Source organism: Pseudomonas xantholysinigenes, assembly GCF_014268885.2.
Lineage (GTDB): Bacteria > Pseudomonadota > Gammaproteobacteria > Pseudomonadales > Pseudomonadaceae > Aquipseudomonas > Aquipseudomonas xantholysinigenes.
Map to the genome: position 1 here is coordinate 1037992 of NZ_CP077095.1, position 57671 is coordinate 1095662.

General features: G+C 64.3%; 48 protein-coding genes and 1 pseudogene (2 of these 49 only partly in view). 20 read left to right on the forward strand and 29 right to left on the reverse strand.

The window, feature by feature from the left end; translation table 11 throughout:
- The 4 genes from HU772_RS04810 to HU772_RS04825 all read left to right on the forward strand — a co-directional run.
- On the forward strand, window positions 1–1259 hold the 3' portion of the coding sequence (locus HU772_RS04810; protein WP_186661529.1) for a sensor histidine kinase. It extends 70 nt beyond the left edge of the window; 1259 of the gene's 1329 nt are visible here — the last part of the coding sequence; the start codon falls outside the window, past its left edge; its stop codon occupies window positions 1257–1259.
- 107 nt (window positions 1260–1366) lie between these two features.
- A complete protein-coding gene (locus HU772_RS04815) occupies window positions 1367–2047 on the forward strand; it encodes a class I SAM-dependent methyltransferase (RefSeq protein ID WP_186661527.1) in 681 nt (226 codons plus the stop codon).
- 6 nt (window positions 2048–2053) lie between these two features.
- On the forward strand, window positions 2054–2755 hold the full coding sequence (locus HU772_RS04820; RefSeq protein WP_186661525.1) for a lipopolysaccharide kinase InaA family protein: 702 nt from the start codon (window positions 2054–2056) through the stop codon (window positions 2753–2755).
- Window positions 2752–2982 carry a hypothetical protein gene (locus HU772_RS04825; protein WP_217858755.1) on the forward strand — a complete coding sequence of 77 codons (231 nt, stop codon included), beginning with the start codon at window positions 2752–2754 and terminating at the stop codon, window positions 2980–2982. The genes HU772_RS04820 and HU772_RS04825 overlap by 4 nt, the downstream gene beginning before the upstream one ends.
- A 943-nt stretch (window positions 2983–3925) precedes the next feature.
- Here HU772_RS04825 and HU772_RS04830 read toward each other — a convergent pair.
- The 10 genes from HU772_RS04830 to HU772_RS04875 all read right to left on the reverse strand — a co-directional run bounded on the left by HU772_RS04830 (window position 3926) and on the right by HU772_RS04875 (window position 18805).
- On the reverse strand, window positions 3926–6961 hold the full coding sequence (locus tag HU772_RS04830) for a multidrug efflux RND transporter permease subunit (RefSeq protein ID WP_186662785.1): 3036 nt from the start codon (window positions 6959–6961) through the stop codon (window positions 3926–3928).
- 13 nt (window positions 6962–6974) lie between these two features.
- Window positions 6975–8093: an efflux RND transporter periplasmic adaptor subunit gene (locus tag HU772_RS04835; RefSeq protein WP_186662784.1), complete on the reverse strand. Its 1119-nt coding sequence runs from the start codon at window positions 8091–8093 to the stop codon at window positions 6975–6977.
- 296 nt (window positions 8094–8389) lie between these two features.
- On the reverse strand, window positions 8390–9487 hold the full coding sequence (locus HU772_RS04840; protein WP_186662783.1) for a DUF1513 domain-containing protein: 1098 nt from the start codon (window positions 9485–9487) through the stop codon (window positions 8390–8392).
- Between the two features lie 2 nt (window positions 9488–9489).
- A complete protein-coding gene (locus tag HU772_RS04845; RefSeq protein WP_186662782.1) occupies window positions 9490–10554 on the reverse strand; it encodes an imelysin family protein in 1065 nt (354 codons plus the stop codon).
- 19 nt (window positions 10555–10573) lie between these two features.
- Window positions 10574–11995, reverse strand: coding sequence for a di-heme oxidoreductase family protein (locus tag HU772_RS04850; RefSeq protein WP_186662781.1), 1422 nt, complete (start codon window positions 11993–11995; stop codon window positions 10574–10576).
- Between the two features lie 146 nt (window positions 11996–12141).
- Window positions 12142–13113: an IS110 family RNA-guided transposase gene (locus HU772_RS04855; RefSeq protein ID WP_217858722.1), complete on the reverse strand. Its 972-nt coding sequence runs from the start codon at window positions 13111–13113 to the stop codon at window positions 12142–12144.
- Between the two features lie 420 nt (window positions 13114–13533).
- The gene (locus tag HU772_RS04860; RefSeq protein WP_186659387.1) at window positions 13534–14871 is read right to left on the reverse strand and encodes an imelysin family protein; all 1338 of its coding nucleotides are present in this window, start codon (window positions 14869–14871) and stop codon (window positions 13534–13536) included.
- A 160-nt stretch (window positions 14872–15031) separates the two neighbouring features.
- Window positions 15032–17083, reverse strand: coding sequence for a putative bifunctional diguanylate cyclase/phosphodiesterase (locus HU772_RS04865; RefSeq protein WP_186659386.1), 2052 nt, complete (start codon window positions 17081–17083; stop codon window positions 15032–15034).
- A gap of 266 nt (window positions 17084–17349) precedes the next feature.
- Window positions 17350–17946: a superoxide dismutase gene (locus tag HU772_RS04870; RefSeq protein WP_134691530.1), complete on the reverse strand. Its 597-nt coding sequence runs from the start codon at window positions 17944–17946 to the stop codon at window positions 17350–17352.
- Between the two features lie 259 nt (window positions 17947–18205).
- Entirely contained in the window at window positions 18206–18805 is a 600-nt protein-coding gene (locus tag HU772_RS04875; RefSeq protein ID WP_186659384.1) for a LysE/ArgO family amino acid transporter, read from the reverse strand.
- A 124-nt stretch (window positions 18806–18929) separates the two neighbouring features.
- Between HU772_RS04875 and HU772_RS04880 the strand changes: the two genes are divergently transcribed.
- The 3 genes from HU772_RS04880 (at window position 18930) to HU772_RS04890 (ending at window position 21777) form a co-directional block, all read left to right on the forward strand.
- The gene (locus HU772_RS04880) at window positions 18930–19820 is read left to right on the forward strand and encodes a LysR family transcriptional regulator ArgP (protein ID WP_186659383.1); all 891 of its coding nucleotides are present in this window, start codon (window positions 18930–18932) and stop codon (window positions 19818–19820) included.
- Window positions 19821–19869: 49 nt separating this feature from the next.
- Window positions 19870–20865, forward strand: coding sequence for an NAD-dependent epimerase/dehydratase family protein (locus HU772_RS04885; protein WP_186659382.1), 996 nt, complete (start codon window positions 19870–19872; stop codon window positions 20863–20865).
- A gap of 87 nt (window positions 20866–20952) precedes the next feature.
- Entirely contained in the window at window positions 20953–21777 is an 825-nt protein-coding gene (locus HU772_RS04890) for an ATPase (RefSeq protein ID WP_186659381.1), read from the forward strand.
- A 349-nt stretch (window positions 21778–22126) separates the two neighbouring features.
- Here the strand turns inward: HU772_RS04890 and HU772_RS04895 are convergent, their stop codons facing one another.
- The 3 genes from HU772_RS04895 to HU772_RS04905 are packed head-to-tail and all read right to left on the reverse strand — an operon-like array spanning window position 22127 to window position 24681.
- Entirely contained in the window at window positions 22127–23176 is a 1050-nt protein-coding gene (locus tag HU772_RS04895) for an alkene reductase (protein ID WP_186659380.1), read from the reverse strand.
- A gap of 19 nt (window positions 23177–23195) precedes the next feature.
- Window positions 23196–24365: an MFS transporter gene (locus tag HU772_RS04900; protein ID WP_186659379.1), complete on the reverse strand. Its 1170-nt coding sequence runs from the start codon at window positions 24363–24365 to the stop codon at window positions 23196–23198.
- 13 nt (window positions 24366–24378) lie between these two features.
- Window positions 24379–24681 carry an ArsR/SmtB family transcription factor gene (locus tag HU772_RS04905; RefSeq protein WP_186659377.1) on the reverse strand — a complete coding sequence of 101 codons (303 nt, stop codon included), beginning with the start codon at window positions 24679–24681 and terminating at the stop codon, window positions 24379–24381.
- A gap of 152 nt (window positions 24682–24833) precedes the next feature.
- Here HU772_RS04905 and HU772_RS04910 point away from each other — a divergent pair, with 152 nt between their 5' ends.
- The gene (locus HU772_RS04910) at window positions 24834–25412 is read left to right on the forward strand and encodes an acyl carrier protein phosphodiesterase (protein ID WP_186659375.1); all 579 of its coding nucleotides are present in this window, start codon (window positions 24834–24836) and stop codon (window positions 25410–25412) included.
- Window positions 25413–25483: 71 nt separating this feature from the next.
- Here HU772_RS04910 and HU772_RS04915 read toward each other — a convergent pair whose 3' ends face one another.
- Window positions 25484–26266 carry a lysophospholipid acyltransferase family protein gene (locus HU772_RS04915; RefSeq protein WP_186659373.1) on the reverse strand — a complete coding sequence of 261 codons (783 nt, stop codon included), beginning with the start codon at window positions 26264–26266 and terminating at the stop codon, window positions 25484–25486.
- Window positions 26266–27021, reverse strand: coding sequence for an L-ornithine N(alpha)-acyltransferase (gene olsB, locus HU772_RS04920; RefSeq protein ID WP_186659371.1), 756 nt, complete (start codon window positions 27019–27021; stop codon window positions 26266–26268). The genes HU772_RS04915 and olsB overlap by 1 nt, the downstream gene beginning before the upstream one ends.
- 136 nt (window positions 27022–27157) lie before the next feature.
- Between olsB and HU772_RS04925 the strand changes: the two genes are divergently transcribed.
- From HU772_RS04925 to HU772_RS04955, 7 genes are all read left to right on the forward strand, one after another.
- Window positions 27158–28045, forward strand: a complete 888-nt coding sequence (locus HU772_RS04925) for an acyl-CoA dehydrogenase middle domain-containing protein (protein ID WP_186659369.1) — start codon at window positions 27158–27160, stop codon at window positions 28043–28045.
- Window positions 28046–28110: 65 nt separating this feature from the next.
- The gene (locus tag HU772_RS04930; RefSeq protein ID WP_186659367.1) at window positions 28111–29187 is read left to right on the forward strand and encodes a serine hydrolase domain-containing protein; all 1077 of its coding nucleotides are present in this window, start codon (window positions 28111–28113) and stop codon (window positions 29185–29187) included.
- The gene (locus HU772_RS04935; protein ID WP_186659365.1) at window positions 29184–29480 is read left to right on the forward strand and encodes an amidase; all 297 of its coding nucleotides are present in this window, start codon (window positions 29184–29186) and stop codon (window positions 29478–29480) included. Before HU772_RS04930 ends, HU772_RS04935 begins: the two co-directional genes overlap by 4 nt.
- Before the next feature lie 44 nt (window positions 29481–29524).
- On the forward strand, window positions 29525–30118 hold the full coding sequence (locus tag HU772_RS04940; protein ID WP_186659363.1) for a YceI family protein: 594 nt from the start codon (window positions 29525–29527) through the stop codon (window positions 30116–30118).
- 1 nt (window position 30119) lies between these two features.
- Complete coding sequence (locus tag HU772_RS04945) at window positions 30120–31277, forward strand: phospholipase D-like domain-containing protein (protein WP_186659361.1); 1158 nt, start codon at window positions 30120–30122, stop codon at window positions 31275–31277.
- A 74-nt stretch (window positions 31278–31351) separates the two neighbouring features.
- Window positions 31352–31930 (forward strand): DJ-1/PfpI family protein, encoded by a 579-nt coding sequence (locus HU772_RS04950; RefSeq protein WP_186659359.1) that lies wholly within the window; start codon window positions 31352–31354, stop codon window positions 31928–31930.
- A 168-nt stretch (window positions 31931–32098) separates the two neighbouring features.
- Window positions 32099–32689, forward strand: coding sequence for a GNAT family N-acetyltransferase (locus tag HU772_RS04955; protein ID WP_186659357.1), 591 nt, complete (start codon window positions 32099–32101; stop codon window positions 32687–32689).
- Window positions 32690–32702: 13 nt separating this feature from the next.
- Here HU772_RS04955 and HU772_RS04960 read toward each other — a convergent pair whose 3' ends face one another.
- From HU772_RS04960 to HU772_RS04990, 7 genes are all read right to left on the reverse strand, one after another.
- Window positions 32703–35108: an RHS repeat-associated core domain-containing protein gene (locus tag HU772_RS04960; protein WP_186659355.1), complete on the reverse strand. Its 2406-nt coding sequence runs from the start codon at window positions 35106–35108 to the stop codon at window positions 32703–32705.
- Window positions 35105–37693 carry an RHS repeat domain-containing protein gene (locus HU772_RS04965; protein ID WP_186659353.1) on the reverse strand — a complete coding sequence of 863 codons (2589 nt, stop codon included), beginning with the start codon at window positions 37691–37693 and terminating at the stop codon, window positions 35105–35107. Before HU772_RS04965 ends, HU772_RS04960 begins: the two co-directional genes overlap by 4 nt.
- Window positions 37694–37753: 60 nt before the next feature.
- Window positions 37754–38719 (reverse strand): hypothetical protein, encoded by a 966-nt coding sequence (locus HU772_RS04970; protein WP_186659351.1) that lies wholly within the window; start codon window positions 38717–38719, stop codon window positions 37754–37756.
- Window positions 38720–38864: 145 nt separating this feature from the next.
- Entirely contained in the window at window positions 38865–43856 is a 4992-nt protein-coding gene (locus tag HU772_RS04975; protein ID WP_186659349.1) for an RHS repeat domain-containing protein, read from the reverse strand.
- Window positions 43857–43893: 37 nt separating this feature from the next.
- Complete coding sequence (locus HU772_RS04980; protein ID WP_186659347.1) at window positions 43894–44460, reverse strand: hypothetical protein; 567 nt, start codon at window positions 44458–44460, stop codon at window positions 43894–43896.
- Between the two features lie 3 nt (window positions 44461–44463).
- Entirely contained in the window at window positions 44464–44841 is a 378-nt protein-coding gene (locus HU772_RS04985; protein ID WP_186659345.1) for a hypothetical protein, read from the reverse strand.
- A gap of 149 nt (window positions 44842–44990) precedes the next feature.
- Complete coding sequence (locus tag HU772_RS04990) at window positions 44991–46514, reverse strand: fumarate hydratase (protein ID WP_134691507.1); 1524 nt, start codon at window positions 46512–46514, stop codon at window positions 44991–44993.
- 377 nt (window positions 46515–46891) lie between these two features.
- Here HU772_RS04990 and HU772_RS04995 point away from each other — a divergent pair, with 377 nt between their 5' ends.
- Window positions 46892–47809, forward strand: coding sequence for an iron-sulfur-binding ferredoxin reductase (locus tag HU772_RS04995; RefSeq protein ID WP_186659343.1), 918 nt, complete (start codon window positions 46892–46894; stop codon window positions 47807–47809).
- Window positions 47810–47935: 126 nt separating this feature from the next.
- On the opposite strand, the gene pyk is transcribed toward HU772_RS04995, so the two are convergent.
- A complete protein-coding gene (gene pyk, locus HU772_RS05000; protein ID WP_186659341.1) occupies window positions 47936–49390 on the reverse strand; it encodes a pyruvate kinase in 1455 nt (484 codons plus the stop codon).
- 181 nt (window positions 49391–49571) lie between these two features.
- Between pyk and HU772_RS05005 the strand changes: the two genes are divergently transcribed.
- From HU772_RS05005 to sbcB, 3 genes are all read left to right on the forward strand, one after another.
- Window positions 49572–49958, forward strand: a complete 387-nt coding sequence (locus tag HU772_RS05005) for a tol-pal system YbgF family protein (protein WP_186659339.1) — start codon at window positions 49572–49574, stop codon at window positions 49956–49958.
- 123 nt (window positions 49959–50081) lie between these two features.
- The gene (locus HU772_RS05010; protein ID WP_186659337.1) at window positions 50082–50441 is read left to right on the forward strand and encodes a PilZ domain-containing protein; all 360 of its coding nucleotides are present in this window, start codon (window positions 50082–50084) and stop codon (window positions 50439–50441) included.
- Window positions 50442–50502: 61 nt separating this feature from the next.
- Window positions 50503–51933 carry an exodeoxyribonuclease I gene (gene sbcB, locus HU772_RS05015; protein WP_186659335.1) on the forward strand — a complete coding sequence of 477 codons (1431 nt, stop codon included), beginning with the start codon at window positions 50503–50505 and terminating at the stop codon, window positions 51931–51933.
- A gap of 72 nt (window positions 51934–52005) precedes the next feature.
- On the opposite strand, the gene mvaT is transcribed toward sbcB, so the two are convergent.
- On the reverse strand, window positions 52006–52383 hold the full coding sequence (mvaT, locus tag HU772_RS05020) for a histone-like nucleoid-structuring protein MvaT (RefSeq protein ID WP_186659333.1): 378 nt from the start codon (window positions 52381–52383) through the stop codon (window positions 52006–52008).
- Window positions 52384–52684: 301 nt separating this feature from the next.
- On the opposite strand from mvaT, the gene purU reads away from it, so the two are divergent.
- On the forward strand, window positions 52685–53536 hold the full coding sequence (purU, locus tag HU772_RS05025; protein ID WP_186659331.1) for a formyltetrahydrofolate deformylase: 852 nt from the start codon (window positions 52685–52687) through the stop codon (window positions 53534–53536).
- A 153-nt stretch (window positions 53537–53689) separates the two neighbouring features.
- On the opposite strand, the gene gpgF is transcribed toward purU, so the two are convergent.
- The 5 genes and pseudogenes from gpgF to HU772_RS25190 form a co-directional block, all read right to left on the reverse strand.
- Complete coding sequence (gpgF, locus tag HU772_RS05030) at window positions 53690–54682, reverse strand: glucosaminyl phosphatidylglycerol flippase (RefSeq protein ID WP_186659329.1); 993 nt, start codon at window positions 54680–54682, stop codon at window positions 53690–53692.
- Window positions 54679–55443 carry an N-acetylglucosaminyl phosphatidylglycerol deacetylase gene (gene gpgD, locus HU772_RS05035; RefSeq protein WP_186659327.1) on the reverse strand — a complete coding sequence of 255 codons (765 nt, stop codon included), beginning with the start codon at window positions 55441–55443 and terminating at the stop codon, window positions 54679–54681. The genes gpgF and gpgD overlap by 4 nt, the downstream gene beginning before the upstream one ends.
- On the reverse strand, window positions 55436–56557 hold the full coding sequence (gpgS, locus tag HU772_RS05040; protein WP_186659326.1) for an N-acetylglucosaminyl phosphatidylglycerol synthase: 1122 nt from the start codon (window positions 56555–56557) through the stop codon (window positions 55436–55438). The genes gpgD and gpgS overlap by 8 nt, the downstream gene beginning before the upstream one ends.
- Window positions 56558–56702: 145 nt before the next feature.
- Window positions 56703–57467 carry a methyl-accepting chemotaxis protein gene (locus HU772_RS25185; RefSeq protein WP_371041571.1) on the reverse strand — a complete coding sequence of 255 codons (765 nt, stop codon included), beginning with the start codon at window positions 57465–57467 and terminating at the stop codon, window positions 56703–56705.
- 141 nt (window positions 57468–57608) lie between these two features.
- Window positions 57609–57671: pseudogene (locus HU772_RS25190) on the reverse strand (HAMP domain-containing protein); its annotated part runs 906 nt beyond the window's last position; the annotation flags it as partial.

Consider the following 57671-nt stretch of genomic DNA (forward strand, 5'->3'; position numbering starts at 1 on the left):
GGGCCTTCGCCTTCGGCATCGTCGCCACCGTGCACCTGGTCGAGGAACGCCTGATCTCATCGGTGCTTGGCGGCGATCTGCAACGCCTGCTGCGCATGGACAGCGTCAGCGACTGGAGCCACCGGCCACGTCCTGACCAGTTGTTCTATTTCAGTGGCGGGCGCGACGATTTCGAGTTGCCCAAGGACCTGCGCCACTTGGATGTTGGGTTCCACGAGGTGTTTCGCGACCAGCTGTCGTATCACGCCATGGTCGAGATCGTCGACGGGCGGCGCTATGTGCTGCTGCAGGACCAGAGCGATTTCGAGGAGCGCGAGCGGCTGTTGTTCGCCGTGGTGGTGGTGGGCTTCGTGCTCAGCTTGGCCTTGGCAGTGATCCTTGGCTGGCTGCTGGCGCGGCGGGTGATGGCGCCGGTGATCCGCCTGGCGCGCCAGGTGCGTCATCGCGACCAATTGCTGGGCCTGGCGCCGCCCTTGGCGCCGGATTACGCCGCGGACGAGGTCGGCCAGTTGGCGCTGGCCTTCGATGACACTTTGGGGCGCCTGCGTGACGCCCTGACCCGGGAGCGCCTGTTCACCAGCGACGTCAGCCACGAACTGCGCACGCCATTGATGGTGCTGGCCACTTCGTGCGAGCTGTTGATGGAAAACCCCACCCTCGAAAGCCGCGCGCGCAGCCAGGTCGAACGCATCGCCCGGGCGACCGAAGAGATGCGCGAGCTGGTCAAGACCTTCCTGATGCTGGCGCGGGCCCAGCGCGACGAGGGCGCGGTGGCCTCGCGGGCAACCTTGCGCGAGGTCGGGGACGACCTGATCGGCGTCTGGCGCGACACCATCGAGCAGAAGGGCCTGGCGCTTTACTACGAGGGGCGGGCGAGTGCCAGCCCGGTGCTGTACAACGCCACCTTCCTGCAATCAGTGATGGGCAATCTGCTGCGCAACGCTGCCCACTACACCGACGGCGGCTACATCCGCCTGTGTCTTGAGGCTGATGGTTTCAGTGTCGAGGACAGCGGTGTGGGGATCCCGGAGGAGCAGCGCGAGGCGATGTTCCGGCCATTCGTGCGCGGTGACGAGCGCCGTGGCGAGGGCCTGGGGCTTGGCCTGTCGCTGGTGCAGCGGATATGTGACGACCAGGGATGGCGGGTGACCCTCACCGCGACATTGCCCCATGGCTGCCGCTTCCAGGTCGACCTGAGCCAGGGCACCCCCGTGGTGCAGGACAGTGAAGGCCGCGACGGTTTATTGGATCCGGGTTAACGTTCGGTAACATCTGCAGTCGGTTCTGACAGATTTTTCACATCGACATGACCTGACGCCAACGCTTGCCTGCATAAGGTGAGCGCACTGGAGTCAGGAGATGTCCAATGCGTAGCCCCATCAAACTTGCGTTCTCGGAGAAATACGACCGGGACCATGCCCGTGAGTATTTCCTCAAGCACCAGGATGGCCTGGCCCGTCGCCTTTCCCATCAGCGCGACGAGCAACTGGCCCGACGTGCTCTGGCGCTGGCCGGTGAGCCGGGCTTGGTGCTTGACTTGCCCTGCGGCGCCGGGCGTTTCTGGCCGTTGTTGGCGGAAAAGGCCAACCGGGTCATCATCGGTGCGGACAATTCCGCCGCGATGATCGAGACAGCTTGTGCGGCACAACCGCCAGAGGTGGTGGCGCGGGTACGCCCTTTGCAGACATCTGCCTTCGCCATCGACCTGCCGGACAATGCGGTGGACAGTATTTTCTGCATGCGGCTGTTCCATCACATTGGCGATCCGGCCCATCGTCGGGCGATTCTTTCAGAGTTTCAACGGGTTAGCCGTGATAGCGTGATCATCTCGCTGTGGGTGGATGGCAACTTCAAGGCTTGGCGACGCCGCAAGCTGGAGACGCGCCGCAGTGCTCGGGCAGCGCAAGATCACTACCAGAATCGGTTTGTGTTACCAGCGGCTACAGTTGAAGAGGAATTTTCCTCAGCCGGCTTCAGAATTCAGGAACGTCTCGACTTCCTGCCGTTCTATGCCATGTGGCGAGTGTACGTATTGCGCAAGGGGTAGACATTGATGGCGGTAGCCGAAAAACAAGCTGGGCAGTTCGCTTACTACTGGCAGCAACAGGGTGAATGGGTTGAGGAACCCAACCAGCGGCGCGGTGGTGAGAGTGGCGTGCAGCGCTTGAGCGACGGGCAGGGGCATTTGCTGTATGCCAAGCGCCAGGTCGGGCATATCTATCGCAGCCTGCTGCATCCATTTGGCCGGCCCACGGTGTTGCGTGAGCTTGATGCGTTGCACAGCTTCGAGCAGTTGGGCGTGCGCGTGCCGCGTATTGTCTATGCGGGGGCCGAGCGGGATGCCGACCATCAATGGCGTGCCTTGTTGGTCAGCGAGGCGCTCGAGGGGTTTGTCGATCTGGATACCTGGCATGCCGAGGGGGCCCGCGATCGTTATCCGCAGGTGGTGCACGAGCGGATGCTCAAGGACCTGGCGGACAACCTGGCGCGCATGCACCTGGGGCACTGGCAGCATGGTTGCCTGTACGGCAAGCACGTGTTCGTCAAGGTGATCGGCGAGGGTGAGCAGGCGCGGGTCGAGGTGGCCTTGCTGGACCTGGAGAAGTGCCGGCGACGGATCAGTTGCCAACGGGCGGCGTACAACGATCTGCGTCAGTTGCGGCGCCACTCGTCGATGAGTGATGCGCAATGGCAGACGTTGCTCTACTTTTACCAGATGGCGTTTGGCAGCGCTGTCAAAGGGTTAGAGCAATGAAACTAGAAATAGCTCGAGCTTTGTTCCTGGTTGCGGCGTTGGCGGTGACTACCGCGGCGGCGGCGGCTTGGGAGCAGCCGCGGCCTACGGTGTTCAGCAAGGCTGAGGTCGGTGGGTTGTGTCCGCTGCCGCGGGTGGCCAAGGTCGAGCAGGCGCAGGCTCAGCCGGATCATGATTTGTTGCTGTTTCTGTTTGGGATGAGGCAGGGGTTACGGCCGTTTGGCTAAATGCTGGCTGGCGCCAGGGGCTTTAGGAAGTTCCTGGCGTTTTGGTTTTAGCGAATATGCGTTGTTTGGTTGTTTGGTTGTTTGGTTGTTTGGTTGTTTGGTTAGTTGTAGGTTTTGGTTTTTTTATGTGCATTCATTTTTGATGTCGACGCATAGTCACCTTTCCGCCCTTACGGCGGGTAACTTTTTGAAGGATCAAAAAGTCACCAAAAAATCCTCGCTCCATTCATCCGGCCCTCCGCTACGCTCCGGGATCCCTCACTCCAGCCTTGCTCCCGGGAGGACCGCGCTGTAGGGCCCATCCTGGGCCCCAGCGCTTGACGGGCATCCATGCCCGTCACCTCCCTCCGCAAGGCCTGCGTTCGGCCTCCTGAAGTCGCGAAGTTAGGGGCGGCGCCTGCACTGGCGCAGCTGTCGCTAGTTGCATGTCTGCGATCTCCAGGGCCCTTTCGCGGGTAAACCCGCTCCCACAGGAAAGTGGTGGAGGTTGAAGTATGCATAACCCTGTGGGAGCGGGTTTACCCGCGAAAGGGCCGGAGCAGTCAATATTTAAATAACTGCCAGAAATCAATTTAAAACTTCTGCTCTTGCTCTTGCTCTTGCTCTTGCTCTTGCTTCTAAGCGCGCGATAGTTCAGGCGCCGCCAATTGCGACTTCAGGAGGCCGAGCGGAGTTCTTGCGAAGGGAGGTGACGGGCATGGATGCCCGTCAAGCGCTGCGCCCCAGGATGGGGCGTTCAGCGCGGTCCTCCCGGGAGCAAGAACGGAGCGAGGGGACCCCGGAGCGCAGCGCAGGGGCCGGATGAATGGAGCGAGCGGTTTTTGCCTACTTTTGCCCGCGTGCAAAAGTAGGTCGCCGTAAGGGCGAAAAGATGACTAAATGTCGACATCATCTACGAATGCACGTAAAGAGATCAAAACCCACGCTATAAAACCCGAACCCACTACCCCTCAACCCGTCCCCCCTGATGCGCCAAAACCGTATAAATGCAGGGCAACACAAACAACGTAAACAGCGTCCCAATCGACATCCCGGTAGCAATCACCGTCCCGATATCGAACCGACTCACAGCCCCCGCTCCGCTAGCCAGAATCAGGGGCACCATGCCAAACACCATGGCCGCCGTGGTCATCAGCACCGGCCGCAAACGAATTGCCGCCGCTTCCTCGATCGCCTCGCGCACCCCAAGCCCCTTCTCCTCTCGCAGCTGGTTGGCAAATTCGACAATCAGAATCCCATGCTTGGTGATCAGCCCGATCAAGGTCACCAACCCCACCTGGGTATAGATATTCATGCTCGAAACCCCCAGGAACAAAGGCACCAGCGCCCCGCAGATGGACAGCGGCACGGTCACCAGAATCACCAGCGGATCACGGAAACTCTCGAATTGCGCCGCCAGCACCAGGAAGATGATCGCCAGCGCCAGGCCAAAGGTCACCCACAGCGCGCTGCCTTCCTGGACGAACTGCCGCGCCGCCCCGGCATAGTCCACCGAAAAGCCCTCCGGCGCTTCCTCGCGGGTGATGGCGCGCACGGTCTCCAGCGCCTCGCCGATGCTGACCATCGGCACCCCCTGGATAATCGCCGAGTTGAGCTGCTGGAACTGGTTGAGCTGGCGCGGCCTGGCGCGGTCGCTGAGGCTGATCAGGGTCGACAGCGGCAGTAGCTGGCCCTGGTCGTTCTTCACGTAGTAGTTGTTCAGCCAACCAGGGCTGGCGCGATAAGGCCGCTCAACCTGGGCAATCACCTTGTAGCTGCGCCCCTCGAGGGTGAAACGGTTGATCTCGCCCTCGCCCAGCAGGGTCGCCAGGGTGCCACCCAGGGTGTCCATCGACACGCCCATCTGCGCGGCCTTGGCGCGGTCGATGTCGACCACCACCTCAGGCTTGTCGAAGGCCAGGTCGATATCGAGGAAGGCGAACTTGCCCGAGGCCTGGGCACGCTCCTTGACCCGTTGGGCCACTTCCAGCAGGGCCGGGTAGTCGCCGGCGGTGTTGATCACGAACTGGAAGGGCAGGCCCTCACCGGTGCCTGGCAGCGAGGGCAGGTTGAAACCAAAGATCTGCAGGCCGCCGATCTGCTCAAGCTCGGCCTGCACCAGCGGTAGCAACTGCATCTGGGTACGCTGGCGTTCGTTCCACGGCTTGAGCAGGAAACCGCCAATGCCGCTCTGCACGCCATTGAAACCGTTGATCTGGAATGACGAGTAATACTCGGGAAAGCGCTTGAACAGCGGGGTGAACTGGTCGGTATAGGCATTGAGGTAATCCAGGTTGGCGGTCTGCGGTGAACTGCTCATCATGAAGATCACCCCCTGGTCCTCGTCCGGCGCCAGCTCGTTGCGGGTGAACATCAACAACACCGGGATCAGGCACAGGATCAGTACGGCGAACACCAGCACCACCGGGCGGCTTTCGAGGGTGCCGTGCAACAGGCGCTGGTAGCGCACCTTCAGGCCGTCGAAGATCAGGTCCAGGCGATGGGCCAGGCCGCTGGGGTTCTGTTGGTGACGCAGCAGCAGGGCGCACATCATCGGCGACAAGGTCAGGGCAACCACGCCGGAGATCACCACCGCGCCGGCCAGGGTCAGGGCGAACTCCTTGAACAGCGCGCCGGTCAGCCCGGTAAGGAAACCGATCGGCGCGTACACCGCCGCCAGGGTGATGGTCATCGACACCACCGGCACCGCGATCTCCCGGGCGCCTTCCAGGGCCGCCTGCAGCGGTGTCTTGCCCTCCTCGATGTGGCGGTGGATGTTCTCCACCACGACGATGGCGTCGTCCACCACCAGGCCGATGGCCAGTACCATCGCCAGCAACGTCAGCAGGTTCAGCGAGTAGCCCATCAGTTGCATGAAAAACAGCACGCCGATCATCGACAGCGGGATGGTTACCACCGGGATCAGCACCGAACGCAGGGCGCCGAGGAACAGGAACACCACGACGATGACGATCAGCACCGCCTCGCCGAGGGTCTTGATCACCTCATCGATGGACGCCTGGATGAACAGCGTGGCGTCGTAGGCGATCGACACCTTGAGGTTCGACGGCAGTTCCTCCTCCAGTTGCGGCATGAGCCGGCGCACTTCCTTGATCACCTCCAGCGGGTTGGCCGCCGGTGTGGCCTTGATGCCGATGTATACCGATGGCGTGCCGTCGAAGGAACTGACCGTGTCGTAGTTCTCCGCGCCCATCTCCACCCGCGCCACATCGCCGAGCAGCACCCGGGTGTCGCCAGCGGTCTTGACCGGCAGCGCGGCGAAGGCCTCGGCGGACTTCAGCTCGGTGGTGGCATTGATGCTGGTGACCACATACTCGCCTTTGACCTCGCCGGCGGCGGAGAGAAAGTTGTAGCGGCGCACGGCATTGCTCACGTCCACCGCCGACAGGCCGAAGCCGGCCAGTTTCACCGGGTCGATCCAGATGCGCATGGCAAACACCTGGTTGCCGAGGATCTCGGCCTCGGCCATGCCCGGCAAGGTGGCCAGCTTGGGCTGGATCACCCGCGACAGGTAGTCGGTGATCTGTGGGTTGCTCATCTCGTTACTGAAGAAACTCAGGTACATCAGCGCCGAAGCATCGGCCGCTTCCTTGCTCAGCACCGGGTCCTCGGCGTCCTGGGGCAGCTTGTTGCGTACTTCGTTGGCCTTGGCCAGCAGTTGGGTGAACAAGCGGTCGCTGTCGGCGCCGATGCGCGCGTAGACCGAGATGATCGAGAAGTTCTGCCGGCTCACCGAGGTCATGTAGTCGATGCCGTCGGCGCTGGCCAGGCTCTGTTGCAGCGGCTGGGTGATGTAGCCCTGGATGGTCTCGGCGTTGGCCCCGGGGTAGGCGGTGGTCACCGTGATCAGGGCGTTTTCCATCTGCGGGTACTGGCGAATCTGCAGCTTGCTCCAGGACTGCAGCCCCAGCAGCAGGATCAGCAGGCTGACCACGCTGGCCAGCACCGGGCGACGGATGAACGGGTCGGTGAATGCCATGCCAGCCTCCCGTTCAGTCCGCGTCTGGCGCGGCTGGCTTGAGCGCCTGGTCGGTGTCGATGCGGATCGCCGCGCCCGGGCTGAGCTTGAGCTGGCCGGCGGTTACCACCTGGTCGCCGGCCTGCAGCCCCTTGAGTATCACCACCCAGCCCTCGCGGCGCTCGCCGGTCTGCACCGTGCGTTGCTCGGCGCTCAGCACAGGCTGGCCGTCGTCGCCGTTCTTCTGGCTGACCCGGTATACCGAGTTGCCGTACAGGGTGTAGGTGATGGCGTTCTCTGGCACCACCACGTGCGGTTGCGGGTCGGGCAGCAATAGCTGGAGGCTGGCGAACATGCCCGGCAGCAGCTTGCCGTCGGGGTTGGCCAGGGTGGCGCGGACCAGCAGGTTGCGGGTGTTCTCGTCGACCTTGGGGTTGATCGCGCTGAGGCTGGCGGGGAAGGTCTGGCCAGGATAGGCGGCCACCTGGGTCAGGACCCGCTGGCCCAGGCTCAGGCGTGGCAAGGCCTGCTCGGGCACGTTGAAATCGACGTACAGGCTGGAGAGGTCCTGCAGGGTGGCGATCACCGTGCCGCTGGCCAGGTAGGCGCCGACATCCACCTGGCGGATGCCGATGGTGCCGCTGAACGGGGCACTGATGCTCTTTTTCGCCAGCGAGGCCTTGAGCTGGTCGACCACCGCCTGGTTGCGCCGGAACTGCGCGCTGAGGCGGTCGAACTCGCCACGGGAGATGGCCGAGTCGCCGACCAGCTGGCTGCCGCGGCCGAAGTCGACCTTGGCCAGGCCCAGGTCGGCCTGGGCGGTGCCGAGCAGGGCGGTTTCCTGGTCGCTGTCCAGTTGCAGCAGCAGTTGCCCGGCCTTGACCTGTTGGCCGGATTCGAAATGCAACGACTTGACCGTACCGGCCACTTCCAGGCTCAGCTCCACACCCTGATAGGCCTTGAGGCTGCCAACCGCCGGCAGGCGCTCCTGCCACTGGCGCAGTTCGGCCTGGGCCGCGGCGACGCTCACCGGCGGCTTGGGCTGGGAGAACATCTGCACCTGCCGGTAGATGGAAAGGGCCTTGATGCCCCCCAGCACCAGCACGATCAGCAGGACGATGGCCAACATGATCAGCATGCGGCGGTGCAACATGGTCCGGTTCCCTGGATGCGAGGTTATGCAGCGGGCACGACCACGGGCGATGCGGCCCACGTGCGATGGGGAAAGTATCGTCGGTTTTCGCGAAAAGGGGAGGAACAAGCCGGCGAGGGCCGAATAGCGAGGTCACGGTGGGCCTGTGAGGGAACAACAGTCTCGCTCTGGCGCGATCCCTGTAGGAGCGGCTTCAGCCGCGAACACCGGCGTAGCCGGTGCCAGGCACCGCGTCGCCTGGTTTGCGCTCCTACAGGAGGCGCGCAGCGCTTGCCCGCGACAGTCTTTACAGCAACTCAGGCCAGGTGCAGGTGGTTGTCCCAGAACCCGGACGGCAGGTTCATCGGCTGGCCGACCAACTCGGCCTTGCGGCAATCATAGAACCGGCAACGGCCCTGCCCGGAGGTGACCACGAAGCCGTCCTTGACCGCGCCGACCCCGGCGCAATCGGGCATCGGCGCATCGAGCTTCACCGCGCCGCTGTCCAGGTCCCAGATGAACAGCCGGTTGGCCCGTGGCGCGGTCAGCGCCACCAGGCGCAGCTCGCTGTGGATGGCGACGCTGGCGGTGTACTGGGCCATCGCCTGCAATTGCCGCTCGGGCACCGGGAAGGCCTTGAACGGCTCACCCGGGCGCTTGATCGCCAGCAGTTCGGCGGTCTCGTGCGCGCTGCCCATGAACTGCTGGCAGGCGGCGATGGTGCCATCCTCGCCCACTGCCAGGTGGCGCACGCTGTTCATCTGCTGGGTCAGGGTCTCCTTGCTCAGCAGGCTGCCGTCGCGCTGCATCAGCACCAGGCTCGGCTCCATGGCATCGAGGTTCATCTCCACCCGGCTCTCGGCCTCGGTGCGGATGCCGCCGTTGGCCACCACCAGCGTCTCGCCGTCCGGCAGCCAGGCCACTTCGTGGGGGCCGATGCCGTGGGTCGGGATCTCACCGCTGTGTACCAGGCGCTCACCCTCGAAGCGGTACACCCCGAGCACGCCACGGCCTGGATCGGTGGTGTCGTTCTCGGTGGCGTACAGCCATTCGCCATCCTTGTGGATCACCGCATGGCCATAGAAGTGCCGTTGCGGCTGCGAGGTGACGGTCTGCAACAGACGTCCGTCGCGCAGGTCGACCAGGTAGCTTTCGGTACCGGGGCGGCGGGCGACGAACAGGGCGATGGGCAGGGACGGGTGGTTGATGATCGCGTGGCAACGCTGGGCCACCTGGGTGCTGAACACCTGGGTGCCGTCCAGGCGGAACCCGACGGCGTAATGCTTGCCGTCGCCGTCGTCGCGCGCCGAGAGCAGCAAGGGTTCGCTGCCTTTGTTGCGAAACAGGCTCCAGCCGCCCAAGGTCAGGGCGCTGAGCAATACACTACCGAGTTTCAGGGCCTGGCGTCGCAGCATGATCAGTCACCGTCGTTGGCATTGAAGCCCAGTTGGATGTTCAGCGCCTTGGCCAGCTCGCCTTCGTGCAGACGGTGGACGACGTTGAGGGCATCGTAGATCTGGTTCAGGGTCTGCTTGCCAGCATCGTCGGCCAGCAGTTCGCCCAGGGTCTTCTGGTTGTCGCCCAGCAGCTTGATGGCGTTGGCGTAGGCGTCGTCGATCTTTTGCGCCAGCGCTGCCTGGTCCTTGCCCAGCAGGCCACGCAGGCCCTGGTTGTCGACCCCGACCCACACCGTCTGGGCGGCCTTGAGCGAAGCTTCCAGGCTCTTGATCGAAGAATGGCTGCGCCAGGCTTCGGCCTGCAGCGGCTGCGGGATGCCCTTGCTCAGGCGGCCCATCGGCGCGCCGAGCTTTTTCTTCAGGGTGTCCAGCGCGGTGACCTGGGCACGCAGCAGGTCGGCGATGGCCTCGTGGGAATCGGCATAGCGCTGGTTGGGGAACTTGGTCATCTGCGAGAGCATACCGTCGGTGCTGTTCCAGCCCTTGAGGATCTCTTCGGCCAGGCTCTTCTGGTGCTCGCCGATGGCTACCAGCAGCGGGCAGTAGCGCGCCTTCTGCTCGGCCGTGGCGATGTCCGGCTTGCTGTCGAACAGGATGTACTCGTAGGCCGACAGGCCACGCACCACGACGCTGGCCTTGCCCAGCGACTCGGCGTCCACCGGCTTGTCAGCGGCTACCAGTTGCTCGACCTGGCGACCGACCAGGTTCTTCTTGTCTGGCCAGAACTGCACTTGCCAGGCCCGGTTGCCCTCGGCCAGCGGGCCAACCAGCAAGGGTTGCAGCTCGGCCCAGGCTTTTTGCGCGGCGAGGAAGTCGGCGCGGGCTTTTTCCAGGTCTTCCTTGCCTTCGCAGTAGGCCAGGGCGCTGGCGGCCAGCGCGCGGTCGGCTTCGACCCAGCGGCTGTAGGTCGGCAGGATCACCTGCTTGGCGATGGCGGCCGAGGTCACGGCTTGCGGGTCCTGCGGCGAGCAGGCGCCGAGGGCGAGGGCGGCGAGGCTGGTGAACAACAGTTTGGGTCGGAACATGCCCGGCTCCTTGTGCGGTTTAAAGTGAATTCAGGAAGGCCAGCAGCGCGGCGCGCTGCTCGGCATTGAACGTCAGTACATGGTCGCGCGCCGCCTGGGCCTCGCCGCCGTGCCAGAGCACGGCCTCGAGCAGGTTGCGGGCGCGGCCGTCATGCAGGAACTGGCTGTGGCCGCTGACGGTCTGGCTCAGGCCGACCCCCCACAAGGGCGGGGTACGCCAGTCCTGGCCGTTGGCGGCAAATTCGGTGCGCTCGTCGCTCAGCCCCGGGCCCATGTCGTGCAGCAGCAGGTCGCTGTAGGGGCGGATCACCTGGCCGGCCAGTTCCGGTTCGGCGGCATCGGCGGCGGTGGTGAACTGTGGGGTGTGGCAGGCCTGGCAGCCGGCCTGGAAGAACAGGTTCTTGCCGGCCAGCACCTGGGGCGCGGCGACGTCGCGACGGGCCGGCACGCCGAGGTTGCGGGTGTAGAAAGTGACCAGGCGCAGGATGTTGTCGCTGACTTCCTTTTCGCCACCCTGGCCATCACCGTTGGGCGCGGCCAGGCAGGCCGTCTGCGTCGGGGTGCAATCGTCCTTTGGCAGCAAGCTGGTGGTCAGGCCCATGTCGCCGGCGAAGGCATGTACGTTCTGCTGGTTGACGCTGGGCTGTCCGGCCTTCCAGCCGAAGCGACCGACCACGGTCTTGCCCTGGGCGTCATCCCACACCCGGTTGGCGCGGCCACGGATGCCGTCGCGGTTGCGGTCGTCCGGGTCTTCGTTGGCGAGCAGGTCGGCCTCGGGGATCGCCTCGAGCAGGCCAAGGCCGATCATCGGCGGGGCGACCCGCGCCGAGAAGCGCGTGTCCGGATGCAGCGGGCCGTAGCCAAGCTGGCTGATCTGCAGGCTCGGGCGGCGCAGTTCGACCGCATGACCATCCTTGAAGGTGACGGTGTGCAGGTCGTAGCTCACTCGCACCTTGCCCTCCGGCGCCACGCCGGGGATGGCCATGTCCTGCAACTGCGTGCCGTAGACCGGCTCGGGGACCACGCCCAGACGCTCTATTTCGCGGGCGTAGTAGGGCTGGTCGGGGATCGACAGGCGCACCAGCATCGACACTGCGTTGCTGTCACCTGGCTCGGGCGGGTGGCCGCGGCCGTCGCGCACGTGGCAGTTCTGGCAGGCGTTGGTGTTGAACAGCGGGCCGAGGCCGTCGCGGGCGGTGGTGGTGGATGGGGCGATGACCCAGGGGTTGCGGAAGAAACTGTTGCCCACCGCGAAGTCCAGGCGTCGTTCGGGGCTGAGGTTGGCCGAGGGCAGCGAGTAGGCGTTGCGATCGCTGCGTTGCACCGTTGCCTTGCCGCCGGAGAGGGCTTCGCCGGGCTCGGCCTGGGTGAAACGCGGGGCGTCGTCACAGGCGGCGAGGGCGAGGGCCAGCAGCAGGGGGCTTAGGCGGAGCACGGACATCGAGGATCCTGGGCATGGGCGAAAAACCGGCGTGCAAGCTTATCAGGCCGGGGATATTTGAATAAGAGCAATTTGCAATTGCTGGATGAAATCGATGTCAGTTGGTCTATCGGCGAGTGCGGTACCTGTAGATACCGTCTTGACCCTCACCCCGCAAGAGGGATTTTGGGGTCAAACGGTATCCCCGACTTCACCACCCCGTAAACCAGGTGCAGCAGCTTGCGCATCGCCGCGCAGACGATCTGTTTGTAAGCTTTGTGCCGGCTGCTCAACCGCTCTGCCAGTTCCTTCACAACAGGGTTATGTCTGATTGAGACCGTGCCTGACATCCACAAGCCTGCACGCAGCCTTGAGGCGCCTGTACGCGAAATAGTGCTCTTACCTATGAACTCTCCCGATTGCTGCACCACTGGGTTTAAGCCTGAAAACGCGACAATCGCAGAAGGGCTTTGGTATTTCAGTGGATCGCCCAGTTCGGCGAGCAGCAACGTAGCAGTGGTGTCACCCAAACCATCAATCGAGGTAATCAGCTCACGTCGCTTGCGCAGGTCTGGATCATCATCGATCGTCTGCTCGATGGCCTTCCTGGTCTTTTCCAGCTCTTCGTTGATGTGCCCGATTACGTCTTGAATCGACTGCTGTACCGCATCTAGTGCGACATCCAAACGATTCTGCTCCATCTGGCGCATTTCCTTGAGGTCGTCCAGTCGCCGCACCAGAGCACGCAAGCGGCGCTGCGCAGGGGGCTCAGGCTCCCACTGGCGAAGCGAGACAGCCTTTTGTTGGCCATAGGCAGCAATGACTTTGGCGTCAGCCTTATCTGTTTTGACGCGCCGAAGCTCCACGTCAGCGAATTTCGCAATCACCGCCGGGTTCAGAATGCACACCCGATAACCTTGGTTGTGACAGTGCTCGGCCAGCGCTTCGTGATAGATGCCTGTAGCCTCCATAACAATCCAGGCGCCTGGTTCAGCATGGCGCTCAAGCCAGTCGCTAAACTGCCTGAACCCTCCAGGATCATTGGACAGCTTGGCTTTGGTGCGCATCTTGCCATTGGGGAGCGGGATGGCAATGTCGAAAGATTTTTTGGCGACATCAACGCCAACAAAGACGGACATGATCTCCTCCTTCAAACTACGAAAGTCGATCACCCTACACTCAGTTCAACCTTGTTAATGCGTGCTCACGCCGGGGGCGGGCACTAGATACCGTTCGAACTCGTCGAGTGGGGTTGGAAGACCAGAGCGTTATCTACAGTGCGGGCTTGATGCCCTTGGAGCGGCTCTGCTTCAAGGCCTTCCCTCGATGATCAGTCGAGAACTTTCGCCTCTAGGGAGGCGAAAGTCGAGATACAAGGAGCGGCCTTGTGTCGCGAAAGGGCCGCGAAGCGGCCCCAGGATTTCGGCGTTGACGCAAAGATAGCTGGGGCCGCTTCGCGGCCCTTTCGCGACACAAGGCCGCTCCTACAGGGGGGCGATGTAGCCCAATAAATAAAAAAGGCGGCCCGAAGGCCGCCTCTGTTGAACCGCTGGCGCTGATCAGAATTCGTGATCGGCGTTGTCCGGGTTCAGGTTGCTGATCCCCAGCTTGCCCGCGGCCTGCTCGATCGCGCCGGTCTGCTTGACCAGCGAGGCGATGGCGTCACGCACGATCTGGTTGCCGGCAGCGTTGTCGGCGGCGATCAGCTGGTCGTAGTGTTCGCCCTTCAGGGCGTGGTCGACGATCACTTGGATCTTGGCCTCGGTGGCTTCCAGGTCGGCCTTGAGGGTAGCGTCGGCGGCAGGGTCGGCCTTGGCCACCAGCGACGACAGGCTCGGGCCACTCAGCTTGCTGCCGTCGACACGGGTGTACTCGCCCAGGTAGACGTTGCGGATGCCCTTGGCGTCATAGAAGTGCGAGTAGTGGGTGTTGTCGCTGAAGCAGTCGTGCTCGTCTTCCGGCGAATTGGCTTCCAGCGAGACTTTCATGCGCTCGCCCGCCAGTTCGCCGAGCGACAGGCTGCCCATGCCGAACAGCATCTTGCGCAGGCCGTCGTTGGCCGGCTCGCCTTCGAGGGTGGCGCGGTAGTTGTTGGCGACGTTCGGCGCCCAGTTGCCGACCATTTCCTCGAGGTCCTTGACCAGCAGGTCGGTGACCGCCTTCAGGTAGGCACGACGACGGTCGTTGTGGCCGCCGGTGGCGCCTTTGCCTTCGAGGTAGTCGGAGGCCGGGCGGTTGCCCGCGCCTGGGCCGGTGCCGTTGAGGTCCTGACCCCAGAGCAGGAATTCGATGGCGTGGTAGCCGGTGGCGACGTTGGCCTCGGAACCGCCCAGCTCGTTGAGGGTGGCCAGTTTCTCGGGGGTGATGTCCTTGACGTCGATCTTGTCTTCGCCGACCTGGATCTCGGTGTTGGCGATGATGTTGGCGTTGGCCGCCGGGTTGCCCAGGGCGTGCTCGTAGCTCTTGTCGACGTAGTCGATCAGGCCTTCGTCCAGGGGCCAGGCGTTCACCTGGCCTTCCCAGTCGTCGATGATGGTGTTGCCGAAGCGGAACACTTCGCTCTGCAGGTATGGCACGCGGGCGGCGACCCAGGCGTCCCTGGCGGCTTTCAGCGTCTGGTCGTTGGGGCTGGCGAGGAACGCGTCGACCGCGCTCTGTAGCTGTTTGGCGGTGCTCAGCGAGTCGCTGTACACGGCATGGACCATTTCGGCGTAATGCTTGACCACGGCCTTGGCGGCGGCTTCGTCGACAGCGCCCGGCGTTGCGGTGCTGGTGCTGGCGGCGGCAGGTGCCTGGGCTGGCGGTGCGGCGGCCTTGTCATCCTTGCCTTCGCCGCAACCGGCGAGAGCGATGGCGATGGCCAGCAGACTGGCGGAGGCCAGAGGCATTCGAATCATTGTTGGTTTCCTGCGTCGTGTGGTTGGACCATGGGGTGGACCGTGCGCCGTGGCACGCGAAACCGTGACATCATGCGAAAGATTTGCATTTGCTGTAAAGGGCCGGGCGCGCATTTCATGCAAACGCCCGTTTGCCCCGCATCGCCAAGGTGGCCGGGGGTTACAGCGCGGACACCTGGTCGCGTTGCGCCTGCTTGAGGAAGTGCGTCAGCTCGCGGGCCGACAGTGGCTTGCTGTAGTGGTAGCCCTGACCTTCGTGGCAGCCCTGGGCGATGATGTAGCTCTCCTGCTCGGCGGTTTCCACGCCCTCGGCGATCACCTGCATGCCCAGGCTCTTGCCCAGCTGGATGATGGCGCGAACGATGGTGGCGTCGTCATCGTCGTCGAGCAGGTCCTGGACGAAGCTCTTGTCGATCTTGATTTTGTCCAGCGGCAGCGACTTCAGGTAGCTGAGCGAGGAATAGCCGGTGCCGAAGTCGTCGATGGCGATCAACGCGCCGGAGCGGCGCAGGCTAAGCAGGTGCTGGGCGGCGGTGCTGATGTCTTCCATCAGGCCGGTCTCGGTGACTTCCAGCTCCAGGCTGCGCGGCGGCAGGCGGTAGGCCTGCAGCAGGTTGTTGACCACCCGCGGCAGCTCGTTGTGGTGCAGTTGCACGGTGGACAGGTTTACCGCCATGCGTAGCTCGCCGAAGCCCAGGTCGTGCCACTCGCGCAGTTGGCGGCAGGCCTGGTCGAGCACCCATTCACCGATGCTGATGATGCTGCCGTTCTGCTCGGCCAGGGGAATGAACTGGTCGGGCGGGACCATGCCCAAGTCCGGGTGCTGCCAGCGCAGCAGGGCCTCGACGCCGACCACGCGGTGGTCGCGGTAGCTGATCTGCGGCTGGTACACCAGGTACAGCTGGTTGCGTGGCAGGGCTTCGCGCAGGTCCTTTTCCAGCTCACGGCGCCGGCGCATCTCGCTGTCGACGCTGGCGATGTAGAACTGGTAGCGGTTGCGCGAGCGGGCCTTGGCCAGGGTCATGGTCTGCTCGGCCTTTTGCAGCAGCTTCTCGGTGCTGTCGCCGTCCTCGGGGAACAGGGTGATGCCGATGGTGGCGCGCAGGCGAATCTGCTGCTGGTCGAGGTCGAACGGCGCTTCCAGGTCGTCGAGAATGCTCTGGGCCAGTTCGGCGGCCTCGTAGGGCTGCTCGATGTTGGCCTGGACCAGGGCGAACTGGTCGCCACCCAGGCGCGCCAGGGCGCCGAGGCGGCCGCTGTGGGCGCGCAGGCGGTCGGCCAGGGCCAGCAGCAACTGGTCGCCGACCTGGTAGCTGAACTGCTCGTTGATGCCCTTGAAGTCGTCCAGGCCCACGCACAGCACCGCGACCCGGCGTTGCAGGCGGCCGCCGTCGACCAGGATCTTGTCCAGTTGCTGCTGCAGTTGCTGGCGGTTGGGCAGGCCGGTGAGGAAGTCGTACTGGGCCATGCGTTGCAGGCTGTTCTCGGCTTCGTGGCGTAGGTGGGTGTTGCGCTCGATGGAGGCCAGCAACTGGTTGGCGGTGTTGACCCAGATGCCCAGCTCGTTGCGTTCGTGGCCCTTGAGTAGCGGAATCTGGTGCTGGCTGGGGCGGTCGGGGTTGATCTGGGTGAGGTGCTCGATGATCTTCGACAGCGGCTTGGTCAGCAGCCAGTGGTAGACCAGGTACAGCACCAGGCCCATGGCCAGGGCGCGCAACACTCCGGAGATGAAGATGATCACCGCGTTGATCAGAAACCCTTCGCCGTAGCTGGAGGTGTCGAGGGTGATGCTCAGGTCGCCGTAGTATTCACTGTAGGGGCCGCGGCCGACCAGTTGCGTGGTGTAGGTGCGTTCCTGGCCGAGGATCAGGTCGGTCAGCCAGCGCATGGACATGTCCTGCAGCGGCCGGGACTTTTCCGCCAGCATGGTTTCGTTGGGGTGGCCGATGGAGGCCATGCGCACGGCGTCGTCCTGGAACAGGCCTTCCATCACCTGCATGCCCATTTCCCGGTCGAGGCTGTACACCGCCTGGGTCGAGGGGTCGCGGAACATGTCGAGGATGCGCTGGGCGTCGTTGTTTACCGACTGGCGAGTCTTGTAGGCGTCATAGACGATCTGCGCACAGCTGAGCACGACGCCGACAGCCAGCGCCGAGAGCAACACCACCCTGAGCAACTTGACCGACAAGCTGTTGCGAAATTCCAGCTTCAATGGGGTTTCCTTAATCCATGCGCATGCCATTATTTTGCCATCAACCATGGCGACAGACTATCGACCGATGTGCCCTTGGCTCTGTATCGGTTGGGCGGTCATGCGACTTGAGTGCGCTGCGTCAACTTTCCAGAAGTTGATGTTAGCGCGCTATGCGGGCTGAGCAAGAGGGGCGAGGTCGTCAGCACTGAAATCGCTCGGTGGCTGCCGGCGCAGGCAATAAAAAACCCGGCGCGAGGCCGGGTTTTTGTAAAGCGCTGAAATACTCAGGCCTTGAAGGTCTTGCCTTCGAACTGCTCGGCAACGAACTTCCAGTTGACCAGGTTCCAGAACGCCTCGACGTACTTCGGCCGCAGGTTGCGGTAGTCGATGTAGTAGGCGTGTTCCCAGACGTCGCAGGTCAGCAGCGGGGTGTCGCCGCTGGTCAGCGGGTTGCCGGCGCCGATGGTGCTGGCCAGGGCCAGGGAACCGTCGGCCTTCTTCACCAGCCAGCCCCAGCCGGAGCCGAAGGTGCCGACGGAAACCTTGGTGAACTCTTCCTTGAACTTGTCGAAGGAACCGAAGGCGGCGTTGATGGCTTCAGCCAGGGCACCGGTCGGTTGGCCGCCGGCGTTTGGTGCCAGGCAGTTCCAGTAGAAGGTGTGGTTCCAGACTTGAGCGGCGTTGTTGAAGATGCCGCCCGAAGAGGTCTTGACGATCTCTTCCAGGGTCTTGCCTTCGAATTCGGTGCCTGGGACCAGGTTGTTCAGGTTCACGACATAGGTGTTGTGGTGCTTGTCGTGGTGGAACTCCAGGGTTTCCTTGGAGATGTGCGGCTGCAGGGCATCGTGGGCGTACGGCAGCGGCGGCAATTCAAAAGCCATGGTGGATCTCCTGATTCAGGTCTGTTTGCGGTTTGCGCAAGGCCGATCACGGGCGGCCCATGAGCGTCGACGAGTTTGTACTCTTTGCGACGCAAGGGCTGGATCATAGCACCGGCCCCAGCGCTTAACCACGCAACATCTGTGGGGAATAGAGGTTCCAGAGCGGTTCGTAGGGGCCGACAGGTGGCCCCCTCCAGTCGATGTGCAATCCTTGTAGGAGCGGCCTTGATCTGGTCAAGGCTGCTCAAAGGGGGGCGGTTCAGTTGAAGATCAACTGCGCCGCCACCGCAAACATCATCACCGCCACCATCAGGTCGAGCATGCGCCAGGTCGCTGGGCGTGCCAGCCAGGGCGCCAGCCAGGCGGCGCCGATGGCCAGGGTCGAGAACCACACCAGCGAGGCGCTGGCCGCCCCCGCCACATAAGCCCCGGGTACGGTCTGCTGGGCACCGAGCGAGCCGATCAGCAGCACCGTGTCGAGGTACACATGGGGGTTGAGCAGGGTCACCGCCAGGGCGCTGAGCAGCACCGCGCGCCGCGAGCGTTGGCCCTGGCCCTCCTGATGCTGCAGGCTCTGCTTCGAGCAGGCGCTGCGCAGGGCCTTGGCGCCGTACCAGATCAGGAACACCGCGCCGCCCCAGCGGGCCACCGCCAGCAACGTCGGGTTATGCGCCAGCACCGTGGCCAGGCCGAACACCCCGGCGGCCACCAGCAGCGCATCGCAGACGATGCACAGCGCCGCCACCGGCAAGTGATGCTCGCGGCGCAGGCTCTGGGCCAGGACGAAGGCGTTCTGTGCGCCGATGGCCATGATCAGGCCGAAGGCCACCAGCATGCCGTTGAGATAGCTTTGCCACATGAGGGGAACACTCCACTGGCGCCGACGTCACCGTCGGCGCTGATTGCAAGAAAGAGGTGGCCATTGTGGCGGGCGCGGCGGTATAAGAAAAACAAATAGAGCTGATCAGTCATTAGAGAAATCGATGTTCGACTACAAGCTGCTCGCCGCCCTTGCCGCGGTCATCGAACAAGCTGGCTTCGAGCGTGCCGCCCAGGTGCTGGGGCTGTCGCAATCGGCCATTTCGCAACGCATCAAGCTGCTCGAGGCGCGGGTCGGCCAGCCGGTGCTGGTGCGGGCGACGCCGCCGAGCCCGACCGAGGTCGGTCGGCAGTTGCTCAACCACGTGCAGCAGGTGCGCCTGCTCGAGCGTGACCTGCAGCGCCAGGTGCCAGCACTCGACGAGGAGGGCATGCCCGAGCGCCTGCGCATTGCCCTCAACGCCGATAGCCTGGCGACTTGGTGGGCCGGGGCGGTGGGTGCGTTCTGCGCCGAGCAGCAGGTGCTGCTCGACCTGGTGGTCGAAGACCAGGACGTAGGCCTCAAGCGCATGCGCGCCGGCGAGGTGGCGGCCTGCCTGTGTGGCAGCGAGCGCCCGGTGGCCGGCGCGCGCAGCTTGCCGCTGGGGGCGATGCGTTACCGGGCGCTGGCCAGCCCGGCGTTCATGGCGCGCTATTTTCCCGCTGGCTTCGACGTGGCGCGATTGGCCCGGACCCCGGCAATCGTGTTCGGCCCGGACGATTTTCTCCAGCACCGCTACCTGGCGTCGCTGGGGATCCAGGGCGGCTTTTTGCACCACCTGTGCCCCTCTTCCGAGGGTTTCTTGCGCATGACCGAGGCAGGTCTGGGCTGGGGGCTGGTGCCCGAGCGGCAGGTGGCCGAGCAACTGGCCCGTGGCGAGTTGGTGGAAATCTGCAGCGATACCCCCATCGATGTGCCGCTGTACTGGCATCATTGGCGCAATGGCGGGCAATTGCTCGCCCAACTGACCGAACACCTGCGTCACTCGGCGCGGAACTGGCTGGTGCCCTTGTAGGCGCGGCGTGCGTCAGTTGCATCGGAAATCTGGCAAGGCGGAGTCTTACATGCGAATTCTGGTCACCGGCGCGAGCGGCTTCATCGGCGGGCGCTTTGCGCGCTTCGCCCTGGAGCAAGGCCTGGAGGTGCGGGTCAACGGCCGGCGGGCGGAAGGGGTGGAACACCTGGTCAAGCGCGGGGCGCAGTTCATCCCTGGCGATCTTGGCGATGCCGAGCTGGCCCGGCGCCTATGCCAGGGCGTCGATGCGGTGGTGCACTGCGCGGGCGCCGTGGGTACCTGGGGGCGTTACCAGGACTTCCACCAGGGCAACGTGGTGCTCACCGAGAATGTGGTCGAGGGCTGCTTGAAGGAGCATGTGCGGCGCCTGGTGCACCTGTCGTCGCCGTCGATCTACTTCAATGGCCGTGGACAGCTGGATATTCGTGAAGACCAGGTGCCACGGCGTTTCCACGATCATTACGCGCTGACCAAGCACCTGGCCGAGCAGAAGGTGTTCGGCGCCCAGGAGTTTGGCCTTGAAGTACTGGCGCTGCGCCCGCGCTTTGTCACCGGTGCCGGGGATGCGAGCATTTTCCCGCGGCTGATGCACATGCAACGCAAGAATCGCGTGGCGATTATCGGCAATGGCCTGAACAAGGTCGACTTCACCAGTGTGCACAACCTCAACGAGGCCTTGCTCAGCGCGCTGTTCGCCGAGGAACAGGCGTTGGGGCAGGCCTACAACATCAGCAACGGTCACCCGCTGCCCTTGTGGGACGTGGTCAACTATGTGATGCGTCGCATGCAGTTGCCCCAGGTTACCCGCTACCGTTCCTACGGCCTGGCCTACAGCCTGGCGGCGCTGAACGAGGCCGCTTGCCTGCTGTGGCCGGGGCGTCCGCAGCCGACCTTGAGCCGCACCGCGATGCAGGTGATGAGCCGCGATTTCACCCTAGATATCAGCCGTGCCCGCCAGTACCTGGACTACCGGCCCAAGGTCGAGGTGTGGGCGGCGCTGGATGAATTCTGCGCCTGGTGGCAAGCGCAGCCGGGCCAGCGCTGAACCTGTTGGCCGGATGATGGTCATCAGTGCGCTGCCCAAGCGGTTTATACTCATGCCTCTTTGCTACTACTGCGGTTGACTGCCTCCATGCGTAATGACGCCCACGACGATTTCGACGACGTGCCGACCCTGCGGGCCGGCACCCCTGATGATGACGAACTGCTGCCCGCCCACGTGGCGCGCAGCCGCCAGCAGGCCGCGCGCGCGCGCAGCAATGGGCCGCTGTGGGCCTTGCTCGGTGCCTCGTTCATTGCCCTGGCGGGCTTGGGCTGGTGGAGCTTCCAGCAGATTTCGCTGATGGAACAGCAATTGATCGCCACCCAGGAAAGCTTCGCCCGTATCAGCGAAGAAGCTGCCGGGCGCTTGCAGGCGATCAGCGGCAAGGTCGATGCCAGCGAGTCGAGCAACAGCACTGGCAGTGAGGCGTTGAAGCTGCAGATTCGTCAATTGCAGACCTCGCTGGCCGAGCAGGGCAAGCAGCAACAGGGCGTCGCCGGCCAGGCCGGCGCCCTGGGCAAGCGCCTGGAGCAGGTGCTGGCCGACACCCGTGAGCAACAGAAAGCCGTGACCGAGCTGCAAGGGCAGCTACAAGCCCAGTTGAAGGCGGTGAATGCCGAGCTGGCGGCGCTCAAGTCGGGGCAGGTGGACGGCGGCAAGCTGGACGGCCAGCTCAAGAGCCTGAGCAACGAGGTGGCGGCGCTGAAGAAGCAGGGCAACCCTGGCGCCGCGATCGCCAGCCTGGAGCAGGATGTGCTGGTGCTCAAGAGCCAGGTCGACAACCGTCCAGCGCCGTCGGCTGGTGGTGCCTCGGTGCAGGAGTTCGACGCCTTCCGTGGGCAGACCACCCGCAACATCAGCACCTTGCAGAGCCAGATCCAGAACCTGCAGCAGCAGATCAACGCCCGCCCCTGAGCCCGTGGCCATCGCGGTCCGTCAGTGACCGCACTGGCCTCTGAGCTGTGGGAGCAACTGTCTTGCTCAATTTCTAGAATCTGGCGCGATCCGTGTGGGAGCGGGCTTGCCCGCGAACACCGGCGTAGCCGGTGCCAGGCACCGCGTCGCCTGCTTCGCGGGTAAACCCGCTCCCACAGGTGCAGTGCATGTCCTGAGGTCGGCGCGGTCGCTGTGGGAGCGGCTTCAGCCGCGAACACCGGCACAGCCGGTGCCAGGCACCGCGCCGCTTGCTTCGCGGCGGTGCGGCGGTCCGACAAGCCCGCTCCCACAGGGCTTGAGAAATGCCCAACACCCGCGATCATTCCAATCACATCCGCGGATAATCGATGTAACCCACCGGTCCCTTGGCATAGAACGTGTCCGGGCGTGGCGGGTTGAGCGGCGCGTCGGCGGCCAGGCGTGCTGGCAGGTCGGGGTTGGCGATGAACGGGATGCCGAAGGCCACGGCATCGGCCCGGCCGCTGGCCAGGGCGGCAGTGGCGCTGGCCTTGTCGAAGCGTTCGTTGACGATGTACGGGCCGCCGAATGCCGCCTTGATCAACGGGCCGATGCTGTCGTCGGCTTCCTTCTCCCGCGAACAGATGAAAGCGATGCCGCGCTTGCCCAGTTCCCGGGCCACGTAGCTGAAGGTTTCGGCACGGTCGGCGTCGCCCATGTCGTGGGCGTCGGCCCGAGGCGCCAGGTGCACGCCCACGCGGCCAGGGCCCCACACCTCGATGGCCGCATCGGTAACTTCCAGCAGCAGGCGGGCGCGGTTTTCCAGCGAACCGCCGTAGCGGTCGTTGCGCTGGTTGGTGCTGCTCTGCAGGAACTGGTCGAGCAGGTAGCCGTTGGCACCATGGATTTCCACGCCGTCGAAGCCGGCGGCCTTGGCGTTCTCGGCGCCGCTGCGGTAGGCCTCGACGATATCGGTGATTTCCTCGGTCTCCAGGGCCCGTGGTGTCGGGTAGTCGCTCTGCGGGCGCACCAGGCTGACATGGCCCTTGGCCTGGATGGCGCTGGGCGCCACCGGCGCTTCGCCGTTGAGGTAGGACGGGTGGGAAATCCGCCCGACGTGCCACAGTTGCAGGAAGATGCGCCCACCACCGGCATGAATGGCCTTGGTCACGTTGAGCCAGCCACGGACCTGCTGGTCGTTCCAGATGCCTGGGGTGTCGGGGTAGCCAACCCCCATCGGTGTCACCGAGGTCGCCTCGCTGAGAATCAGCCCGGCGCTGGCGCGTTGCACGTAGTACTCGGCCATCAACGCATTGGGCACGCGGCCTTCATCGGCGCGGCAGCGGGTCAATGGGGCCATGATGATGCGATTGGGCAGTTGCAGGTCGCCCAGCGTGATCGGGTCGAACAGCGTAGTCATGGGCAGGATCTCGCGAAAATCAATGGGAGGCCGTGGCCAGCTCGGTGTCGCCACCGCGCTGGCTGAAGGTGATCAGGGTGACGATCAGCGCCAGCACCGCCAGTGCCGCGGCGGCCAGGGGCACGCGGGTCAGGCCGAAGCCGTGGGCGATGACGCTGCCGCCGACCCAGGCGCCCAGGGCGTTGCCCAGGTTGAAGGCGCCGATGTTGAGGGTGGAGACCAGGTTCGGTGCAGCCTTGCCATAGGTCACCACGTTCACCTGCAAGGCCGGCACGGCGGCGAAGGCGGCAGTGGCCCAGAGGAACAGGGTGATTTCCGCCGGCACCAGGGCGACGCTGGTCCAGCTCAGGGCGGTGGACACCACGGCCATGGCGGCGAACACGCCCATCAAGGTGGCGCCCAGGCGGCGATCGGCGAGCTTGCCGCCGAGGATGTTGCCCAGGGTCAGGCCCAGGCCGATCAGCAGCAGGGTCCAGGTCACGCCACGGGGCGAAACGCCGGTGACGTCGCCCAGCAACGGCGCGACATAGGTGAACAGGGCGAACATCGAGGCGGCGAATAGCACGGTCATGCTCAGCGACAGCCAGATACCGATGCCTTTGAGCGCGGCCAGCTCGGCGCGCATGTCGACGCTTTGCTCCTCGCGCTGGCGCGGCAGGTAGCGGATCAGGCCGAGCAGCGCGACCACGCCGATGGCGGTCACCGCCCAGAAGGTCGAGCGCCAGCCGGCGACCTGGCCCAGGGCGGTGCCCAGGGGCACACCGAGCACATTGGCCAGGGTCAGGCCGGTGAACATCAGCGCCACCGCCGAGGCGCGGCGGTTGGCGGGCACCAGGCTGGCGGCCACCACCGAGCCGATGCCGAAGAACGCGCCGTGGCACAGCGCGGTGACCACCCGGGCGAACATCAGCAGGTTGTAGTCGGCGGCCACCGCGCACAGCAGGTTGCCGACGATGAACACGCCCATCAGCGCCACCAGCGCGGCCTTGCGTGGCAGGCGCGCGGTGGCCAGGGCCATGAACGGCGCGCCGATGGCCACGCCCAGGGCATAGCCGGTCACCAGCCAGCCGGCGCCCGGGATGGTTACGCCGAGGTCGCCGGCGACATCGGGCAGCAGGCCCATGATGACGAATTCGGTGGTGCCGATGGCGAAGGCGCTGAGCGCCAGGATCAGAAGCGAAAGGGGCATTGCAAGGTCCTTGTCAGAGCGCTTGGCTCAGCTGCGCGAGGAAGGCCTGGATGGTCTGCTCGTTGCGTTTGAAAAAGTGCCACTGGCCGATCTTCTGGCTGCTGATCAGGCCGGCGCGTTGCAGGGTCGCCAGGTGCGCGGAAACGGTCGACTGCGACAGGCCGCAGCGTTGGTCGATCTGTCCGGCGCAGACACCGTGCTCGGTGCTGTGTTGCTGGTCGGGAAACTGCGCTGCTGGGTCCTTCAGCCAACTGAGGATGTCGCGCCGTACCGGGTGCGACAGGGCTTTGATGATGTCGTCGAGATCGAGTGGCATGGGTGGGCTCGTGCTGTGTAGCGGTATATCGCGATGGGGCGAAATATATATCGATGCTTGACGATATACAAAGACCAAAGTGGCCTTAGCCGAGCATCAAACGCTATATCGGCGCGTGCCGGCGAAGCAGGGCACGGTGCTAGACTGGCGCCATGAACTACCTCGCACACTTGCACCTGGGCGGCCCCGCGCCCCAGCAATTGCTCGGCAGCCTGTATGGCGATTTCGTCAAGGGCACGCTCGAGGGGCGCTTCCCGCCCATGCTGGAAGCCGCGATCCGCTTGCATCGGCATATCGACAGCTACACCGACAGCCATCCCGTGGTGCTGGCGGCGCTGGCGCGTTTTCCGCGGGAACGGCGGCGTTTTGCCGGCATCGTCCTGGATGTGTTCTTCGACCATTGTCTGGCGCGACACTGGAGCGACTATGCGCAGCAGCCGTTGGCGCAGTTCACCGACGCTTTCTACAAGGTGCTGCTGGCCGAGCCGGTGTTGCCAGGACGGCTGGCGCGCATCGCTCCCTTCATGGCCGAGGATGACTGGCTAGGGGCCTATGGGGATTTCGCCACGTTGGAGCAAGTGTTCGGCGGGATTGCCCGGCGCTTGTCGCGCCCTGAGGGCATGGCTGGCGTGATGCCGGAGCTGGAACGCCTGTATGAGCCGTTGCTGGGGGATTTTCGCGAGTTCTATCCGCAGTTGCAGGCGTTCGCCGCCGCGGGGCGGAAGGACTAGAGGCTGGGGGCTCTGACGGCGAGCCCTGCGGCCAGCAAGCGCCTGTCACGGCCCAGGCGCGCTCTTCTGCCTCAAGCCGCCTTCACCAATCGACGCGGCTCGATGTCCTCGTGTCCGAACAAGGCATGCTGGATCGCCTGCTGTGCCTGAAATGCCAGCGCTGCGCGCTCCTTGCCCTCGCTTGCGATGGGTTGCAGCAGGTGGATGACGACTTCGCCGCGGGCCTGGCCAAACAACCGCAGCAGGTGTGACACCAGGTCATCCTCGCCAATGAACGGCGCCAGCGGGTCCGGTTGGCCATCGCGCAGGTACTGGATCGCCACCGGTTGCAGGGGCGTGCCGCGGTCGATGGCCCCGGCCAACAGGCGGCCATGGAAGGTGCGTAAGGTCCGGCCATCGGTGGTGGTGCCTTCAGGGAAGATCAACAGCGGCCGTTGTTCGCGCAACTGGCCGCTGATCTGCTCGCGCAGGCGCTGGGCGTCGCCACCGCCACGGCGGATGAACAGGGTGCCGGCCTTTTCGGCCAACCAGCCAGCCACCGGCCATTGGCGCACCTCGGCCTTGGACAGGAACGATAGCGGGGTGAGCATGCCCAACAGGGGAATGTCGGTCCAGGACACATGGTTGCAGACCCATAGCATTGGCTGTCGTGGCAGATCGCCCTGGATCTGGATGTCGAAAGGCAGGGCGGCGACCAGGCGCCCCATGAACCTCCGTGTCCAGCGCTGGCGGCGTTCGAGCGAGGCATTCCAGCCCAGGCGCTCGCCCAGGGCGATGACACTGGCCATGGCCAGCCCCAGCCCCAGCACCAGGCACAACCGCAGCAGGCGGGCGCTCGCCCGCAGTCCCGGCATCAGACCGCCGCCTTGAAGTGACGGGCGTAGCGTGGGCAAAGGTCGTCGCGCTTGAGCAGGATGAACACGTCGGCGACCTGGAAGTCCTGGTCCCAGCATGGTTCGCCGCAAATCTTCGCACCCAGGCGCATGTAGGCCTTGAGCAGCGGCGGCATCTCGGCGATGACATTGTTCGGCAGGGCCAGGCTTGGCAGCGGGTTCTTCGGCTCTGCGCGCAGGTGCTCGGTGCACAGGTAGCGTTCGCGCAGGCGTTGCATGACCGCGTGGGCTTGCACGCCGCCATCTTGCATGGGGATGCTGGCGCAGCCCATCAGGTAGCTGTAGCGGCCTTCGTTGAGCACCTCGGCTAGTTCGCCCCAGAGCACGGCGATGGTGCCGCCGTTGCGGTAGTCCGGATCGACGCAGGTGCGGCCCAGTTCGAGGATCGGCCCTTGCAGTTGCAGCAGGCCGTGCAGGGCGAACTCTTCTTCGCTGTAGAAGCGCCCCAGGCTGCTGGCGGCCTGGTGGTCGAGCAGGCGGGTGGTGGCGACCAACTGGCCGGTGGCCAGGTCGCGCACGCCGATGTGGCGGCAGTGGATGTCGTAGTCGTCCATGTCCAGGCCGTGTTCGGCGCCCTTGAGCTTGGCCTTGAATTCAGCGCTGAACACCTTGAAGCGCAGGGCCTGTGCTTCCTGCAGGGCCGCGGCGCCGACCAGGCGTTCGGCTTGCAGACGGCGTTCAGGGCTGTTGTCGCCAGAGCGAGCGATCCGAGTCATTGCGAGTCTCCATAAGCCAGCCAAAGGGTTGCGGCCGGTCGGCTTTGTTGTGCAAAGTCAGCCTAGGTACGCGTGGTGTCACCCCCGTGAATCTTTGGTGATGCTTGCGTGACACCCCTATCAAAAGGAGCTTGCGATGGCCTGGTTGCAACGACTCAACGACCCGCTGCGGGTGCCGCTGGCGGCGACCCTCGGTGAAACCTACGCGGCGCTGCTGGCGCACCTGGGCGCGGTGGCCCCGTTCGAGCTGGCGGTGCTCGGTGGTCGGGCCATGGCTACCCCCGGCCTGGCCTTTCTGCTCGGCTACCAGGCGGCGCTGCGGGTGCTTTGGCCCAGCGCGCCGGCCAGTCTTGGCGCCTTGTGCGCGACCGAACGGCGCAGCGTGCGCCCGGCGGACATGCACACCCGCCTCGACGGGTTGCGCCTGACCGGCAGCAAGGATTTCGTCACCGCAGGCCTGGAGGCCGAGTGGTTGCTGGTGGCGGCGCGCCACGAAGGGCCGGGCGAGTCGCCCCGGCTGCAACTGGCGGTGGTCTACCCAGGCGAGCCCGGGGTGACCCTGGAAGCCTTGCCGACTTTGCCGTTGATGCCCGAGGTGGGGCACGGTCGCCTGCTGTTGCAGGGCGCCGCTTGCGAACTGCTTGCCGGCGATGGCTGGGATGCCTACGTCAAGCCGTTCCGCTCCCTCGAAGACCTGTATGTCCTCGCCGCGCTGGTCGCCTGGCTGCAGGGTGTCGCCCAGGAATGTGGCTGGCCGCAGGACTTGCGCTTGCGCCTGGTGGCGCTGCTGGCCGGCTGTGCCGAGGGCAGCCGGCAATGCGCCGACAGCGTTGCCTGCCACTTGCTGCTGGGTGGCTTGTTTGCCCAGTTCCAGGGGCTGCGCGGCGAAATCGACCAGGCCCTGGCCAACGGCCCCTGGCAGTGGGCGCAGTTGTGGCAACGCGACCAGGGCGTGCTGGCCCTGGCCACCGCCGCCCGCGACCAGCGCCTGGCCAAGGCCTGGGCCGCCGCTGGATTGTCATGAAGGCATGAGAGGCTCGGGGAATCTTTGAATCCCGGCTGCCAGGCAGCCCCAGGCAGATGTGTCCCATGAAGGCATTCTGGTTTGCCCTGATCATGCTCGTCACGCCGGCCTGGGCCGAAGACTGGCCCACCGCGCAATGGCCAATCGACCACCGCGATCTCGACTGGCGGGCTGTCGACGCTTATGCCTTCCCGTCGCGCGATGTCGAGCGCGGCGGCATTCGCACCGATGCCTTGCTGGTCATCGGCGATGGCCGCATCCTCCATGAACGCTATGCCGCGCCCACCCACGCCGACACCCCGCACTTGACCTGGTCGGTGAGCAAGAGCGTGCTGGCCACGCTCCTGGGCGTGGCCCATGGCCAGGGGCGTTTCAGGCTGGACGATCGCGCCGTGCGCTATTACCCGGCCTTGCAGCGGCATCCCAACCTGCGCCTGGCCGACCTGCTGCACTGGGCCAGCGGCCTGGCCTGGCAGGAGGACTACGAATATGCGCCGTTGAAGTCCTCGGTGGTGGCCATGCTCTACACCCGGGGCCGCGCTGACATGGCGGCCTTCACCGCGGCGAGGCCGGCCGACAGCCCGCCTGGCCAGCGCTTTGTCTATTCCAGCGGTGACAGCAACCTGCTGGCCGCGACCTTGCGTGGCATGCTCGATGCGCAGGACTACAGCGACTACCCCTGGCAGGCGCTGTTCACGCCGCTGGGCATCGACAGCGCGGTCTGGGAGCGCGACGGCGCGGGCACCTATGTCGGTTCCTCGTACCTGTACCTGAGTGCCCGAGACCTGGCACGCATCGGCCTGCTGATGCAGCGCGATGGGCGCTGGGGCGATCGGCAACTGCTGTCGGCGGACTGGGTGGCGTTCAACCGTACCTTGTTCGCGGCTGCCGAGCCTGTCCCTGGCGAGGCCAACCCCGGTGGCCATTGGTGGCTGAACCAGCCCTTGCCCGGCCAGCCGCGGCCCTGGCCGGACGCGCCAGCCGATGCATTCGCTGCCCTCGGCCACTGGGGCCAGGCGTTGTACGTGTTGCCGGCGCAGAAACTGGTGATCGTGCGCTACGCCGATGATCGCGACGCCAGCTTCAGCCACAACGAACTGCTCAAGCGCGTGCTGACCACCGTGGCCGGGGAGGGCGCATGAGGCGGTTGCTGCTGTTGCCGTTGCTGGCGTTGCTGGCCTGGGCCTGGCATGAGCGTCAGGCACTGGCGGATTTTCCTGGCATCCTCTCGGCGTATTCGGCCAAGGAGTACTGCTCGTGCCGATTCGTCATGGGCTTCGACGCAGCCTACTGCCGGGGCTATGTAAAGCAGTACCTGCCCCTTGGGCTGCTGGAGGAGGACAGCGACCGGCGCCTGGTCACCGCCGCGGGCCTTGGCCGGCGCAACCAGGCTGCCTGGCAAGGCGCGCGGGAGGGCTGCCGCTTGCTGCCATGAAACCGTGGGGGTAAGGTTGACGGCTTCGATTTACAGGATTTCACATGTTCAAGCCGTCCCGGCTGTTGCCGACCCTGCTGCTTCCACTGTTCATGGCTGTGGGCCTGCCCGCCCAGGCCAACTGGCACCTGGACGGCGAATCTTCGCGGCTGTCGTTCGTTACCGGCAAGAACGGCAATATCGCCGAGGTCAGCCGTTTTCTCGTGCTGCACGGCAAGGTCGACCGCAAGGGCGCGGCCGAGGTCAGCATCGAGATGGACTCGATCAGCAGCGGCATCCCGCTGCGTGACGAGCGCATGCGCGACAACCTGTTCGCCTTCGAGCAGTTCCCCGAGGCCAAGGTGCAGGCCCAGATCGACCTGCGCCCGATCAACGACCTGGCCGACGGTGCCCAGCTGGAACTGCGCCTGCCGGTGAGCGTGACCCTGCATGGCCAGACCCGCAGCTACAACACCTTGCTGCTGGCCACGCGCCTGGATGAGCGGCGCTTCCAGGTGGTGACCCTGGAGCCGCTGATCCTGCGCGCTGCGGACTTCGGCTTACTGCCGGGCCTGGAAAACCTGCGCAAGCTGGCCGGGCTCAAGTCGATCAACCCGTCGGTGCCGGTGAGCGCGGTACTGATCTTCACCGCTCGCTGACATGCCGGGGCCGGTCTTCCCCTGGCGGGATGGCAACCAGTTCGAACTGCTGATCGACGGCCCCGAATTTTTCCCGCGCATGCTCCTGGCGATCGTGCGCGCCGAGTTCCAGGTCGACCTGGAGCTGTACCTGGTCGAAGGCGGCGCCTGCGCCGAGGCGGTGGTCGAGGCCCTGGAGCAGGCGGCCCGGCGTGGCGTGCGGGTGCGCTGCCTGTTCGATGACTATGGCTCGCTGGCGTTTCCCACGGTGCTGCGCGAGCGATTGCTGGCGGCCGGTGTGTACCTGCGCTGGTACAACCGCCTGCGCTGGCGTCGAGGTTTTCGCAACCTGTACCGCGATCACCGCAAGCTGCTGCTGGTGGACGAACGCTGGGCGGTGGTCGGTGGCACCGGTGTCACCGATGAGTTCTGGACGCCCGACCAGGACACCAGTGAGTGGCACGAGGTGATGGTGCGCATGCAGGGGCCGATCGTCACCGACTGGCAGCTGCTGTTCGACCGCCAGTGGCACGCCAACCAGCGTCGTACTGCCTGGCGCCCGCCGGAGGGCTTCGGCTTGCCGCGCCTGCCCCAGGTCCCGGCCCAGGGCCAGGGCATGGGCCGGGTGGCCTATGCCGACGCCCGCCAGCACAAGGATATCCTGCATGCGCTGGTGCGCGCGTTGAACAGTGGCCAGCGACGCATCTGGCTGGCCACGCCATACTTTCTACCCACCTTCAGCGTGCGTCGTTCGCTACGCCGGGCCGCGCAGAAGGGCATCGACGTGCGCCTGCTGCTCACCGGTCCGCGTACCGATCACCCGGCGGTGCGCTATGCCGGGCATCGCTATTACCCCAGGCTGTTGCGCGCCGGGGTGCGGATCTTCGAGTACCAGCCGTGTTTCCTGCACTTGAAGATGGTGCTGGTGGACGACTGGGTCAGCGTCGGTTCGTGCAACTTCGACCACTGGAACCTGCGCTTCAACCTCGAGGCCAACATCGAGGCCCTCGATCCACCGCTGACCGCTGCGGTGGCGGCCAGCTTCGAGCGCGACTTCGCCCAGAGCCTGGAAGTCGACCTGGCGCGCTGGCACGCCAGGCCGCTGTGGCGCCGGGTACAGCAACGCCTGTGGGGGTGGCTGGACCGGCTGGTGGCCAATCTGCTCGACCGCCGCGACTAGCGACGTATATCGCCGTCACGCAAAGCAGACTATCGTGCTGGGATTGTTCCCAGACAACCGATGGAGTGGATGCGATGACGGCGAAGAAGATTCTCATGCTGGTGGGCGACTACGTGGAGGACTACGAGGTGATGGTGCCGTTCCAGGCCCTGGCCATGGTCGGCCATACCGTCCATGCCGTGTGCCCGGAGAAGATCGCCGGGCAGACGGTGCGTACGGCGATCCACGATTTCGAGGGCGAGCAGACCTACAGCGAGAAACCCGGGCACAACTTCGCCTTGAACTACGACTTCGTCCAGGTGCGCGCCGAAGGCTACGACGCGCTGCTGATCCCTGGTGGCCGGGCGCCGGAGTACCTGCGGCTCAATGACAAGGTGCTGGAGCTGGTCCGGGCCTTCGACCATGCCGGCAAGCCGATTGCCGCGGTGTGCCACGGCGCGCAGTTGCTGGCGGCGGCCGGGGTGCTGGAAGGGCGCGAGTGCAGCGCCTACCCGGCCTGTGCGCCGGAAGTGCGCCTGGCCGGTGGCATTTTCATCGATATCGCGGTGGACCAGGCACATGTCGACGGCAACCTGGTGACGGCGCCAGCCTGGCCTGCGCATCCGGCGTGGCTGGCGGCGTTTCTCAAGGTGCTGGGGACGCGTATTCAGTAGACCACCATCGCAGGGCAGTGGCGCAGCCGGTGCCCGCCATTGCAACTGCGGTTACGGAGAAATACCTGTCGCACAGGGGCAAGGGCTGGTTGCGATGCCGGTGTTAGGGTTTGTGCTCAGGCCCGGCTTGGTCGGGCGCGCATCCACTGCAACCAGACGACCGCCTCCATGGAAATACGCCTGCTGCATGGCGCGGCCATCGCGCCCTACATCGAGGATCTCGCACGCTTGCGCCTGACGGCGTTGCGCGAGTTCCCCTATCTCTATGACGGTTCGCTGGAGCATGAAGCGGACCACCTTGGCCGCTACGCCGACTCGGGCCGCAGCCTGGTGGTGCTGGCAGTGGACGACGGTCAGGTGGTCGGGGCCGCAACGAGCCTGCCGCTGGTCGACGCGATGCCCGACTTCCAGCAACCGTTCCTTGTCCAGGGGCGGGATCCGGCGTCGGTCTACTATTTTGGCGGCTCTGTAGTGCTACCGGCGTATCGCGGCCAGGGCCTGGGCGTACGGTTCTTCATCGAGCGCGAGGCCTATGCCCATAAGCTGGTCGAGTTCGATGCCTGTGCGTTCTGCAGCGTCGAGCGCCCGGCCAGGCACCCGCAACGGCCAGTGGACTACAAGCCGCTGCTGGGGTTCTGGCGCAATCGAGGCTTCCTGCAGGAGCCGTCACTGCGCACCACTCACGCCTGGCGTGATCTGGACGAGCAGGGGCAATCCACGAAGATCATGTCCTTCTGGCTCAAGGCCCTGCCAGCTTGAGCCAGGCGCTGGCCTACTTGCGGGGGAAATACAGCCGTCCCGCCGCCAGTTCGCGATCTGCGGCGAGTGTTCCCAGCGCATGCGGTTTCGCGGCCTGCTGCGTGGGGATCGATGTGCCTGCGTCATCGACCCACAGGTGCTGCATCCAAGCGGTACGCTTGACGAAGATCGACTGGTCATAGCCATACACTGGTCGTCGCAGGGTATCGGCAATCTTCTGTGCCGCACCGCTCTTGCCGCCATGGCAGGCGAGCAGGACGATGGGAACGTCGCCGGGAAGATCGCTCAGGCGAGGCGCTATCTCACGCAGGGCGATGCGTACCGGATCCTCCGCCTGGCCCTGTGCATTCATCAACTGGCCCGTCGGGCTGCCGTGGGTCTCGAATGCCCTGATGTTCTTGCCCCAGAGGTTAGTGTGCCAGACGACGTCTTCGACATCATCCGACCTGGCATAAAGGACTGCGCTGCGCTTGACCCAATGCGTCGGCTTGCTGATGGGACCAACCGCTGTTGCGCCGGGTAGCCGCGAAGCGCTTTTCGAGGCGTGCGCCAGTGATCCGCTGCCGAGGCTTTTGGCCGCGCTCAACAGGCTGGCTGCGCCGGCGCCGAGCGAAATCCAGCCGAGGATATGGGCGGCATTCTCATGTGTGCCTTTTGCTTGCAGTGCCATGGCCGCGACACCGGTGCTCAGGGATACGGTGTTCAACGCCGCAGTGGTCACCGCCAGCATGCCACTGGCGGTCATCGCGCTACCCGCCAGGACGACCGACAGGGCTGCGCTGGCCGTGCCCAGGCTGGCGATGGTGGCGATTGCGCCGACGGCGATGCCGGCACCGGCCAGGAGCCAGGTCTGCCAGCTGTGGCCGTCCGGATCGATACGGTTGACGGGATCACCAGCGCAATAGGCATAGGCATTGATCCCGCCTCGTCCGAATGGGCTTTCACTGTCGGGAGCGAGAAAGACCATCAGCAACGGATCGTAGGGGCGGTACCCGGCGGCCATGTACCAACCCGTCAGCGGCTCGCGCCGTTCGCCGGCATAGCCGAAGGGCTGTTGCTGGTCGTTGTCCTGTTCGGTGCCGTGGGCACCATAGTGCAGCGACTGTAGCCTGTCGCCGACCTGCAGGCGCACGCTGCCCTGGCCGTCGCAACCCAGCAAGGTGTTCTGGCGGATGCCTTCGGTGACCTTGCCCAGGGCGTAAAGGCGATTTTCGTCACCGACCCTGTGCAGGCGTTCGTCGCCAGACTGTTCGTGGGTCAGTTGGTTGGCGCTGAAGAAACTGCGATTGAGCACGCCATCGATGATTCGGTCGCGCAGGCGGCCATCGGGGGTATAGCGGTACTCGCAAGTCCGGCCTTGGTATTCGACCCGCTGCAAGCGCTCCTGGGCATCCCAGGTGAGCACGCGTCCGAGACTGTCGGCGACCAGCCGGCCATGGCTGTCGTAGCGCAGGTCGATGCGTGCCGGCCAACTGGGGTGGGTGTGATTGATCGCCACGACCTGGCAGGGATCGTCTGCGGCATAGCAGTAGGTCGCAATGTCCTGGCTGCCATCATCGAAGATGCAGGTGACCTGGCGATAGCCATCGAGGGCATTGAAGATGAAGTGCTGTTCGACAATGACATTGCCGAACGGATCGCAAGGGCCTGTTCCAGTGGTAGTGACGACCTGCACCAGGCGACCGCGAACGTCGTAGGCAAAGCGTTCTTCCAGCTGTTCCTGGCCGTCGTTCCAGCTTCGCAAGATGACCTGGTCAAGTGCCGAGTATTCCAGCGTCTGGGTTATGACTCGTGGCTCGCCTTCGCCAGTGAGGGTGAGCGTGCGGCTGGCTTCGCGGCCCATGGTGTCATAGGTCAGCTGTTGCTCCAGGGTACGGGCGGTGTCCAGGTCGTGGGTGGTTTCACGCTGCAGGCGCGAAAGCGCATCGTAGGCAAAGTGGGTGCTGACCCGGTCGACGACGATCTGCTCGAGCCTGCCGCAGGCATCGTAGATGCGTTGGTGCTCGCTGCCAGAGCTATCGGTGAAGCCCAGCAACCGGCCACCCAGCGAGGTACGCCATTGGCTGCTATGTGAGTTGCCGTCCTCTGTCCAGGTGTCCGCCTGCGCTGCGCCGGACGGTGTGAATTGCCATTGCAGGGTCCCCAGGGCGCCGCTGGCTTTCATCGGGCGGGCGAGCTGTGGGTGGTAGTGCAGGTATTCGGGGCTACCGTTTTCGGGCGCTGCGGACAACAAGGCATTGTCTAGCTGGGGTTCGTAGGTGAAGTCTATGCGTTTGCCGTCTGCCAGGGTGTTGGCGACGGGAGGGAGTTGGCCTGGTCGATAGTGGTAATGGGTGATGCGGCCCGCCACCTCGACCGATGTTTGGCGGCCCAGGCCATCGAAGGTCTGCCGCCCGAGTACAAGGGATGCGGTGCTCATGCTGTCGTCTCCTGCTCGGAGGGGGTGATGCTGATCGCCTCGATATGCTGGTCGTCACTGTGCGCGGCGAATTGCCAAGCGACCGTGGTGCCGTCGGCCAGGTGTTTTTCGATGACGCGCGAATGCTGGTCGTGGCGATACTGTGTGACGAGGGTGGGGGCGCCAGCGACCAGCACACGCTCCTCCACGACCCGGTCCAGGCCGTCGCGCACCAGCTCCAGCTGGCGTACCAGCTGGCCTGTGGCGTCGTACAGGCGCTGTTCGACAGGGCTGCCGGCGGCATTGTGCAGTGTCGCTTGTCGAGGACCGCAGAGTGCCCCTGCGGCTTGCCAGCGTTCGCTACGCCGGGTTATCGGATCGTGGCGCTCATGGGTGTGGACGCCGTCGGGGCCTAGCGTAATTGCCACTTGGCCCCAGTCGTCGAACGCGGTGGTGGTGGTCAGTGACAACGGTGTGGCGGCGTCGGGGTCCAACCAATCGAGTGTCGTCTGGCTGACCTGGCGACCCAGGGCATCGAACGCGTTGTGCATGACCTCGCGAAAGCGCCCGGGTTCGTTGTCCAGGTCCTCCAGTTCGATACGCCGGGTACGTCCATCACCGTCCAACCACAGGCGTTGGCGGCGACCGCTGACGTCTACCTGTTCGATCATCATCGGCGGCAGGGTGCTGCTGCCTTTCATGGCCTTGGCCAGTGCATCGCCCAAGTGATAATTCACCCGGCGCTCCACTTGGTAGGGGCTGGCGCTGGCGTCGCGGGTGCAGACGATGCGACCGAGCAGGTCGTACTCGTAGTGGGTCAGTGCGTCGCTCGCGCTGCGTTCCCAGGTGGTCTGGCCCGTTAGCAGCGACTGGGCGCGGATGGTGCTCGTGCGATTGAGCGCGTCGTTTTCGAAGCCGATGAGAGTGGTCCGGCACACCCGCTCGTCAGCGGTCGAGTGATACTCATATTCTGTGGTAGTGGATTTGCCATTGAGCGTCGTGACGCTGCGCACCACTTGGCCGTAGGCGATACCAGGTTGTTCGGCGTAGGTGTGTCGCGTCTCTTTCAGTAGGCGGTTGTCCTGCGCATCGACCAGGCGCTCGCATTCGACGACGATGGGCCCAGGGACTCCGGGGATCAGCGATTGCAAGTGCCGGTAGGTGTAGGAGGTGCTCAACGTCGGTGCCGCGCTGCCGGTGTCGGCTGGATGGAGCGTTTTCTGCTTCAGGAAGCGCACCCTGCCCAGCGGGTCCGCCGGGCAGCCTGGTGCGCCTGTGGCCGGGTAGTACTGGCTGACCTCGTGGATTGCGCTGGGGTAGTGAACCTGGGTGATATTGCCGTGTTCGTCGTAGTGATAGGTGGTCGTTTCGCGACGGCTCATGCCGGGGTGGGCGTGGTGGGTGTAGATGGTACTGACTTGATGGGGGAGCTGGCAGGTGCTGCTTTGGGCTTCCCAGGTCCTGCTTGGGTCGATGCCATAGGTCGTGCAGGTGCTCACCTCACAGTCACCACGTTTCGAACTTTGCAGAATCGGTAGATGAAAGCGGTTCCACACCTGGGTGATGGTGTCCAGCACGTTGCCGCGAGCATCGCTCAGGGTTTCCACCATCTGGTATTGGTATTCGGCCTCGACCTGGTAGAGATTGTCCCGGCCGTGTTCCCAGGAGAAAGCTTGCGCACTGCCGAAGCCAAGGAAGTTGCGCTTGCCGATCCACTGGTAGTCATGAATCAGACTGTCATCGGCCGGCCCGCTGCAGTGGACCCACGAGTTCACGCAAGGCAGGTATTGGAGCGGCGCTCCAGGCGGAAGGTGATGGCCGTCGCTGCCAGTTGCCCATGTGACCAGGTCTACCGCGCCCAGTGGGCTGTGCACTTCACAGGGCAGTAACAGGTTACTGCCGTCGTCCAGCGCCAAGGGCAGGTATTCGATGCGCAAGGGCGGATCGATACCGGGAAAATGCACCTCGACCAGGCGATCATTGCTCAAGACCAGGCGCAGTACGGCGGCGTGAGGGGTGTGTGGATGGAGGATCAGTTGCACTTCATCGTCCAGTGACTCTACCTGGAGCAGGTCGCGTTGTTCATCGCGGATGCGCTCGAGGATGGAGTGACCGTTGTGGTATGGCAGCCAGTCGATGAACAGGCGATGGCCTTCGGGGGCGTGCATCTCCTCGACCAGGTAGCGGCCACTGTCGTCCTGTTCGCGCAGGATCTCGCAGTCACCGGACTGCTTGTCCACCCGATAATCGCCATTTGCCTGCGGGGTAACCCGTAGGGTCTCGAGTTTCTGGTCGATGAATGTCAACGGGGTATCGACGGCGAATGTGGAGGCGTCCTGGTCGATGGCGTACTGCTCGCCCGAGCCAAGACGCAGGGACTTCAGGTCGAAGTCGGACAGCCCGAAGGTCCAGCCGAGTCCGTATCCTCGGCTGACACTCGAGCCCAGCACAGAGAATGCCAGGGTAATTGACAGCGCAGGGCCGCGGAGTTGGTTGGCGGGGGGAAGCGGCAGCGTGATTGCCAGGGTGAACTGGCCGGTGCGGTTATCCACGCCGGTCTTCAGGAAATCCAGGAAATTGCCGGCCTGTGTGTGAATAGAGGACATGGGGCGTTTCCGCTTGGCAAGGGGAGCGATGCCTGGTGTCCAGGCATCGGATGGGTAAAGTCAGGCGTTGCGCTCATTCACCGTGAAAGACAGGTGCTTGCCGACCTCGGCGACCAGAAATTCGACTTCGTAGGCATTGCCTTGCTGGTCCATCACTGACCAGACACTGGGTTTCGTGTAGGCATCGTTGTAGTGCGCGTTATAGAAGCGTCTGGCGTGCTGGTGAATCAGCATGTGGTTGGGGCGATCACGATAGATCCGGCCCGAGTCCGGGGAGCGCAACACGAACGGTTGGCCTGTCCCATGGACGGTGACGCTGCGGTAATAGCTGTAGTCGTTGGTGAATTCGAAGGAAATAAGCACATGATCCCAGCCGTTTGCTTCATAAACTGGGGTGGCGGAAGGGGTAGCCAATGCCTGGCTTTCGACCATCACATCTTTCGGATCGGAGAAGCCGAAGTAACTGATGGTTTCTTCGAACTCGTCATCCCAGTAATTCAAAGTGGAACGTTTGTATTTGAGCGGCGATTCGGCCTTGAGGTGGAAAAGCCTTTGGTGCGCTGGGGGCGGTGCAATGGATTCGATGATCACCGAGGATTGGAACGGCCCGGTATCGGTGACGAAGTAATGCTCCTCATCCATTCGGATGGCGGCGTAGATTTGACTGAGGGTGCCGCCCGGGCACTTGGAGGTCACGTAGAAGCGTCGGCGCAAGGTCGTTGGCGATGATGCCATCAGGGCACTGGGGGCGTGGCCAGAGGCATGGTGGTAGACGAAGCGCTCGTCACGCTGCTGATGGGCATACAGGTAGGGATGATCCAAGGTTCGTGGATAGCCCTCGTCATCGATCTGTACCAGCTCCAGGGAGTCGAGACTTTGTTGGGAAATGGTTTGCCCGGTGCGCGGCTCGAGCGTAACGGTGACTTCCACCTGCTGACGGCCGTTGGCATAGACCCGACGGGAGTTGGAGGTGATGTTCAGTTCGAAGCGCCGCAACCACTGATTGGCTTTGCTGGTGTTGTTCATGAGGAAGGCCTCGGTAGGAGTGGAGGCCTTATTTGAGTCGGAGAAGACGTTGAGCAAGCGGTGCATATTGCTCGCGGCAGTTGCTCCTTTCATGGCGCATAGAGCGGCCTGTGGCCGTTGTACGGGCCACAGCGCTTTCACCGGTCTAGAGCGGGTGGTAGGTGGTATGCCTGGCGAGGCGGTATCTCGGGTTATCGGTGAACTGCGGCTCGCTGATCAGCCTGCGCCATGGCGATGCTTTGAATAACAGTGTGTTGCTGCCTTGCACAGTCGGGGTGATGCGCCGGTTCGATTGCAACGAGGCCAGGTTCTTTACCGCAAGTTTTCGCGAAAAGGCCCTGACCGGGCGTTTCAGTTCGTTGGCGATGGCTTGGGCGGCACCGCTTTTTCCACCCCAGCAGGCAACCAGCACGATTTTTTCACCGTCTGGATAACCCATCTGCGCCAACCTTGGGGCAATGATGTTGCGTGCGACGCTGGCAGCCTCGTCGGCCAAACCTTGGGCGTTCATCAACTTGCCCAGCGGGCTGCCATGGGTGACCAGGGCAGGCATGCCTTCCTGGAACAGGTTTGGCACAAAGGTGACGTCTTGCGAGTTGTGCTGCCGGCCATACAGCACGCTGGCAGGCCGCTCTTTGCCGCCGGGGCCGACTTTGAACGGTTTGAACGAGGATCTCTTGTTCGCGGTGTAGCTGGTCAGGTGCTGCAGTCTGTTTGCCATGGTGGGCAGCATGCCCAGCACGGCGCTGGCAACGCCCGCGCCCAGCGATATCCAACCGAGGATGCTGGCGGCTTGCTCGTGTTTGCCGCTGATGTCCAGCGCCAGGGACGCGACCCCGGTGCCCAGGGATACCGTGCCGAGCAGAGAGGAGCCTACCGCCAGTGCGCTATTGAGGGTGAAGGCGCCAAGGCTGCCGGTGAACCAGGCAGCGAGGACGGGAGCTGTCGTACCGAGGCTGGCAAGGGTGGCGAGGGTACCCAAGGCAAGGCCTGCCCCCGCCAGAGCCCAGTTCACCCAGCTGTGGCCATCCGGGTCGATCCGGTTGACCGGGTCACCGCCACAATAGGCATAGGCGTTGATGCCGCCTCGGCCGAACGGGCTTTCGTCGTCGGGGCAGAGGAACATCATCAATACTGGGTCGTAGGGGCGATAGCCGCCCGGGATGTGCCAGCCGGTCAGCGCTTCGCGCCGCTCACCGGTGTAGCCAAAGACGCTGTCGCTCTGCGCCTGGCCGTGGGCGCCATAACGTCGGCTGCGTGTATCGTCATCGGCCTCCAGGCGCACACTGCCCTGGCCATCGCAACCGAGCAGCGTGGTGCGGCGAATGCCTTCGGCCAGCGTGCTCAGGGCAAACAGTGAACCGTCCTCGCCGGCGATCTCCAGGCGCGTGTCGCCCTGCTGGATATGCGTGGCCTGGCCGGCGCTGAAGAAGGTGCGTTCGAGCACATCGTCCAGTACCCGGTCGCACAGGTGGCCATCGGGACGGTAGCGATAGTCACAATGCCGGCTGTCCAGCTCGACCCGGGTCAGGCGGTCCTGGTGGTCCCAGTGCATGCGCCGGCCTAGGCTGTCGGCGATGACCCGGCCGCAGTCGTCGTAGCTCAGCTCGATCAGCGCCGGCCAGCTGGCGTGGCTGTGGCTGATCGACAGGACCTGAGTCGGGTCATCGGCGGCATAGCTGTACAGGCTCAAGTCTTCGCTGCCGTCGGCGAAGGTGCTGAGCACCTGGCTGTAGCCATCGAAGGCGTTGAACGTGAAATGTTGCTCGACGACGAGGTTGCCGTACGCATCCTTGACCGCCGCAGTGCTGTTCGCGGTATAGCGCTCCAGCCGCCCGCGCGGGTCGTAGCCGAACGTCTCCTCGGCGGTTTGCTCGCCGTCGTCCCAGGTACGGGCGACGACCTGGTCGAGGCCGGAATAGGTCATGGTCTGCACATAGGTCTGGGTTTCACCCGTGCCGCTGACCGTGAAGGTACAGCGCTCTTCGCGGCCCATGCGGTCGTAGTCCAGTTGCCGGATCAGTTGCCGACCACTTTCGTTGTCGTGGCTGGTGACGACTGCCGGGCGGGAAAAGGCATCGTAGCTGAAGCAGGTCTCGACACTACCGGCCTCCAGGCGCGAGAGCCGGCCCTGGGCATCGTAGGGGCGCACGTGCTCGGTCCCCGCCGCATCGGTGACACCGAGCACCAGGCCGTTGAGCGAGTGGCGCCAGGTGCTGCTATAGGTCTGGCCATCGACCTCCCAGGCTTCGAGCTGAGTCTGCCCGGCAGGGCTGAGGTGCCACCTCAGGCTGTCCTGCGCGTTGCTGGCACGGCTCGGTGTGCCGAGGCGTGGATGGTATTCCAGCTGCTCGCCGGGCTGGTCATTGATCTCGGTCGCCAGCAGGGCATTGTCCAGTAGTGGTTCATAGCGGAATGCCAGGCGCGTACCGTCGGCCAGGGTGTTCCCGCTCGGCGGCAGTTGCCCGTCGCGGTAGTGCGAATGGGTGGTGCGCCCACCTACTTCGACTGTCAGTTGGCGACCGAGCCCATCGAAGGTCTGCCGGCCGAGGGTGAGCGGCTGGGCGTCCGTGCTGCCGGCGGGAGACAGGCTCAGGGACTCGGGATGCGCGCCGTCGCTGTGAGCTGCGAAGCTCCAGTTCAGCCGAGTGCCATCGGCGAGCTGTTGCTCTACGACGCGCGAATATTCGTCGTGGCGCTGTAGCGTGACGATATCGGCCATTTCCGGTTGCAGCAGGCGTTGCTCGATGACCCGGTCGAAGCCGTCGCGTTGCAGGATCAGGCTGCGCACCTCCATGCCGTCGCTGTCGAGGTAGTGTTGTTCGATCGGGCTACCCGCGCTGTTGAACTGAGTCACCTGGGTTGGCCCCTTGAACTCGCCGGCCGTTTGCCACTGCTCGCTGCGCCGTTCGATCGGATCGTAGCGCAGGTGGGTGGTCAGGTCGTCGGCGGTGACGGTCCTTGCTGGCTGTCCCCAGTCGTCATAGGCGGTGGTCTTGGACAGGGTCAGCGGTTCGGCTTGTTCTGGCAGCCAGTCCTGTGCGGTCTGGCTGATTTCACGGCCCAGGGCGTCGTAGGCGGTCCGGGCCACCTCGCGGAAGACACCGGGGGCATGATCGAGGTCTTCACGCTCGACCCGCACTACACGCCCCGCGCCATCCAGCCAGGAGCGTTGGCGACCGCCATTGATGTCGGTCTGTTCGATCAACAGCGGCTGGGCCTGGTCGGTGCGGACCTCGCTGGCCAAGGTGTCGTGCAGGTGATAGCGCACCGTGCGCTCACGCTCGAAGGCACTGTCCGCGGCCAACACTGTGCGGGTGATACGGCCGAGCCCGTCGTATTCGTAGCGTGTCAGGGCGCCCGATTCGTCCTGTTCCCAGGTGGTCAGGCCGGTCCTTAGCGACTGGGCGAAACGTTCGCTGGATCGGCTCTCGGGTGTTTGCTCGAAACCGACGGTGGTGATCTGGGTCACCAGCGTGCCGTTGTCCAGCTCATACTGGAACTGCGTGGTGGTGGTAAGACCGTCCAAGGTGTGGCGGCGTTGCTCGATACGCCCATACCGTGGCCCGGGCTCGGTGACGTAGGCCTGTTCGGTGCAGCTCGCGCCGCCCTGCTCACTGGCCAGCACGATCAGTGGCGGCATGCCTTCGAGCTGCGAGGGCAATGCCTGGTAGGTGTAGTCGACCACCTGTGGCGTTACCGCACCCTGTGTCGAGACCGGGGCCAGGGTCTTGCGCTTGAGGTGGCGCACCCAGCCTCGGGGATCGGCTGGGCAACCGGGCTCGCCTGCCGCGGCATAGTACTCGCAAGTTTCGCTGAGCCCATCCGGCCGGGTGGCCAGCAACAGATTGCCGAAGTCATCGTACTGGTAGGTACTGCGTTCGCTGCGGCTGGCACCCTCGCGGGCATGGTCGATCCAGGTGGTGGTGACCTCGTGGGGCAGTTGGCAGTTTGCGGCTTGCTGTTCCCAGCTCAGTAGCGGGTCGAGGCCATAGCGGGTCTGGGTACGCACCTCGCACGTACCTCGGCGTGAAGTTTCCAGTGTCGGCAGGTGAAAGCGGTTCCAGGTGCTGGTGAGGGTCTCCAGCGTCTGGCCCTGGGCATTGCTGCGGGTGATCTCCACTTGATAATGGTAGTCGCTTTGCACCTGGTAGAGGTTGTCCTGGCCGCTTTGCCACTGGAAAGCCTGATCACTGCCAAACCCCAGGAAGTTGCTGGTGCCGATCCATTGATAGGCCTGGTGCAATTCGCTTTCTGGGCCGTTGCTGGCATGGCTCCAGAGCGCCACCCGAGGCAGGAAGGGAAAAGGCGCGTCACTGGGCAAGTGGTGCCCTTCACGGTCCGTGGCCCAATGGATGATGTCGCGGCCGCCCAAGGGGCTGTGCACGTTGCTGGGCAGCAGCAGTGATTGGCCGGTGGGCAGGTCGATGCTGTCGTAATCGATCCGCAGGGGCATCGGGATGCCCGGCAAGTGGATCTCGGTCAGGCGTTCGTTGCTCAGGCGTAGCTGCCAGGTGGCGACCTGCTCACTGTCGGGGTCGAGGCGCAGGTGCAGTTCATCGTCCAGCAGCGCTAAGTCGAGCAGGACCCGCTGTTCGTCGCGGATCTGATGGAGCATGAACCCGCCGTTGGCGAACGGCAGCCAATCGATGAACAGCCTTCGGCCCTCGGGGGAACGCAGTTCTTCGAGCAGAAAGTGAGGGCTGTTGCCTTGTTGGCGCAGGATTTCGCTGTCGCCGGTCTTGCGCTCAACTTGCAAGCTGCCGTCCGCCAGCTGGGTAAGCCGCAGGGCTTTGAGCTTCTGGTCGAGAAACGCCAGTTGGCTGTCGATGGCGAAACTGGAGGTATCCAGGTCAATGGCGAACTGTTCGCCGCTGGCCAGGCTCAGGTGTGTGCCGTCCTGGTCCATGTACAGCTGTGACAGGCCCAGGCTCCAGCCTAGGCCGAAGCCGTTGTTGAGCATCGAGCCCAAGGTGCTGAACGACAGGGTGGGGGTGAGCGTGGGGCCACACAGTTGGTTGGCCGGTGGCAGTGGCAGGGCAAGGGCCAGGGTGAACTGGCCCGTGCGGTTGTCCACGCCGGTCTTCAGGCAGTCGAGAAAATTCCCTGCCTGAGAGTGCAGTGGGGTATTGATCATGGGCGGGTGTCCGAAAAGGTATGCGCAGGCCGTGGCATTACAACTGGGTGGTGAAGCGGATGGCGCTGCTGTTTTCCTCAGGCAGGAACTTGATCAGGTGTTCGTTGCCATGCTGGTCGATCACGGCCCAGATGCTGTCGAACTGCTCGTTGATAACTACTTTTCTGTGGATTGTCAGGCGAGCACGGAGCAAGGTCATGGTGTCAGGCTTGGCTGTCAGTGTTTGCTGGTATTTCCTGTCCAGGGACACCCAATGCGGTTGTGTGCCTACGTCAAAGGCATGCAGGGTGTAGACCTTGGTAATGTATTGGGGATTGCCCACGGGCGTCGTCGAAACGTGGCCATCGGTCTTGATGCGGAAATAGTCGACACCGGGGTGCTTCAGATGTCGGTTGGCCGCGATTCGGTAGTTTGGGTTGACGAAGCGCAGGTGCCATACATCCAGGCTGTAGTTGGCATCGCGGTGTACATTTTCCCTGTCCAGGGCAAAATGCGTTTCATCCAGGTGCACAGGCGTCACAGGCTCGAGGGTGACCGAGGACACGAATGGTGCACGGCGGGTGTCGACCCAGACCTCTTCGTCATTCTGGATGCGTGCATACAAGGTTCACAGCGAGCCGCCTGGCAGCGTGGTGCTTACATAGAAGTGGCGACGCTTGCTGGTGGATAACATGTCCAGCCGCCTGGCCTGTATCTGCCCGGAGTGCCCATGGTATTCGAAGCGTTCGTCGCGGGTGCTGCTGGCCATAAGGCCAAGCTTGGTGGGGTCGGTGTGCGCGAGGTCGCACTCGATTCCGTCGTCATCGAGCACAAACAGCTTGAGGCTGTCGAGCGAGGCATCGCTGATGGTGTGCCCGTCACGAGCCTCCAGGGTGACACTGACCCGTACCTGCTGGCGGCCATTGGCGAAGAGACGGTTGGAGTTGGAGGTGACTTCGACCTTGAAGCGGCGCAACCATTGATTGGCCTGTTGTGTGTAGTTCATGAGCCTATCCTTTGTGGGAGATAGGGCTCATTAGAGTCGGAGGAAGGCTAGGCTCTGCGGTATATAAATCTCACTGGTTACGGTCAGCGAGCTGCGCGCAAAAAAAAACCGCTCCCTGAGGAGCGGCTTTTCAACACAAGGGCTGCGGCTTACTTCACTTCCACCGCCAGGCTTTCGGCAATCTTGCCTTGCCACAGCGCTGGGCCGGTGATGTGTACCGACTCGCCTTGGCTGTCCACCGCGACGGTGACCGGCATGTCCTTCACTTCGAACTCGTAGATCGCTTCCATGCCCAGCTCGGCGAAGGCCAGGACCTTCGACTTGCGGATGGCCTGGGCCACCAGGTAGGCGGCGCCACCGACGGCCATCAGGTACACGGCCTTGTTGTCCTTGATCGCCTCGATGGCGGCAGGGCCACGCTCGGACTTGCCGATCATGCCCAGCAGGCCGGTCTGCTCGAGGATCTGGCGGGTGAACTTGTCCATGCGGGTGGCGGTGGTCGGGCCGGCTGGGCCTACCACTTCGTCACCGACCGGGTCGACCGGGCCGACGTAATAGATGAAGCGGCCTTTCAGGTCGACCGGCAGCTCTTCGCCACGGTTGAGCATCTCGACCATGCGCTTGTGCGCGGCGTCGCGACCGGTGAGCATCTTGCCGTTGAGCAGGATGGTCTCGCCCGGCTTCCAGCTGGCAACCTCTTCCGGGGTGATGGCGTCGAGGTTGACGCGGCGCGCGCTCGGCCCCGCTTCCCAGACGATTTCCGGGTAGGCGTCCAGCGACGGCGCTTCCAGTTCGGCCGGGCCGGAGCCGTCGAGCACGAAATGGGCGTGGCGGGTGGCGGCGCAGTTGGGGATCATGCACACCGGCAGCGAGGCGGCGTGGGTCGGGTAGTCCATGATCTTGACGTCGAGCACGGTGGTCAGGCCGCCCAGGCCCTGGGCGCCGATGCCCAGCTGGTTGACCTTGTCGAACAGCTCCAGGCGGATCTCTTCGATGCGGTTCTGCGGGCCGCGGGCCTTGAGCTCATGGATGTCGATGGATTCCATCAACACTTCCTTGGCCATCACCGCGGCTTTTTCGGCGGTACCACCGATGCCGATGCCGAGCATGCCCGGTGGGCACCAGCCGGCGCCCATGGTTGGCACGGTCTTGAGTACCCAGTCGACGATCGAGTCGGATGGGTTGAGCATGGCCATCTTCGACTTGTTCTCCGAGCCGCCGCCCTTGGCTGCGACATCGACTTCGACCTTGTCGCCGGGGACGATGGAGTAGTGGATGACGGCCGGGGTGTTGTCCTTGGTGTTTTTGCGGGCACCGGCCGGGTCGGCCAGGATCGAGGCGCGCAGGACGTTTTCAGGCAGGTTGTAGGCGCGGCGCACACCTTCGTTGATCATGTCGTCGACGCTCAGGGTGGCGCCATCCCAGCGTACATCCATGCCGACGCGCACGAACACGGTGACGATGCCGGTGTCCTGGCAGATCGGCCGGTGGCCGGTGGCGCACATGCGCGAGTTGATCAGGATCTGGGCGATGGAGTCGCGCGCGGCAGGCGACTCTTCACGCAGGTAGGCCTCGTGCATCGCCTGGATGAAGTCGACGGGGTGGTAGTACGAAATGAATTGCAGGGCGTCGGCGACGCTCTGAATCAGGTCGTCTTGCTTGATCACGGTCATGCAGCGCGCTCCTCTTAAAGACGGGAACATTCGAAAAGGCATTCCGACAATGCACACCTGTATGTCAGGAACGCCTGGCAAGGCGCCGGCTGGTCGGGCCGGCACAAAAAGGCGCGGCAGTATACCGTGCCCCGCCTCTGGAAACACCTGCAGGTGGTCTGGACCAAGGTCGGCAGGGAAAGGGCATCCTTTTTGCTGGTGACGTGGGCGGTGCAATGCAGTTCAATGAGATCAGCGTAATCTTGACCGGGGCTGCCTTGCAGCCCTTCGCGGGTAAACCCGCTCCCACAGGGGAAATGCATGGCCCTGTGGGAGCGGGTTTACCCGCGAAGGGCCGCAGAGCGGCCCCAATCGCGTGTACTTGGAGATGAACCGACATGCCCGAACTTTGCGTGGGCGAGCGCCAATGGGCAGTGCCAGGCGGCAGTAATCTACTGGATGCCCTCAACGAGGCAGGCCTGAATGTGCCCTACAGCTGCCGCGCCGGCAGCTGCCACGCCTGCCTGGTGCGCTGCCTGGACGGTATGCCCATCGACGCGAAACCCGAGGCACTGGCGGCGGACAAGCGCGAGCAGGGCTGGCGCCTGGCCTGCCAGTGCGCGGTCGTCAGTGACTTGCGGGTGGCACTGTTCGACCCGCGAAGCGACGGCCTGCCGGCCGCGGTGATCGGGTTGGACTGGTTCGGCGATGTGCTGCGTTTGCGACTGAGGTCCGAGCGGCCGCTGCGTTATCAGGCAGGGCAGCATGTGCTGCTGTGGTTGGGGGCGGTGGCGCGTCCCTATTCTCTCGCCAGCCTGCCGGGGGAGGATGATTATCTCGAGTTTCATATCGACTGCCAGCGGCCGGGTGCTTTCTGCGACCAGGCGCGTGGGTTGCAGGTCGGTGATGAGTTGCGCCTCGGTGAGTTCAGGGGCGGGGCCTTGCATTATGAACTGGATTGGCTGGATCGACCGCTCTGGCTGCTGGCGGCGGGTACTGGGCTGGCGCCGTTGTGGGGCATTCTGCGTGAAGCGTTGCGCCAGGGCCATCAGGGCGAGATCCAGGTGATGCACGTGGCACGTGAGCATTACCTGGCCGAGGCACTGCAGGCGCTGGCTGGGAAACAGGTGAGTGTGGAGCTGGTGGCGAGCGAGGATTTCGAGGCGGCGTTGGCGGGGTTGCGCTTGGCGTCGCGCCAGACGGTGGCGCTGGTGTGCGGGGCGCCGAATAGTGTCGAGCGGTTTGCCCGGCGGCTATTCATCGCCGGAGTACCGCGGGGACAGGTGTTTGCTGATGTTTTCGTCGAACCTGCCTGAGGCGTTTGGCTTGCTCATGCCGGCCTCTTCGCGGGCAAGCCCGCTCCCACAGGGGGAGTAGCACTCAGGTCTGTGGGAGCGGGCTTGCCCGCGAAAGGGCCGCAAAGCGGCCCCTTTGGAGCAGGATCAACCGACCAGCGGGTCACCGACATGCAGGATCTTCATGCCGTTGGTGCCACCGATGGTGTGGTAGCTGTCGCCCTTGGTCAGGATCACCCAGTCACCTTGCTCCACCAGGCCGCGCTTGAGCAGCTCGTCCACGGCCGCCTGGCTGACCTTGTCGGCCGGCAGCGAGGCCGGGTCGAAGGCGATCGGGTAGACGCCGCGGAACATGTTGGCGCGGGCCTGGGTGGCGCGGTGCGGCGACAGCGCGAAGATCGGCACGTGCGAACGCAGGCGCGACATGATCAGCGGGGTGTAGCCACTTTCGGTGAGGGCGATGATCGCCTTGACGCCGGGGAAGTGGTTGGCGGTGTACATCGCCGCCAGGGCGATGGACTCGTCGCAGCGCTCGAAGGTGGTGTGCAGGCGGTGGCTGGACTTCTGGCTGGTCGGGTGCTTCTCGGCGCCCGAGCAGATCCGCGCCATGGCCTGCACGGCTTCGATCGGGTAGGCGCCGGCGGCGCTTTCGGCCGACAGCATCACCGCGTCGGTGTTGTCGAGCACGGCGTTGGCCACGTCGGACACTTCGGCACGGGTCGGCATCGGGTTCTGGATCATCGACTCCATCATCTGGGTCGCGACGATCACCGCTTTGTTGTTGCGGCGGGCGTGCTGGATGATCTTCTTCTGGATGGCGATCAGCTCGGCGTCGCCGATTTCCACGCCCAGGTCGCCACGGGCGACCATCACGGCGTCGGAGGCGGCGATCAGGCCGTCCAGCGTCTCGTCGTCGGCCACGGCTTCGGCGCGTTCGATCTTGGCCACCAGCCAGGCGCTGCCGCCAGCTTCGTCACGCAGCTTGCGGGCGTATTCCATGTCCTTGGCGTCGCGTGGGAACGACACGGCCAGGTAGTCCAGGTCCATTTCCGCGGCCAGTTTGATATCGGCCTTGTCTTTCTCGGTCAGGGCCGGTGCGGTCAGGCCGCCACCCTTGCGGTTGATGCCCTTGTGGTCGGACAACGGGCCGCCGACGATCACCACGCAGTGCAGGGCATCGGCGGTGGCAGTCTCGACGCGCATGACCACGCGGCCATCGTCGAGCAGCAGTTCGTCACCGACGCCGCAGTCCTTGACCAGGTCGGGGTAGTCGATGCCGACGATGTCCTGGTTGCCTTCGGTGAGCGGGTGGGCGGTGGAGAAGGTGAATTTGTCACCGACTTTCAGTTCGATGCGCTTGTTGGCGAACTTGGCGATGCGGATCTTCGGACCCTGCAGGTCGCCCAGCAGCGCGACATGGCGGCCGTTCTTGGCGGCGATCTCGCGGATCAGGCGGGCGCGGGCCTTGTGCTCGTCCGGGGTGCCGTGGGAGAAGTTCAGGCGGGCCACGTCGAGGCCGGCGAGGATCAGCTGTTCGATCACTTCCGGCGAGTTGCTGGCGGGGCCAAGGGTGGCGACGATTTTGGTACGGCGGATGGTCATGCACAGACTCCTATAGTGAAGCGCAGCAGCAGGCTACTCCTCAATTGCGTTGTAGTCATTGTTCCGTTGCACTACCGGCACGCAAGGGAGGGTAGCGTTTGAACGGCAGGGGTATGCTTGCAAATGGCGGTGAAGATTTGCCGTCAAAGGCCGATACACTGCCCATCAAAGGAGAATTCCCATGCGCACCCTGATCGTTTTGACCATGGCGGCCAGTGTCGTCGGCTGTACCCGTTGGTCCATGGACCACCACCTGAACAACGCCTATCGCGCCTACGACCGTGGCGATTGCGCGCGGGTGATGCTGGAGCTGTCGCAGGTCGACCGCACCAGCCGTGCGCGACCGTTCATCCACCCGGAAGTCTCGTTGCTGCGCGGCCAGTGCCTGGAACGGCAGAAGCTGTATGTCGATGCAGCCCAGACCTACCAGTACCTGATCCAGCAATACCCGCGCAACGAGTACGCCTACCGCGCCCAGGCCCGTCTGCAGACCCTGGAGAAGCTCGGCCACCTGCGCGGCGGCGACACGGCGGTGGCCAAGCCGGCCAGCACCACACCTTGGCGTTAATCCGAAGGTGTCGATGATTTCATGTAGTCGGCGGGGCGGGCTGGGCTAATCTATCAAAGCGTTGTAACGATTATCGCCAGTACCTTGTCTTCCTGGCTCCAGGTACAGGATTTCACTGCGATCATGTTTATCGAGCGACATATAGAACGTCACCAGCTACCTTGCGTTCTCAAGGTCTACAACCGCTGCACCGAGCAACAGATCGGCTATCTGGGCAATGCCTCCGAGGACGGCCTGATGCTGATAAGCCAGTTGCCGGTGCTGGTGGGGCCGGACTTCGAGCTGCAACTGCGGGTGCCTCTGGCCGGTGGTGGCGTGCAGTTCATCAACCTCACCGCCAGCTGCCTGTGGTGCCGTGAAGACCAGACCCCCGGGCACTACGATGCGGGCTTCATGCTGTTGCAGGCGCCCACGGAGTACGATGAGTTCGTCCGCTCTTTGCGCGACTATTTCAGTTTCCGCCCGCTGAACGCCTCCGCCTGAGGCTGGCCCAGGCCTGCCCTGGGCCGCTAGACTCTGGTCGACCTTGTTACAGGAAGACCCCGTGAGCTCCAGCATCTTCTGGCACGACTACGAAACCACCGGCATCAATCCGCGCTGCGACCGCCCATTGCAGATGGCCGGCGTGCGCACCGACCTCGATCTCAACGAAATCGAGGCGCCGATCAGCCTCTATTGCCGACCTTCGGACGACATCCTGCCGCATCCGGCGGCTTGCCTGGTCACCGGCATCACCCCGCAGCAACTGGCCAGTCATGGTTTGTGCGAAGCTGAATTCATGACTCGGGTGCATCAGCAGCTGTCGCGCCCGGGCACCTGCGGTGCCGGCTACAACACCCTGCGCTTCGACGATGAAGTCACCCGTTACAGCCTCTATCGCAACTTTTTCGACCCGTATGCCCGCGAATGGCAGGGCGGTAACAGCCGCTGGGACCTGATCGATGTGGTGCGCACTGCCTATGCCCTGCGCCCGGAAGGCATCCAGTGGCCACAGCAGGACGGGCGTACCAGCCTGCGTCTGGAGTTGCTGAGCAAGGCCAATGGCTTGGACCATGGCCAGGCTCACGAAGCGCTTTCCGACGTACGGGCGACCATTGCCCTGGCGCGCCTGATTCGCGAGAAACAACCCAAGTTGTACGACTGGTTGTTCCAGTTGCGCAGCAAGCACAAGGTGATGGAACAAGTTCGCCTGTTGCAGCCGCTGGTGCATGTATCCGGACGTTTCTCGGCGCAACGCAACTATATTGGCGTGGTGCTGCCCTTGGCCTGGCACCCGCGCAATCGCAATGCGCTGATTGTCTGCGACCTGCAACAGGATCCTCGGCCTTTGCTCCAGGAAAGTGCAGAAGCCTTGCGCCAGCGGTTATACACGCGGCGTGAAGACATGGCCGAAGGCGAACTACCGGTGCCGTTGAAGTTGGTGCATATCAACCGTTGCCCAGTCTTGGCGCCATTGTCGGTATTGCGCCCCACTGACCAACAGCGCCTGGGCATCGACTTGCCGGCGTTGCAGTCAAGTGGCGAACAGTTGGCGAATCAGCAGGCCTACTGGCAGGACAAGCTGGACATCATCTTCCAGGAGGAAGGCTTCGCGCCGAGTGAAGATCCTGAGCAACAGTTGTATGACGGATTTATCGGCGACCGGGACAAGCGCCTGAGCGAGCAAGTGCGTGGCATGGATCCCGGACTATTGGGCAAGCAGCAATGGATGTTCGATGACGCGCGACTGCCGGAGTTGTTGTTCCGCTACCGTGCGCGAAACTTCAGCGACACCCTGGATGAACAGGAACGTGCACGTTGGCAGGTGTTCTGCCAACAACGCCTGACGGACCCGCTAAGCGGCGCGCCGACCACGATCGGTGACTTTGAACTGGCATGCCAGAGCAGTTGGAGCGAAGCCAGCGAGGCCGGACGACAGGTGCTGGCGAGCTGGCTGGAACATATCAAGCAACTGAAAGTGAACTACCAACTGTGAAATAAACAGACAAACAAAAACGCCGGCAAATGCCGGCGTTTTCATTGTGCTGACCACGCGCGATGGCGTGGATCAGTCCAGCAGGGTAGCCCAGCTTTCGACGACGTCGCCGCCCCACTTGGCTTTCCATTCTTTCAGGGTCTTGTGGTTGCCACCCTTGGTTTCAATAACCTCGCCATTGTGCGGGTTCTTGTATTGCTTGACCTTACGCGCGCGTTTGGTGGCGGTGGTCTTGACGGCGCCACGTGGGGCCTTGCTCAGTTTGCTTTCCGGGTCGAGCAGGGCAATGACGTCGCGCAGCGACTTGGAATACTCGCCCATCAGGGTGCGCAGCTTGCCTTCGAATTCCAGTTCTTTCTTCAGCTTGTCGTCTTGCGACAGGTTGGCCAGGCGGGCCTGAAGTTCTTTGATCGCTTCTTCGGTGGCGCGGTATTCGTTGATCAGGGACATGGAGAGTTCCTTAATGCGTTAACAGAGATACAGTGCGGCCAATAATAGACAGGCGATACTCCCAAGTAAACAATTAAAAGGCATGCACCAATTAATAGCAGTCAGCGTATTTTTCAGGGCGAAGGTTAAGAAAAATTCACCTAGTGGCCGGGGTAATGGCTATTCCCCTGTAAGGGGCAGGGAAATGCGTTGTGCGCTTTTGCTCGGTGGGCCGGTTGCGTGGACAGGGGTAGATCATTACTGCGTTTTTCCTGGCAGGTCGCTAGAATGTGCGCCTTTGCGAAGTTCTGGAGTTTCCCTCATGCGCACCTTTCGATTGGTGATTGCCTGCCCCGACCGCGTCGGTATCGTGGCCAAGGTCAGTAATTTCCTGGCCCTCTACAATGGCTGGATCACCGAGGCCAGCCACCACTCCGACGAACAGAGTGGCTGGTTCTTCATGCGCCATGAGATCCGCGCCGAGTCCCTGCCATTCGGTATCGAGGCATTTCGCGAGGCCTTTGCGCCGATTGCCGAAGAATTCTCGATGACCTGGCGGATCACCGATTCGGCGCAGAAGAAGCGTGTGGTGTTGATGGCCAGCCGCGAGTCGCACTGCCTGGCCGACCTGCTGCACCGTTGGCACACCAACGAACTGGATTGCGAGATTCCCTGCGTGATCTCCAACCACAACGACCTGCGCAGCATGGTCGAGTGGCACGGCATTCCGTTCCACCATGTGCCGGTGGACCCGAAGGACAAGCAGCCCGCCTTCGCCGAAGTCTCGCGCCTGGTCGACGAGTATGCTGCCGACGCCGTGGTGCTGGCCCGCTACATGCAAATCCTGCCGCCACAGCTGTGCCAGGCTTACGCCGAGAAGGTCATCAACATCCACCACAGCTTCTTGCCATCGTTCGTCGGTGCCAAGCCATATCACCAGGCGGCCCTGCGTGGCGTGAAGCTGATCGGCGCGACCTGCCACTACGTCACCGAGGAGCTGGACGCCGGCCCGATCATCGAACAGGACGTGGTGCGGGTCAGCCATGCCGACAGCATCGAGGACATGGTCCGCTTCGGCCGCGATGTGGAGAAGATGGTCCTGGCCCGTGGCCTGCGCTACCACCTGGAAGACCGCGTGCTGGTGCACGGCAACAAGACCGTGGTGTTCAACTAAGGCGCGCGACCGCCATGGTAGATCCTGGAGACAAGGCCGCGGCTTCACTGCCGCCCACCCTGGGTGAAGGCTGCCTGGCGCGCTTCGACCCTGCGGCCCTGAGCGCTGAGGACGGCACCGAGTTCCCCGGTGCCGCCGAGCTCTGGGCCACGCTCAACCCGCCTGGCGACGGCGCCGCAGCAACAGCGGACGCGCCAGCAGGTAGAGGAATACCGGCCCACCGGCGAGCAGATAGAAGTAGTAGGTAACCGCGCGCCAAATCAGGATTGCCGCGGCCGCCGTCGAACTCCCCACCAGCGGTGCCAGCAAGGTCGCCGAGGTCAGCTCGGCCGCCCCGGCGCCTCCAGGCAGCAGGCTGAACTGCCCGGCGCTGAGCGCGAGCATCTGCACCAGAAAACTCGGTACCCACGCCAGTTCTACGCCCAGCCCCTTCAATACCAGGTACAGCACGCTGTAGCGCAGGCTCCAGTGCGCGCAGGTGAGGGTGAACACCAGCGCCAGGGTGCGCTTGGGCAGGCGCCAGGTGTCGGCCAGGGCGCGCATGAAGCTCAGTAGCTTGCGTGCCCAGCGTCGTTGCCTCGCCGGGGCCATGCCCAGGCGGCGCAACAGGCAGCCATTGCCGCGTATCAGCGCGCGCCGATAACGCCAAAGCAGGACAATGCCGGCCAAGGCCGCGCACAGTAGCAGGGCGCTGCCCAGCAGCATGTGCTGCTGGCTATGGCCAAGGCTGTGGAACAGGGCGTAGCCGGCGATCACCAGCAGGGCGCAGAAGAAGAACACCAGGTCGTTCAACTGGTCCATGGCGAACACCGCGCCACTGCGCGAGGGGGCGATGCGCTCACGGGCCAGCAAGGTCATCAGCGTCAGTGGGCCGCCGCTGCCGCCGGGAGTGGTGCAGATGGCGAACTCGGTGGCCATGATCACCCCGAGGCTGCGCAGCCGCCCCACCTGTGCGCCCTGTTCACCCAGGAGCAAGCGCAGGCGGGTGGCGTTGATGATCCAGCACAGCAGGATCAGCCCCAGAAGCAAGGCCATCAGCCCAGGGGAGAACGTTTGCAGGCGAGGGAGCAGTGCTTGGCCGCCCAGCAAGGCCGGGACCAGCAACGCCAGCAGCACTGCCAGGCCGAGCCAGCCCAGTCGGTTCATGGGCTGGCCTGGCGCGCCAGCCAGGTGGATTTGGTCAACGGTTCGCGGCCTTCGCTCAGCAATCGGCGTAGCGTGTTCAGCCAGTAGTTGCGCGAGCTTGCATGACGCATGTCCACCGGGTGCAGGCCCAGGCGCAGGGTGGGCGCATCGCGCCAACGCCGGCATTGCCAGTCGCTGACCATCTTGGACAGGCCGCGACGCCAGCCGCTGCGGGCGCTCCACACCAGGCCGGGGGCGCTGTAGGCGGTGAAGTCCGGCAGGCGATACAGGTGCTGCGGCGTGCTGGTGTAGCGCAGGGGGAGCTGGCGCAAGGCCTGGCGTGTGCCTTCGCTCATCAGCCAGGCCGGTGCGACGAAGCCGGCGACCGGCCAGCCTTGCCGGCCGAATACTGCCAACCCCGCCTCCAGCCGCTGCAGGGCCTGGGCCTGGTCCAGAGCGTAGAACTCTCCTTCGTGGGTATAGCAGCGGCGCATGAAGTACTCGCCCAGCCCGCGTGGTGGTGGGCCGTCGTCGGCGTGGTAGTAACCGTGCAGGGCCAGTTCGTCGCCGCGAGCCAAACGTCGTTCGAGCAAGTGACAGAAGGTTGGCGAGCGGGCCAGTGGGTTGCGCTGGTGAAAGTCTGGCACCACCAGCCAGGTCATGGGCACGCTGCCGAGTTCATCGATGGCCTGGACGAACGGCTGGTAGTCCGGCCAGGTTTCCGGCGCGACGTCGTGCAGCACCAGCATCAGGCTGCGCGCGTTGCCTGGATGCTCAGCCATGGGCACGCACTTGGGGTTGCGGGCCCAGCACGGCTTGATAGTGATGCAGCAGGCCGTTGACCACCGCGTCCCAGCTGTAATGGCGCTCGGCGTGGCGGCGGGCCTGGGTGCCCAGCGTCCGTGCGCCGGCCTCGAACACCTCGCGCACGGCGTTGGCCATGGCCGGAGCATCGTTGGCCGGGCACAGGCGCCCGCACTGCTCGTTGACGATTTCGCTGAATGCCCCGGCGCGCACGGCGACCACCGGGGTGGCGCTGGCCATGGCCTCGAGGATGACCAGGCCGAAGGTCTCCTGGTCGCCGGCATGCACCAGCAGGTCGGCGCTGGCCAGCAGCCGGGCGACCTCGTGCGCGGGGCAGAAATGGTCGATCACGCTGACATTGGCTGGCACGTTGGCGGGCATGTTCGAGCCCACCAGCAACAGGTGGTAGTGGGCACCCAGGGTGCGCATGCAGTCGAGCAGCACCGGCAGGTTCTTTTCCCGCGAGCCGCGCCCGGCGAATACCAGCAGGCGGCTGGTATCGGCGATACCTAGTTCGGCACGCAGCCCGGGGTCGCGGCGCTGGGGGTGAAACAGCGCCAGGTCGACCCCCAGGCGCTGCACGTGCACATCGTTGACGCCAAGCCTGCGCAGCTTGTCGGCCATCACCTGGCTGGGCGCCAGGACCCGGTCGAAGTTGCCGTACAGCTTGCTGACATAGGCTTCGACGTTGGGGGTGAACCAGTTGCCCATGCGGTTGCTTACCAGCAAGGGCAGGTCGGAGTGATAGAAGCCGATCACCGGCACATCAAGCTGGCGCCGGGCCTCGAGGGCGGCCCAGGCGGTGAGGTAGGGGTCGCCGACCTCGATCAAGTCGGGCTGCAGGCTGCGCAACGCGTCACACCAGGGCGCCAGGCGCAGCGGAAAGCGATAGCCGTTGCCGAAGGGCAGGGGTGGGGCGGGAACCTGGTACACACCATCGGCGTTGTCGGCGCTGGCGCCGGGAATCAATAGGCTGTGGCGTACGCCGGGCATGGCGTCGAGGCGGCGGTGTTTGGCATCAAGATAGGTCCGTACGCCGCCGCTGGCCGGGGCGTAGAACATGGTGATGTCGGCGATGTGCACGATCAGCATCCCTCCGGGATCGTCCTCGGGTGTGTCATCTGGCGATGACGCGCCTAAAGGTTGACCTTGTTGAAGGATAGTTTGTTCGATCGCGTGTCGAGGCGTCCCGTAGGCGCCGGCAAAGCAGCAGCCTACGGGACGATGGGGGGCAAGGTCAGATGCGGAAGCTGCCGACCAGATGCTTCAGGCGGCCGGCCTGTTGCTCGAGGTCCGAGCAGGCGCGCAGAGTGGCCTGCAGGTTCTCGACGCCTTCCTGGTTGAGCATGTTGATCTCGTTGATGTCCATGTTGATCGAGTCGACCACGGCCGTTTGCTCTTCGGTGGCGGTGGCCACCGACTGGTTCATGCCGTCGATCTCGCCGATGCGCTGGGTCACGCTGCCCAGGCGTTCGCCGGCCTGGTTGGCGATGTCCATGCTGTCCTGGCTGTGGCGCTGGCTCTGGCCCATGGTGTCGACGGATTCGCGGGCACCGACCTGCAGCTCTTCGATCATGGTCTGCACCTGCTGCGCCGACTCCTGGGTGCGGTGGGCCAGGTTGCGCACTTCGTCGGCGACCACGGCGAAACCACGCCCGGCCTCGCCGGCGCGGGCGGCCTCGATGGCGGCGTTGAGCGCCAGCAGGTTGGTCTGCTGGGAGATGCTGGTGATCACTTCGAGGATCTGACCGATGTTGACGGTCTTGTTGTTCAGCGTCTCGATATGCTCGCTGGAGGTGACGATCAGGTCCGACAGGCGGTTCATCGCATCGATGTTGCGCTGCACCACCTGCTGGCCTTCCTCGGCCAGCAGGCGTGCGGAGCTGGCGTGCTGCGAGGCCTGGGCGGCGTTGCCGGCGATTTCCTGGGCGGCGGCGCCGAGCTGGTTGATGGCGGCGGCGACGCTGTTGGTGCGGTTGGACTGCTCGTCGGAGTTGGCCATCGACGAGTTGGAGGCGCTGATCACCCGCAGGGCCACTTCATTGACCTGCTCGGTGGCCGACGACACTTCGCGGATCGAGCCATGGATGCGCTCGACGAAGCGGTTGAAGGCAGTGCCGAGGATGCCGAACTCGTCGTGGTTGTGGATCTCCAGGCGGCGGGTCAGGTCGCCTTCGCCCTCGGCGATGTTGGCCATGGCGCGGGT

Coding starts and splice junctions, on each gene's coding strand:
- HU772_RS04815 (WP_186661527.1), top strand. CDS start 1,367: ATGCGTAGCCCCATCAAACTTGCGTTCTCGGAGAAATACGACCGGGAC.
- HU772_RS04820 (WP_186661525.1), top strand. CDS start 2,054: ATGGCGGTAGCCGAAAAACAAGCTGGGCAGTTCGCTTACTACTGGCAG.
- HU772_RS04825 (WP_217858755.1), top strand. CDS start 2,752: ATGAAACTAGAAATAGCTCGAGCTTTGTTCCTGGTTGCGGCGTTGGCG.
- HU772_RS04830 (WP_186662785.1), bottom strand. CDS start 6,961: ATGGCATTCACCGACCCGTTCATCCGTCGCCCGGTGCTGGCCAGCGTG.
- HU772_RS04835 (WP_186662784.1), bottom strand. CDS start 8,093: ATGTTGCACCGCCGCATGCTGATCATGTTGGCCATCGTCCTGCTGATC.
- HU772_RS04840 (WP_186662783.1), bottom strand. CDS start 9,487: ATGCTGCGACGCCAGGCCCTGAAACTCGGTAGTGTATTGCTCAGCGCC.
- HU772_RS04845 (WP_186662782.1), bottom strand. CDS start 10,554: ATGTTCCGACCCAAACTGTTGTTCACCAGCCTCGCCGCCCTCGCCCTC.
- HU772_RS04850 (WP_186662781.1), bottom strand. CDS start 11,995: ATGTCCGTGCTCCGCCTAAGCCCCCTGCTGCTGGCCCTCGCCCTCGCC.
- HU772_RS04855 (WP_217858722.1), bottom strand. CDS start 13,113: ATGTCCGTCTTTGTTGGCGTTGATGTCGCCAAAAAATCTTTCGACATT.
- HU772_RS04860 (WP_186659387.1), bottom strand. CDS start 14,871: ATGATTCGAATGCCTCTGGCCTCCGCCAGTCTGCTGGCCATCGCCATC.
- HU772_RS04870 (WP_134691530.1), bottom strand. CDS start 17,946: ATGGCTTTTGAATTGCCGCCGCTGCCGTACGCCCACGATGCCCTGCAG.
- HU772_RS04875 (WP_186659384.1), bottom strand. CDS start 18,805: ATGTGGCAAAGCTATCTCAACGGCATGCTGGTGGCCTTCGGCCTGATC.
- HU772_RS04880 (WP_186659383.1), top strand. CDS start 18,930: ATGTTCGACTACAAGCTGCTCGCCGCCCTTGCCGCGGTCATCGAACAA.
- HU772_RS04885 (WP_186659382.1), top strand. CDS start 19,870: ATGCGAATTCTGGTCACCGGCGCGAGCGGCTTCATCGGCGGGCGCTTT.
- HU772_RS04890 (WP_186659381.1), top strand. CDS start 20,953: ATGCGTAATGACGCCCACGACGATTTCGACGACGTGCCGACCCTGCGG.
- HU772_RS04895 (WP_186659380.1), bottom strand. CDS start 23,176: ATGACTACGCTGTTCGACCCGATCACGCTGGGCGACCTGCAACTGCCC.
- HU772_RS04900 (WP_186659379.1), bottom strand. CDS start 24,365: ATGCCCCTTTCGCTTCTGATCCTGGCGCTCAGCGCCTTCGCCATCGGC.
- HU772_RS04905 (WP_186659377.1), bottom strand. CDS start 24,681: ATGCCACTCGATCTCGACGACATCATCAAAGCCCTGTCGCACCCGGTA.
- HU772_RS04910 (WP_186659375.1), top strand. CDS start 24,834: ATGAACTACCTCGCACACTTGCACCTGGGCGGCCCCGCGCCCCAGCAA.
- HU772_RS04915 (WP_186659373.1), bottom strand. CDS start 26,266: ATGCCGGGACTGCGGGCGAGCGCCCGCCTGCTGCGGTTGTGCCTGGTG.
- olsB (WP_186659371.1), bottom strand. CDS start 27,021: ATGACTCGGATCGCTCGCTCTGGCGACAACAGCCCTGAACGCCGTCTG.
- HU772_RS04925 (WP_186659369.1), top strand. CDS start 27,158: ATGGCCTGGTTGCAACGACTCAACGACCCGCTGCGGGTGCCGCTGGCG.
- HU772_RS04930 (WP_186659367.1), top strand. CDS start 28,111: ATGAAGGCATTCTGGTTTGCCCTGATCATGCTCGTCACGCCGGCCTGG.
- HU772_RS04935 (WP_186659365.1), top strand. CDS start 29,184: ATGAGGCGGTTGCTGCTGTTGCCGTTGCTGGCGTTGCTGGCCTGGGCC.
- HU772_RS04940 (WP_186659363.1), top strand. CDS start 29,525: ATGTTCAAGCCGTCCCGGCTGTTGCCGACCCTGCTGCTTCCACTGTTC.
- HU772_RS04945 (WP_186659361.1), top strand. CDS start 30,120: ATGCCGGGGCCGGTCTTCCCCTGGCGGGATGGCAACCAGTTCGAACTG.
- HU772_RS04950 (WP_186659359.1), top strand. CDS start 31,352: ATGACGGCGAAGAAGATTCTCATGCTGGTGGGCGACTACGTGGAGGAC.
- HU772_RS04955 (WP_186659357.1), top strand. CDS start 32,099: ATGGAAATACGCCTGCTGCATGGCGCGGCCATCGCGCCCTACATCGAG.
- HU772_RS04960 (WP_186659355.1), bottom strand. CDS start 35,108: ATGAGCACCGCATCCCTTGTACTCGGGCGGCAGACCTTCGATGGCCTG.
- HU772_RS04965 (WP_186659353.1), bottom strand. CDS start 37,693: ATGTCCTCTATTCACACACAGGCCGGCAATTTCCTGGATTTCCTGAAG.
- HU772_RS04970 (WP_186659351.1), bottom strand. CDS start 38,719: ATGAACAACACCAGCAAAGCCAATCAGTGGTTGCGGCGCTTCGAACTG.
- HU772_RS04975 (WP_186659349.1), bottom strand. CDS start 43,856: ATGATCAATACCCCACTGCACTCTCAGGCAGGGAATTTTCTCGACTGC.
- HU772_RS04985 (WP_186659345.1), bottom strand. CDS start 44,841: ATGAACTACACACAACAGGCCAATCAATGGTTGCGCCGCTTCAAGGTC.
- HU772_RS04990 (WP_134691507.1), bottom strand. CDS start 46,514: ATGACCGTGATCAAGCAAGACGACCTGATTCAGAGCGTCGCCGACGCC.
- HU772_RS04995 (WP_186659343.1), top strand. CDS start 46,892: ATGCCCGAACTTTGCGTGGGCGAGCGCCAATGGGCAGTGCCAGGCGGC.
- pyk (WP_186659341.1), bottom strand. CDS start 49,390: ATGACCATCCGCCGTACCAAAATCGTCGCCACCCTTGGCCCCGCCAGC.
- HU772_RS05005 (WP_186659339.1), top strand. CDS start 49,572: ATGCGCACCCTGATCGTTTTGACCATGGCGGCCAGTGTCGTCGGCTGT.
- HU772_RS05010 (WP_186659337.1), top strand. CDS start 50,082: ATGTTTATCGAGCGACATATAGAACGTCACCAGCTACCTTGCGTTCTC.
- mvaT (WP_186659333.1), bottom strand. CDS start 52,383: ATGTCCCTGATCAACGAATACCGCGCCACCGAAGAAGCGATCAAAGAA.
- purU (WP_186659331.1), top strand. CDS start 52,685: ATGCGCACCTTTCGATTGGTGATTGCCTGCCCCGACCGCGTCGGTATC.
- gpgF (WP_186659329.1), bottom strand. CDS start 54,682: ATGAACCGACTGGGCTGGCTCGGCCTGGCAGTGCTGCTGGCGTTGCTG.
- gpgD (WP_186659327.1), bottom strand. CDS start 55,443: ATGGCTGAGCATCCAGGCAACGCGCGCAGCCTGATGCTGGTGCTGCAC.
- gpgS (WP_186659326.1), bottom strand. CDS start 56,557: ATGCTGATCGTGCACATCGCCGACATCACCATGTTCTACGCCCCGGCC.
- HU772_RS25185 (WP_371041571.1), bottom strand. CDS start 57,467: ATGGCCAACTCCGACGAGCAGTCCAACCGCACCAACAGCGTCGCCGCC.